The sequence below is a fragment of the Rarobacter faecitabidus genome (assembly GCF_006716265.1).
In the GTDB taxonomy this organism is placed as follows: domain Bacteria; phylum Actinomycetota; class Actinomycetes; order Actinomycetales; family Cellulomonadaceae; genus Rarobacter; species Rarobacter faecitabidus.
This window is the reverse complement of sequence record NZ_VFOS01000001.1, coordinates 807,403-864,355: the sequence shown is the minus strand read 5'-3', so window position 1 is coordinate 864,355 and position 56,953 is coordinate 807,403. Positions and strand designations below refer to the sequence as shown.

The 56,953-nt window shown below is 66.7% G+C and carries 53 protein-coding genes, 1 tRNA gene, 1 other RNA gene and 1 pseudogene (2 of these 56 running past the window's edge); 32 read left to right on the top strand and 24 right to left on the bottom strand.

Annotated features, from left to right (window positions below; all coding sequences use genetic code 11):
- Positions 1–22, top strand: the 3' end of a protein-coding gene (locus FB461_RS03875; protein WP_246045999.1) for an ABC transporter ATP-binding protein. 953 nt of this gene lie to the left of the window's left edge; the window shows 22 of its 975 coding nt (coding positions 954–975); its start codon lies beyond the left edge, outside the window; it ends in the stop codon at positions 20–22.
- Complete coding sequence (locus FB461_RS03870; RefSeq protein WP_142119131.1) at positions 19–807, top strand: ABC transporter permease; 789 nt, start codon at positions 19–21, stop codon at positions 805–807. The genes FB461_RS03875 and FB461_RS03870 overlap by 4 nt, the downstream gene beginning before the upstream one ends.
- Positions 808–846: 39 nt before the next feature.
- Here FB461_RS03870 and FB461_RS03865 read toward each other — a convergent pair whose 3' ends face one another.
- The 3 genes from FB461_RS03865 to FB461_RS03855 all read right to left on the bottom strand — a co-directional run bounded on the left by FB461_RS03865 (position 847) and on the right by FB461_RS03855 (position 5,397).
- Positions 847–2,010, bottom strand: a complete 1,164-nt coding sequence (locus tag FB461_RS03865; protein WP_246045998.1) for an alkaline phosphatase family protein — start codon at positions 2,008–2,010, stop codon at positions 847–849.
- Between the two features lie 5 nt (positions 2,011–2,015).
- Positions 2,016–2,609 (bottom strand): DUF5998 family protein, encoded by a 594-nt coding sequence (locus tag FB461_RS03860; RefSeq protein ID WP_142119129.1) that lies wholly within the window; start codon positions 2,607–2,609, stop codon positions 2,016–2,018.
- A gap of 85 nt (positions 2,610–2,694) precedes the next feature.
- Positions 2,695–5,397, bottom strand: a complete 2,703-nt coding sequence (locus FB461_RS03855) for a GNAT family N-acetyltransferase (RefSeq protein WP_142119127.1) — start codon at positions 5,395–5,397, stop codon at positions 2,695–2,697.
- Positions 5,398–5,517: 120 nt separating this feature from the next.
- Between FB461_RS03855 and FB461_RS03850 the strand changes: the two genes are divergently transcribed.
- Positions 5,518–7,989, top strand: coding sequence for a DNA gyrase/topoisomerase IV subunit A (locus tag FB461_RS03850; RefSeq protein WP_142119125.1), 2,472 nt, complete (start codon positions 5,518–5,520; stop codon positions 7,987–7,989).
- A gap of 151 nt (positions 7,990–8,140) precedes the next feature.
- Here the strand turns inward: FB461_RS03850 and FB461_RS03845 are convergent, their stop codons facing one another.
- The gene (locus tag FB461_RS03845; protein ID WP_142119123.1) at positions 8,141–8,800 is read right to left on the bottom strand and encodes a hypothetical protein; all 660 of its coding nucleotides are present in this window, start codon (positions 8,798–8,800) and stop codon (positions 8,141–8,143) included.
- Between the two features lie 204 nt (positions 8,801–9,004).
- Between FB461_RS03845 and nadA the strand changes: the two genes are divergently transcribed.
- Positions 9,005–10,312 carry a quinolinate synthase NadA gene (nadA, locus tag FB461_RS03840; protein WP_425466902.1) on the top strand — a complete coding sequence of 436 codons (1,308 nt, stop codon included), beginning with the start codon at positions 9,005–9,007 and terminating at the stop codon, positions 10,310–10,312.
- Positions 10,313–10,481: 169 nt separating this feature from the next.
- Here the strand turns inward: nadA and FB461_RS03835 are convergent, their stop codons facing one another.
- Positions 10,482–11,837 (bottom strand): dipeptidase, encoded by a 1,356-nt coding sequence (locus tag FB461_RS03835; RefSeq protein ID WP_142119121.1) that lies wholly within the window; start codon positions 11,835–11,837, stop codon positions 10,482–10,484.
- Between the two features lie 55 nt (positions 11,838–11,892).
- Between FB461_RS03835 and FB461_RS03830 the strand changes: the two genes are divergently transcribed.
- Entirely contained in the window at positions 11,893–12,474 is a 582-nt protein-coding gene (locus FB461_RS03830) for a DUF3043 domain-containing protein (RefSeq protein WP_142119119.1), read from the top strand.
- Between the two features lie 96 nt (positions 12,475–12,570).
- On the opposite strand, the gene FB461_RS03825 is transcribed toward FB461_RS03830, so the two are convergent.
- Genes FB461_RS03825 through FB461_RS03815 form a run of 3 tightly spaced genes read right to left on the bottom strand, consistent with a single transcriptional unit; the run spans position 12,571 to position 14,486 of the window.
- On the bottom strand, positions 12,571–13,659 hold the full coding sequence (locus FB461_RS03825; RefSeq protein ID WP_142119117.1) for a quinone-dependent dihydroorotate dehydrogenase: 1,089 nt from the start codon (positions 13,657–13,659) through the stop codon (positions 12,571–12,573).
- Positions 13,660–13,683: 24 nt separating this feature from the next.
- Positions 13,684–14,127 carry a hypothetical protein gene (locus tag FB461_RS03820; RefSeq protein WP_246045997.1) on the bottom strand — a complete coding sequence of 148 codons (444 nt, stop codon included), beginning with the start codon at positions 14,125–14,127 and terminating at the stop codon, positions 13,684–13,686.
- On the bottom strand, positions 14,124–14,486 hold the full coding sequence (locus tag FB461_RS03815; protein ID WP_142119116.1) for a hypothetical protein: 363 nt from the start codon (positions 14,484–14,486) through the stop codon (positions 14,124–14,126). The genes FB461_RS03820 and FB461_RS03815 overlap by 4 nt, the downstream gene beginning before the upstream one ends.
- 65 nt (positions 14,487–14,551) lie before the next feature.
- Between FB461_RS03815 and FB461_RS03810 the strand changes: the two genes are divergently transcribed.
- The 3 genes from FB461_RS03810 (at position 14,552) to sucB (ending at position 19,383) form a co-directional block, all read left to right on the top strand.
- Positions 14,552–16,030: a leucyl aminopeptidase gene (locus FB461_RS03810; RefSeq protein WP_342776106.1), complete on the top strand. Its 1,479-nt coding sequence runs from the start codon at positions 14,552–14,554 to the stop codon at positions 16,028–16,030.
- A 161-nt stretch (positions 16,031–16,191) separates the two neighbouring features.
- Complete coding sequence (lpdA, locus tag FB461_RS03805; protein WP_142119114.1) at positions 16,192–17,574, top strand: dihydrolipoyl dehydrogenase; 1,383 nt, start codon at positions 16,192–16,194, stop codon at positions 17,572–17,574.
- Between the two features lie 24 nt (positions 17,575–17,598).
- Positions 17,599–19,383: a 2-oxoglutarate dehydrogenase, E2 component, dihydrolipoamide succinyltransferase gene (sucB, locus tag FB461_RS03800; RefSeq protein ID WP_142119112.1), complete on the top strand. Its 1,785-nt coding sequence runs from the start codon at positions 17,599–17,601 to the stop codon at positions 19,381–19,383.
- A gap of 296 nt (positions 19,384–19,679) precedes the next feature.
- Here sucB and FB461_RS03795 read toward each other — a convergent pair whose 3' ends face one another.
- Positions 19,680–20,813, bottom strand: a complete 1,134-nt coding sequence (locus FB461_RS03795) for a CDP-glycerol glycerophosphotransferase family protein (RefSeq protein ID WP_246046104.1) — start codon at positions 20,811–20,813, stop codon at positions 19,680–19,682.
- A gap of 1,063 nt (positions 20,814–21,876) precedes the next feature.
- On the opposite strand from FB461_RS03795, the gene FB461_RS11960 reads away from it, so the two are divergent.
- The 7 genes from FB461_RS11960 (at position 21,877) to FB461_RS03765 (ending at position 27,879) form a co-directional block, all read left to right on the top strand.
- Entirely contained in the window at positions 21,877–22,026 is a 150-nt protein-coding gene (locus FB461_RS11960) for a hypothetical protein (RefSeq protein WP_170222599.1), read from the top strand.
- A 45-nt stretch (positions 22,027–22,071) separates the two neighbouring features.
- Positions 22,072–23,352 carry a CDP-glycerol glycerophosphotransferase family protein gene (locus FB461_RS03790; protein ID WP_142119108.1) on the top strand — a complete coding sequence of 427 codons (1,281 nt, stop codon included), beginning with the start codon at positions 22,072–22,074 and terminating at the stop codon, positions 23,350–23,352.
- 125 nt (positions 23,353–23,477) lie between these two features.
- A complete protein-coding gene (locus FB461_RS03785; RefSeq protein ID WP_142119106.1) occupies positions 23,478–24,374 on the top strand; it encodes a TIGR01777 family oxidoreductase in 897 nt (298 codons plus the stop codon).
- Positions 24,375–24,426: 52 nt separating this feature from the next.
- Positions 24,427–25,374 carry an ADP-ribosylglycohydrolase family protein gene (locus tag FB461_RS03780; RefSeq protein WP_142119104.1) on the top strand — a complete coding sequence of 316 codons (948 nt, stop codon included), beginning with the start codon at positions 24,427–24,429 and terminating at the stop codon, positions 25,372–25,374.
- A gap of 16 nt (positions 25,375–25,390) precedes the next feature.
- Entirely contained in the window at positions 25,391–26,065 is a 675-nt protein-coding gene (gene lipB / locus FB461_RS03775) for a lipoyl(octanoyl) transferase LipB (protein ID WP_142119102.1), read from the top strand.
- Positions 26,066–26,176: 111 nt separating this feature from the next.
- Positions 26,177–27,175, top strand: coding sequence for a lipoyl synthase (lipA, locus tag FB461_RS03770; protein WP_211349861.1), 999 nt, complete (start codon positions 26,177–26,179; stop codon positions 27,173–27,175).
- Between the two features lie 11 nt (positions 27,176–27,186).
- Positions 27,187–27,879, top strand: coding sequence for a DUF4191 domain-containing protein (locus tag FB461_RS03765; RefSeq protein WP_142119098.1), 693 nt, complete (start codon positions 27,187–27,189; stop codon positions 27,877–27,879).
- A 100-nt stretch (positions 27,880–27,979) separates the two neighbouring features.
- On the opposite strand, the gene FB461_RS03760 is transcribed toward FB461_RS03765, so the two are convergent.
- A complete protein-coding gene (locus FB461_RS03760; protein ID WP_246045996.1) occupies positions 27,980–28,453 on the bottom strand; it encodes an RDD family protein in 474 nt (157 codons plus the stop codon).
- Between the two features lie 166 nt (positions 28,454–28,619).
- Here FB461_RS03760 and glnA (FB461_RS03755) point away from each other — a divergent pair, with 166 nt between their 5' ends.
- Positions 28,620–30,044, top strand: coding sequence for a type I glutamate--ammonia ligase (glnA, locus tag FB461_RS03755; RefSeq protein WP_142119094.1), 1,425 nt, complete (start codon positions 28,620–28,622; stop codon positions 30,042–30,044).
- Between the two features lie 282 nt (positions 30,045–30,326).
- Here the strand turns inward: glnA (FB461_RS03755) and FB461_RS03750 are convergent, their stop codons facing one another.
- Positions 30,327–31,271 (bottom strand): NYN domain-containing protein, encoded by a 945-nt coding sequence (locus FB461_RS03750; RefSeq protein WP_142119092.1) that lies wholly within the window; start codon positions 31,269–31,271, stop codon positions 30,327–30,329.
- 256 nt (positions 31,272–31,527) lie between these two features.
- On the opposite strand from FB461_RS03750, the gene FB461_RS03745 reads away from it, so the two are divergent.
- The gene (locus FB461_RS03745) at positions 31,528–32,787 is read left to right on the top strand and encodes an MFS transporter (RefSeq protein WP_142119090.1); all 1,260 of its coding nucleotides are present in this window, start codon (positions 31,528–31,530) and stop codon (positions 32,785–32,787) included.
- Positions 32,788–33,002: 215 nt separating this feature from the next.
- On the opposite strand, the gene FB461_RS03740 is transcribed toward FB461_RS03745, so the two are convergent.
- The 3 genes from FB461_RS03740 to FB461_RS03730 all read right to left on the bottom strand — a co-directional run bounded on the left by FB461_RS03740 (position 33,003) and on the right by FB461_RS03730 (position 37,892).
- Positions 33,003–36,053, bottom strand: a complete 3,051-nt coding sequence (locus tag FB461_RS03740; protein WP_142119088.1) for a bifunctional [glutamine synthetase] adenylyltransferase/[glutamine synthetase]-adenylyl-L-tyrosine phosphorylase — start codon at positions 36,051–36,053, stop codon at positions 33,003–33,005.
- Positions 36,054–36,056: 3 nt separating this feature from the next.
- Positions 36,057–37,394, bottom strand: coding sequence for a type I glutamate--ammonia ligase (gene glnA / locus FB461_RS03735; RefSeq protein ID WP_142119086.1), 1,338 nt, complete (start codon positions 37,392–37,394; stop codon positions 36,057–36,059).
- A 117-nt stretch (positions 37,395–37,511) separates the two neighbouring features.
- On the bottom strand, positions 37,512–37,892 hold the full coding sequence (locus FB461_RS03730) for a cupin domain-containing protein (protein ID WP_142119084.1): 381 nt from the start codon (positions 37,890–37,892) through the stop codon (positions 37,512–37,514).
- Positions 37,893–38,068: 176 nt separating this feature from the next.
- On the opposite strand from FB461_RS03730, the gene FB461_RS03725 reads away from it, so the two are divergent.
- Together FB461_RS03725 and panB are read left to right on the top strand one after the other, a co-directional pair.
- Positions 38,069–39,727, top strand: coding sequence for an NAD+ synthase (locus FB461_RS03725; protein ID WP_142119082.1), 1,659 nt, complete (start codon positions 38,069–38,071; stop codon positions 39,725–39,727).
- Positions 39,728–39,778: 51 nt separating this feature from the next.
- Positions 39,779–40,597: a 3-methyl-2-oxobutanoate hydroxymethyltransferase gene (gene panB, locus FB461_RS03720; RefSeq protein WP_142119080.1), complete on the top strand. Its 819-nt coding sequence runs from the start codon at positions 39,779–39,781 to the stop codon at positions 40,595–40,597.
- A 138-nt stretch (positions 40,598–40,735) separates the two neighbouring features.
- Here the strand turns inward: panB and FB461_RS03715 are convergent, their stop codons facing one another.
- Complete coding sequence (locus tag FB461_RS03715; RefSeq protein ID WP_142119078.1) at positions 40,736–40,936, bottom strand: hypothetical protein; 201 nt, start codon at positions 40,934–40,936, stop codon at positions 40,736–40,738.
- 503 nt (positions 40,937–41,439) lie between these two features.
- Between FB461_RS03715 and map the strand changes: the two genes are divergently transcribed.
- The 5 genes from map (at position 41,440) to FB461_RS03690 (ending at position 45,067) form a co-directional block, all read left to right on the top strand.
- Positions 41,440–42,315 carry a type I methionyl aminopeptidase gene (map, locus tag FB461_RS03710; protein WP_142119076.1) on the top strand — a complete coding sequence of 292 codons (876 nt, stop codon included), beginning with the start codon at positions 41,440–41,442 and terminating at the stop codon, positions 42,313–42,315.
- Positions 42,312–43,106, top strand: a complete 795-nt coding sequence (gene ppgK / locus FB461_RS03705) for a polyphosphate--glucose phosphotransferase (RefSeq protein WP_142119074.1) — start codon at positions 42,312–42,314, stop codon at positions 43,104–43,106. Before map ends, ppgK begins: the two co-directional genes overlap by 4 nt.
- 47 nt (positions 43,107–43,153) lie before the next feature.
- An RNA gene (gene rnpB, locus FB461_RS03700) (RNase P RNA component class A) lies at positions 43,154–43,530 on the top strand.
- A gap of 240 nt (positions 43,531–43,770) precedes the next feature.
- Positions 43,771–44,199: an STAS domain-containing protein gene (locus FB461_RS03695; protein WP_142119072.1), complete on the top strand. Its 429-nt coding sequence runs from the start codon at positions 43,771–43,773 to the stop codon at positions 44,197–44,199.
- A 79-nt stretch (positions 44,200–44,278) separates the two neighbouring features.
- Positions 44,279–45,067, top strand: coding sequence for a YaaA family protein (locus FB461_RS03690; protein ID WP_170222598.1), 789 nt, complete (start codon positions 44,279–44,281; stop codon positions 45,065–45,067).
- A gap of 6 nt (positions 45,068–45,073) precedes the next feature.
- On the opposite strand, the gene FB461_RS03685 is transcribed toward FB461_RS03690, so the two are convergent.
- Together FB461_RS03685 and FB461_RS03680 are read right to left on the bottom strand one after the other, a co-directional pair.
- On the bottom strand, positions 45,074–45,811 hold the full coding sequence (locus FB461_RS03685) for a zinc ribbon domain-containing protein (protein ID WP_142119068.1): 738 nt from the start codon (positions 45,809–45,811) through the stop codon (positions 45,074–45,076).
- 30 nt (positions 45,812–45,841) lie between these two features.
- Positions 45,842–46,990: a Nif3-like dinuclear metal center hexameric protein gene (locus FB461_RS03680; protein ID WP_211349860.1), complete on the bottom strand. Its 1,149-nt coding sequence runs from the start codon at positions 46,988–46,990 to the stop codon at positions 45,842–45,844.
- A gap of 70 nt (positions 46,991–47,060) precedes the next feature.
- On the opposite strand from FB461_RS03680, the gene FB461_RS03675 reads away from it, so the two are divergent.
- The 3 genes from FB461_RS03675 (at position 47,061) to FB461_RS03665 (ending at position 48,306) form a co-directional block, all read left to right on the top strand.
- Positions 47,061–47,858 carry an AzlC family ABC transporter permease gene (locus FB461_RS03675; protein ID WP_142119063.1) on the top strand — a complete coding sequence of 266 codons (798 nt, stop codon included), beginning with the start codon at positions 47,061–47,063 and terminating at the stop codon, positions 47,856–47,858.
- The gene (locus tag FB461_RS03670) at positions 47,855–48,169 is read left to right on the top strand and encodes an AzlD domain-containing protein (protein WP_142119061.1); all 315 of its coding nucleotides are present in this window, start codon (positions 47,855–47,857) and stop codon (positions 48,167–48,169) included. Before FB461_RS03675 ends, FB461_RS03670 begins: the two co-directional genes overlap by 4 nt.
- A gap of 63 nt (positions 48,170–48,232) precedes the next feature.
- Positions 48,233–48,306, top strand: a tRNA-Val gene (locus tag FB461_RS03665).
- Between the two features lie 62 nt (positions 48,307–48,368).
- Here the strand turns inward: FB461_RS03665 and FB461_RS12255 are convergent.
- The 3 genes and pseudogenes from FB461_RS12255 to FB461_RS03650 all read right to left on the bottom strand — a co-directional run.
- Positions 48,369–48,527: pseudogene (locus FB461_RS12255) on the bottom strand (cupin domain-containing protein); the annotation flags it as partial.
- A 122-nt stretch (positions 48,528–48,649) separates the two neighbouring features.
- On the bottom strand, positions 48,650–50,650 hold the full coding sequence (locus FB461_RS03655) for a heavy metal translocating P-type ATPase (protein WP_142119058.1): 2,001 nt from the start codon (positions 50,648–50,650) through the stop codon (positions 48,650–48,652).
- A 91-nt stretch (positions 50,651–50,741) separates the two neighbouring features.
- Positions 50,742–50,975: a heavy-metal-associated domain-containing protein gene (locus tag FB461_RS03650; protein WP_005053944.1), complete on the bottom strand. Its 234-nt coding sequence runs from the start codon at positions 50,973–50,975 to the stop codon at positions 50,742–50,744.
- Between the two features lie 164 nt (positions 50,976–51,139).
- On the opposite strand from FB461_RS03650, the gene FB461_RS03645 reads away from it, so the two are divergent.
- A complete protein-coding gene (locus tag FB461_RS03645) occupies positions 51,140–51,823 on the top strand; it encodes a Crp/Fnr family transcriptional regulator (RefSeq protein ID WP_075891835.1) in 684 nt (227 codons plus the stop codon).
- Positions 51,820–52,122 carry a BREX system Lon protease-like protein BrxL gene (locus tag FB461_RS03640; RefSeq protein WP_342776122.1) on the top strand — a complete coding sequence of 101 codons (303 nt, stop codon included), beginning with the start codon at positions 51,820–51,822 and terminating at the stop codon, positions 52,120–52,122. Before FB461_RS03645 ends, FB461_RS03640 begins: the two co-directional genes overlap by 4 nt.
- On the opposite strand, the gene FB461_RS03635 is transcribed toward FB461_RS03640, so the two are convergent.
- The gene (locus FB461_RS03635) at positions 52,067–52,891 is read right to left on the bottom strand and encodes a helix-turn-helix transcriptional regulator (protein ID WP_246045995.1); all 825 of its coding nucleotides are present in this window, start codon (positions 52,889–52,891) and stop codon (positions 52,067–52,069) included. The two genes, FB461_RS03640 and FB461_RS03635, sit on opposite strands and share 56 nt — an antisense overlap.
- A 77-nt stretch (positions 52,892–52,968) precedes the next feature.
- Here FB461_RS03635 and FB461_RS03630 point away from each other — a divergent pair, with 77 nt between their 5' ends.
- Positions 52,969–53,460: a VOC family protein gene (locus FB461_RS03630; RefSeq protein ID WP_142119054.1), complete on the top strand. Its 492-nt coding sequence runs from the start codon at positions 52,969–52,971 to the stop codon at positions 53,458–53,460.
- Positions 53,461–53,488: 28 nt separating this feature from the next.
- Here FB461_RS03630 and FB461_RS03625 read toward each other — a convergent pair whose 3' ends face one another.
- The 3 genes from FB461_RS03625 to FB461_RS03615 form a co-directional block, all read right to left on the bottom strand.
- Entirely contained in the window at positions 53,489–54,100 is a 612-nt protein-coding gene (locus FB461_RS03625) for a MarC family protein (protein WP_142119052.1), read from the bottom strand.
- 165 nt (positions 54,101–54,265) lie between these two features.
- A complete protein-coding gene (locus tag FB461_RS03620) occupies positions 54,266–54,838 on the bottom strand; it encodes a TetR/AcrR family transcriptional regulator (protein ID WP_142119050.1) in 573 nt (190 codons plus the stop codon).
- Positions 54,838–55,413 carry a sugar O-acetyltransferase gene (locus tag FB461_RS03615; protein ID WP_211349829.1) on the bottom strand — a complete coding sequence of 192 codons (576 nt, stop codon included), beginning with the start codon at positions 55,411–55,413 and terminating at the stop codon, positions 54,838–54,840. Before FB461_RS03615 ends, FB461_RS03620 begins: the two co-directional genes overlap by 1 nt.
- Positions 55,414–55,451: 38 nt before the next feature.
- Here FB461_RS03615 and FB461_RS03610 point away from each other — a divergent pair, with 38 nt between their 5' ends.
- Both FB461_RS03610 and FB461_RS03605 read left to right on the top strand, forming a co-directional pair.
- Entirely contained in the window at positions 55,452–56,654 is a 1,203-nt protein-coding gene (locus FB461_RS03610) for an MFS transporter (RefSeq protein ID WP_142119048.1), read from the top strand.
- 86 nt (positions 56,655–56,740) lie between these two features.
- Positions 56,741–56,953, top strand: the start of a protein-coding gene (locus tag FB461_RS03605; protein WP_142119046.1) for an ABC transporter ATP-binding protein. 1,521 nt of this gene lie beyond the right edge of the window; only the first 213 of its 1,734 coding nucleotides appear in the window; it begins with the start codon at positions 56,741–56,743; its stop codon lies beyond the right edge, outside the window.

Genomic DNA, 56,953 nt, shown 5'->3' with positions numbered 1-56,953 from the left:
GACCGGAAGGAACCTGCGATGAGCCTTGCCGCCGAAACCCTCACGGACCCCAAGAAAGTGGCGGCGCGTCGAGCCTGGCTCCGCAGGGCCGCTGCCCAGTCAGCCTTCGAGGCACGCATGATCCTGCGCAACGGCGAGCAGCTCATGGTGACGATCATCTTCCCCGTCGTGATTCTCGTTCTGCTCGCCAAGACATCGATCATCGAGATCGACACTCAGGGCGCCGCAACGATCGACGTCATCGCGCCGGGCGTTCTGGCGGTAGCGATCATGACGACGTCCTTCACGTCGCAGGCGATCGCCACCGCATTCGATCGGCGTAACGGCGTCCTTCGGCTCATGGCCACGACCCCGCTGGGCAAGTCAGGGTTGCTGGCCGGCAAGTTCTGCGGTGTCATCGCAGTTGAGATCGTCCAGGTCGCAATCATCGTCCCCGTCGCCGTCGCGCTCGGGTGGCGGCCGGAACTCGGCGGCATTCCCGCCGCGCTCGGGATCGTGGCGCTCGGCACGATCTCGTTCACCGCGCTCGCTATGCTCACGGCTGGAGTGCTGCGAGCAGAAGCAGTGCTAGCGGTCGCGAACCTCGTCCTTGCCGGGCTCGTCGTAGGCGGCGGGGTCCTCGCGCCAGCGGAGAATCTTCCGGGACCGCTCAAGCACATTGCGCTTCTGCTGCCCTCGGGCGCGCTGGGAGATGGCCTCCGCGGCGCCTTCCAGCACGGAGCCGTTCCCGCCTTTTCCGTAGTGATCCTGCTCGCCTGGTCGGCCGCGATCGGCTGGGGCGTGAATCGCCTCTTCAAGTGGCAGTGAGGCGCGTGACGCGAGCCGAGCCCTGCCGACTGAAGCGGCTCAGCCCTCCCAGCGCAGGAGCGGAACCATCATCTCGAACTCCGTGAGGGAACCGTGTACGCCGATCATCTCCATCGAGGCGGGTGATTGCGTGCGGGAATCAACGACCGTCGCCCGCCCGGCCATCGCGACGACCACGTCCCCGATTCGCGGCAGCATGGCCTCGTCCAACTCACCGAAGAGCCCCGCCGCCACCGCCTCATCTCGACCGAGCACGAGCGCGTTGTCCCCCAGCACGTCGCGCCAGCGATCGGCGATGGCCTGGCCGTCGGCGCCCGGGGCGGCGTGAACGTGTAGCGCCCTCGGCTCTCCAGCGGTCATCGCAACGTCCGCGGCAAGCATGGCATCTGTCGCGGCGTCCCAGCGGTGGGATCGATCCACGTCGATCATTCCGTGGTCGGCCGTCACGAGAATCTGGGTTCCACGGGGTACAGCCGCGATGAGGCGGCGGATTCCCGCATCGACTTTCTCCAACTCGTCGCACCATTTCGCCGACTGCCAGCCGTGATGGTGTCCCGCCTTATCGAGATCGCCCCAATACACATAAGCGAGCCCGGGCTGCCGCAGGGCACCGGCGGCGGCATCGATACGGTCATACCAGTGTTCAGCCGAAAGGTAGGTGCTGCCGCGAAGCGATGCACGCGTCATTCCCGAGTCGCGGAAACGCTCGGGTCCGACGCTCGTCACCCTGATCCCGCTCGCGGAGAGAGTCTCGAAGACGGTCGGCCGCGGCTGCCAGGTCAGCGGATCGGGCAGGCCCGTCCATTGGACGAGGTTCCCGAGCACCCCGCTGTCCGGGTCGCGAACGGTGTAGCCGAGCATGCCCGTGCTGGCGGGCGCGCACCCAGTGCCGAACGACGCTATTGATGCCGAAGTGGTCGATGGGTAGGGCGCGAGCAGACTCGCGCCGTCGGCTATTCCCGATCGCAGGGTGGGCGCGTGACCGATTCGCTCATCGAGATTGAGCCGCCCGAGGCCATCAACGAGCACGACGCACGTGCGGGGAAAGTTTTCCACATCGACGTAGCGGGTGAGCACGTCCGACACTTTCCCGCTGGCGGGAGCCACCGAGGACGTCCCTGCTCGGACCGTAGCGAGCGCCGGCTCCGGCCACACCATGGCTAGTTCGGCCGCGCGCGCAGCGAACTCACGAGCCGTTGTCACCGCCACTAGATGTGCTGCGGCACAATGCCCGCCGTCGCGGCGGAGAGCGTGCGCGAGAACTCGATGGCGCGCAGTACAGCGGCCTCGCCCTCGGCCTGCGTCGACACCCGGACGACGACGTCGTCCGGGGTGATCGTGCCCGTGGTGCCATGCTCGGCGGTGCAGTTCTGGTCTCCGCAGTCTGCCGGCCCGAGGTCAACGCGGGATACCGCGCCCCATGCGATAGCCAAGGTCACATCATCGGGCAGCGCGCCGCTGCGATGGCTGGCGGGATTCGACACGCCGTAGGTCATTGCAACCGTCTTGATGTTGTCGATAGCCACTGTTTCCGTGGAGGCGGTCGCCGATGCCTGGGGATTCCGCTCGTCCGCAGGGCGGTCATCCACGTGCGCGATCAGGAAGCGCGTGGGCGTCAGGACCAGAACGGTGACGTGGCGCTGCACGTGCCCCAGCACGAACGTCGTTTCGACATGCACGAGGTGGGCGCTAACGTCCTCACCGGCGATTGCGACGTCCAATACGCCGAATACGAGAGCCGGATAGTAACCGGACTGCTCGATGTCATGTCCGAGCGAATCCCGGCCGGAACTAAAACCCATAGTGGCATCCTACGCTGACCGGGCCGCTGCGCTCGCGCGCGAGCCCGGCAGCGGGTGTATTTCTGCCCATCGGCAAGACCTCCGACTATCCCCAGCGTGCTAGATGCCGACGCGCATCGTCGGTTCGGGCCGATCTCCCCAATTCGATGCGTGCGTCGAGCACGGCAACCCTGCTCGGGGATACGACTACGGGGCGCAGTTCGAGACGCGCGACCTCGGGGTTGTCGTCGGCGAGCTCACCCACCCGGGCCAGCAGCGACACGACGCCTGCTATGTCCACGCGCGGGAGTTCCGGATCAAAGAATCTGCGGGCTGCGCGTAGCGAGGAAAGCGAGTTCTCGATGTCGGCCTCGGTCGCGGGGATCACGATCTCGGCAAGGTCGCCGAGGAGGTCGACCGCGTCCCCGGCCACGCCACACGAAACGACCGGTCCATACACGCCGTCCTCACGAGAACGGATGACGCAGGCCATTCCGGTCGGGGCCATTCGCTGCACTCGCAACGGCTCGCGGGCCGGGTCGAGGCGGGCGAGCTCGGCACGCATGTGGTCGAAGGCCGACCCCAGTTCGGCTTCGGAGGATATCCCGAGGCGCACCGCACCCAAGTCGGATCGGTGCCTGAGTGAGGGCGCCGAACTCGTCAGCGCGATCGGGAAGCCCAGTTCCCGCGCCGCGTCGACGGCGGCCTCCTTGTCCTCGACCAGCGCGACCGGCCACAGGTCAATGCCGTAGCAGGCGAGGAGGTCCGCCGCGGCATCTCGGCTCAGCGCGCCGGGTTGGCGATTCCTCAGTAACGTCCGCGCGCGGGATCGGTCGGCGGGGATGCGGACGAGCGCTCCCGGATCTCGCTCGAGCCACCGTGAATAGGCGCGCAGGGCGTTGAGGCAACGCGCGGCGCGCCGCGCGCTGGCGAAGGCGGGCGTCGGCGCGGCCAGATTGTCCAGAGCGGAGATCGCGAGGCGACCACCAACGCGACTGGTGACTCCACCGACGCCCGCCGGATCGATAACCCTGACGATGACCCCGGCGGCCTGAGCGTCCAAGGACGTGCTCCCATGCACCGCCTCGACGATAAAGCCCTGCGCGGCGAATTCGGCGGCCGCGAGCGCCGCCTGCACCTCGTCCTCGCTCTCGACCACTACCGCGTCGGTCGTCGGTCGTAGCCCGGCGAGAGCGAGCGCCGTCAAATCTGCCAGGTTGACCACGTCCGCGGCGCGGATCGCCCCGCTCTGTCCGAGGAGGTAGTCCAACGTGCGTGAGCCGTGGGCTGAGGTACGCACCTTGTGGCCGGGGACGGGCAAGAGTCCGGCCGTCGCGCTGGCCGAGACGATCAAGGGCTGCGACGCCGCGACGCGGCGAATCGCTCGGGCGAGCTTGCGCGCATTGCCGAGCGATTCCAGGTGCATCGCCACGACGGAACTTCGCGGGTCGCCTGCCGACAGTTGCAGGAAATCGCTTCCGGAAATATCGGCGCGCTGCCCCGCGCTGTAGAAGTTCGCCACTCGGATACCGCGCAGTCGCATCTGGAACGCCAGAGTGGCCGCGATGCCCGCGGAGTGGCAGAAGACGGCGACACCAGATGCGTCCGAGCTCACCCCCTCCGGGCTGGGCCAGAGGTCGATGGTGGTGACGTCGAGCGTTCCGTCGGCTCGCGTGACGCGGAAACCCGCCGAGCCCGGACCGAGAACTCGGACGCCGTAGCGCCGCGCCGACTGAAGTGCGGCGGCGACGAGCTCTGGGCGATCCGGATCCGCGGATTGATACAGCACGGCGCCCGCGAGGCCAGCGGCGCCCAGCGCGTCGATGATGACCGGCCACGACTGCGGTTCGCTGGCGACGAGCACCAGGTCGGCGCCCGCGGCATCGTCGAGGGCGACGCCGTGCGCTGCCGATGGCACTGGGACTGCCGGTATGACGGTGGGATCAGCGGCACAGGACTCGTCCGGGAGCGTGACGAAGATGAATTCGCCCACGGAACGCGCGACATTGCGCCGGAGTGGCTCAAGGATCCTGGCCGAGGTGCGGCTGGCATCACCGACCACGGCGATGCGGCGTGCGCCCTGGAAACGTTCGAGTGAAGCGACGTCTGCGCGCCACTCCCGGTCAGCCATGACCGTGGCGGAGTGAAGCGTCGGGTCGAGTTCGATCTCCACGAGAACGACCCCGTCGTCGGCCTTCTTCGACACGCGGTACCCGGCCGCGTCGAAGACGGACAGCATGCGCCCATTGCCCGGCAATACCTCCGCGGTGAAGCGGACCACGCCGAGCTCGCGTCCGATGGCGGCGAGATGCTCCAGCAGGATCGAACCCACTCCCCTGCCCTGCTGCGAATCCGCGACGTTGAAGGCGATCTCAGCATTGCCGTCTTCGTACCTGTCGAATCGCCCCACACCGATGATCGCCGGGTCGATTACGCCCGTACCTGCGGGCGATGATGGGGCGGTCCCGCCGCCTAGGACCACGAGCGCCACTCGCGTGTCGTAGTCCACCGTCGTCAGGTGTGTGAGGTCTTGCGCCGACAGATTCGGACGCGGCGCGAAGAAGCGGAACAGCGTCGATTGCTCAGACTGGGCGCGATGGAACCGCTGCAACGCGGGCGCGTCGGCCGGTGTGATCGGGCGAATCCGAGCGGTCGTCCCGTCTGCGAGCAGCACGTCGGCGTCCCACCGAGCTCCGACCACGACGTCCATGATCCCAAGCCTACGTCGCACGATGGCCAGCTCGCCGGGCATCTGGACGAGTACGCCGCCGGCCGAGTCCGGCACTTCGCCGATGTCCGACCTGGGCACTATCCCGGTGCGATCGGCGGTTTCTCCGCAGAATCATCACCGCCCGGTGCGACAATGACGTGCGCAGCGGATTGGCATCGCCCGGATCTGCGCATGGCGAAGGGAAGGGGAACGGACCGGATGGCACGCACGGCAACGGGCCAGGAAGAGCCGCCCATCGGCGACGGCACGATCGTTGAGATCGATGTGGCGCAGGAGATGGAGGGCTCGTTCCTCGAGTACGCCTACTCGGTGATCTACGCCCGCGCGTTACCCGACGCCCGGGACGGCCTCAAGCCCGTGCAGCGCCGCATCGTCTACCAGATGATGGCCATGGGACTTCGACCCGACCGGCCGTTCGTGAAGTCCGCGCGCGTCGTTGGCGACGTGATGGGACGCCTCCATCCGCACGGCGACAGCGCCATCTACGATGCGCTGGTCCGGCTCGCGCAGCCGTTCTCGCTTCGGTTGCCGCTCGTCGACGGCCACGGAAACTTCGGCTCGCTCGATGACGGACCTGCCGCGGCGCGCTATACCGAGGCGCGGATGGCCCCGGCCGCGATGGCAATGGTCGCTGACCTTGGCGAGGACGTCGTCGACTTCGTCCCCAATTACGACAACAAACTGACCCAGCCGGCGGTGCTGCCGGCGGCCATCCCCAACCTGCTGGTGAACGGAGCCGCGGGAATCGCGGTCGGCATGGCGACGAATATGGCCCCCCACAACCTCGTCGAGGTCGTCGCCGCGGCCCGCCACCTCCTGGCCAACCCCAATGCGGATCTCGAGGATTTGGTGCGGCTCGTTCCCGGGCCGGATCTGCCCACTGGCGGCCGCATCGTCGGACTCGACGGCGTGCGTGATGCCTACCGCAGCGGGCGTGGCACTTTCCGTACGCGCGCCACGTGCGCGATCGAGAAGGTGACGGCGCGCCGTCAGGGCATCGTCGTCACAGAATTGCCCTACCTCGTCGGACCGGAGAAGGTGATCGAGAAGATCAAGGAGGGCGTGACCAACAAGAAGTTGCAGGGGATCTCCGCGGTCACCGATCTCACCGACCGTAAGCACGGCCTGCGCCTCGTGATCGAGGTCAAGACCGGCTTCAACCCCGATGCTGTGCTGGAGCAGCTCTACCGGTTCACGCCGATGGAGGACTCGTTCGGCATCAACAACGTGTGCCTGGTCGACGGTCAGCCGCGGACGCTCGGCCTGAAGGAACTGTTGCGCGTCTGGATCGACCACCGCATCGAGGTGGTGCGTCGCCGCAGCGAATATCGCCTGGCCAAGCGACGGGAGCGCCTGCACCTGGTCGAGGGCCTGCTGCTCGCCATCCTCGACATCGACGAGGTCATCCAGGTCATCCGCAGTTCGGACGACGCGGAGACCGCCCGCACGCGCCTGATCGACGTCTTCGATCTCTCACAGGCGCAGTCCGAGTACATCCTCGAACTACGCTTGCGGCGGCTCACCAGGTTCTCTCGCCTTGAACTCGAATCTGAACGCGACGGACTGCGAGCCGAGATCGCCGAACTCGAAGAGATCCTGGGATCCACCGGTCGTCTGCACACGGTCGTCGACGATGAGATGGCAGCGGCTGCGGCGGAATACGGCACGCCGCGCAGAACGATCCTGCTGGACGCCGCGGGTGGCGGTGTCCCCGCAGTCTCGACCGGTCGGGCGAAGGCCGCTGCGCTCGACTTGGAGGTGGCCGACGACCCCTGCCTGGCGCTGCTGTCCGTCACGGGCCTGGTCGCTCGCACGAGCGATGCGACGCCGTGGGAGCCGACCGGCGCCCGGCACCTCCACGATGCCCTGCGCACCGCCTTGCCGACGACCGCGCGGGCGGAGATCGGCGTGGTGACGTCAGCTGGGCGCATCGTGAGGTTGTCGACGCTCGACCTGCCTGCGCTGCCCCCGACGCACGATCACCCCGGGCTCGCCGGAGGGCTACCGCTGAGCGACCTCCTCACGCTCGAGAAGGACGAGACCGCCGTCGCGCTCGTCTCCCTTGACGAGGGGGCGGGTGTGCTGGCGCTCGGCACGCGCAACGGGGTGGTGAAGCGGCTTGCGGCGGCACCCGCCCCCGCGAAGGACGAGTGGCCCATTATTACCCTCCAACCGGGCGATGCCGTCATCGGTGCGGCGATGACCTCAGATGACTCCGAACTGGTTTTCGTGTCCTCGGATTCCTCGCTGCTGCACTTCGCGGCCAGTGCCGTCAACGCTCAGGGGCGCGCCGCCGCCGGCATGGCGGGGATTCGCCTGGCGCCCGGCGAGAGCGCGGTGTTCTTCGGTGTCGTCGACAAAGGGGCGGCCATCGACGGTGCGATTGTCGTGACCGTGGCGGGAGCGAGCGATGCGCTGCCCGGTACTCAAGCGGGCACGGCGAAGGTCACGCCGTTCGAGGCGTACCCGGGTAAGGGTCGAGCGACCGGCGGCATTCGCGCGCAACGATTCTTGCGCGGGGAGGACACCCTTCTCCTGGCGTGGGTCGGCGCGTCGCCGGCGCGGGCGGTGACTGATGCGGGAGCCGCCGTCGAACTGCCTGCTCCGGACCCGCGACGCGATGGCTCAGGCCAGCCGCTACCCACGCCCGTCGGTGGCATAGGGCGCTGAGTGCGGAAGCGGTGCGGCTAGGAAGCCCACCCAAACGGCGAGCCTGACCCAAACGACACGGAGCCGCCGCCCGCGTGGCGCACAAAGTGCGCTGCCCGCGGGTGGCGGCTCCGGACTAGCCCCCGGGCGGTCATGCCACCCGGCGAAGCCGTCAGGCCGTGATCTGCCCCGCGAAGCTGCACTGCAGCGAACCGGGGTTGTTCACCGGCTGGGAGGAAAGGCTGATCTCGCGGATATCGTTCACCTTGAAGTTGGCATCGATAGTAGAGATGTGCGCCTCGAGGTAGAGGCCTGCGCCCGCGCCACCGATGTAGTAGCTCGATGCATTTGCCGAGATGACGCTGACCGTTGCCGCCGTTGAGCCCACTGCAGCCGATTCGGCCACAGTCTCGCTGCCGGATCGTTGCGTCACGTTCGTCACGCCGTTGACGCGAACCGGAAGGGCGGTGTTGGAGTTACGGATGGCGACCCACGGAACGCCACCAGCGTTGCAGCCGTAGAACACCACGTTTGCTCCGACGGCGAAGCTCTGCTTACCTCCCGCGGACAGCACCGCAATGACTTGCGACGTCCCCGGCCCCTGGGGACCGCGAGCGCCCGTCGCGCCGCGCGGGCCTGTGGCGCCCGTGATCGCCGTCTTCGTCGTGCCCTTCTTGCACTTGCCGTTCTTCGCCAGATACACCTGACGTGAACTCTTCTTTACGCAGATGATTGCCTTACCGGCGGCCTGCGCGGTCACGATCGCGCCACCTGCCAGAACCATGGTGAACGCCAAGGCGATCGACGTGATGAACAACTTCGAGCGCTTCATGTGTGTACCACTCTCCCAATCGAGTTTGAACTCAGAATTCGATGCCTGAGCATTAATGTCGCAAGCAAGTCTGATTGCCCCGGGCATCCTCGTCAAGTGCACGGGCGATTCCGACTCACCGACGCGAATTCCAGGGGTTGTTTTGTCCGCTTCGCGGCGATTCCCACGGCCCCGGCGCCCTCCTCACTGCACGCGTACGGGCCAATGGGCTCCGTCAACAGTCGTGTGCCGGGACTCGTCCGCCGTATGCTCGCGCCGGTATGGGAGAATCGGAGCGTGAGCGATCTGTTGAATGCGCCCTTTCTCGCAAGCGACACGGCATCGGACCTCTTCTCGGAACCGAAGCCGAGTCCCGCTTCGCTGTTGCTGATGGGCAAGGGCATCGATCTCGCGTCCGAACGCGGTGTCGAATGTGATGGCGCGCTCCCGCGCACCTCCCCAAGAGACATCGTGGAGCGTGCCCGCGCGGCGCGCGCCGCGCTCGGTGAACGCGCCTTCATTCTGGGCCACCACTACCAGCGTGACGAGGTCATCGCCCTTGCCGACGTGACCGGTGACTCCTTCAAGTTGGCGCGCGAGGCGGCCGCTCGCCCTGAGGCGGAGTTCATCCTTTTCTGCGGCGTGCACTTCATGGCGGAGAGCGCCGACATCCTCACCTCCGATTTCCAGAAGGTGATCCTGCCGGACCTGGCCGCCGGCTGCTCGATGGCCGATATGGCCAACATCGAGCAGGTGGAGGCCGCCTGGGACGACCTCATCGCCGCGGGTATCGCCGAGGACACGATTCCCGTCACCTATATGAACTCCACCGCCGCCATCAAGGCGTTCACGGGGCGGCATGGTGGGACGGTCTGCACCTCGTCGAACGCCGAGGTTGCACTGCGGTGGGCCTTCGACCAGGTGGGCGGCGTTGAGGGCCGCGGAAAGGTCCTCTTCCTGCCCGACCAGCACCTCGGCCGCAACACCGCAGCACTGCGCCTAGGTATCTCACTCGACGAATGCGTCGTTTACAACCCGTACCGGCCGAACGGCGGGCTGACGCCGGAGGAACTGAAGAACGCGCGCATGATCCTGTGGCGCGGCCACTGCTCGGTGCATGGCCGGTTCTCGCTGCGCAACGTCGAGGAGATCCGCGCCAAGATTCCCGGCGTGACCGTTATCTCCCACCCCGAGTGCAAGCACGAGGTCATTGCAGCCTCCGACATGGTCGGATCGACCGAGTACATCATCAAGGCATTGGAGGCGGCGGAACCGGGCAGTGATTGGGCGATAGGCACGGAACTCAATCTCGTGCGCCGCCTCGCGCAGGAGCACCCCGACAAGAACGTTCACTACCTGGACTCAACGGTCTGCTTCTGCTCGACCATGAACCGCATCGATCTGCCGCACCTGACCTGGGCGATGGAGCAGATCCTCGCCGGCGAGGTGCCCAATCAGATCACTGTGGACGAGGACGATGCCCGCTGGGCCAGGTCGGCCCTCGATCAGATGCTCGCGTTGCCCGGGTTGTAGACCCAGTCCCGTACTCGGGATCATCTCGACAGGCTCGCCGGGATTCATCGCATGCGGGATGCTCGTTCATTTGCGCGCCACGAAACCGGCGCATGCGAATGCAGGCGCGGCAAACGATGACACGCCTCCGGGCAGTTTGGGCCCGCGTCGGCGCTGCGAAGGGCGTGCGTCAGCGCTCCGTCCAGGTCGCGCCGAGTTCTGACAGCAGCAGCGCCTCCGCGACGACTACGCGCTCCAGCTCTCCCAGATGCACTGACTCGTTGGCCCCGTGGGCGCGCGAGTCCGGATCCTCGACGCCGGTCACCAGAATCGTCGCCTCCGGGAACAGCTCGTGAAAGTCCGCAACGAGCGGAATGGATCCGCCGATTCCCACGTCGACCGGTTCGCGGCCCCAGGCCGCCGCGAATGCCGCACGAGCCTGCGCCATCCCCGGAGCGTCAACGGACACCTGGAACGGCCTGCCCGAGTTCTCGGAGCGCGCCACTGTGAGTTCCGCACCGAAGGGCACCTGCGCCGCCAGGTGGGCACGCAACGCAGCCTCAGCCGAATCCGGATCCTGGCCCGGAGCGATGCGCACCGAGATTCGGGCCGTGGCCGAGGGAACGAGGGTGTTCGAGGACTGCGCCACCGAAGGAGCGTCGATGCCGATCACCGAGATGGCTGGCCGGGTCCACAGCCGCGCGGTAACGGGACCCTTGCCCGCCAGGCGCAGCGAGTCGACGATGCCCGCATCGGCGCGCAGTGAGGCCTCGTCCATGTCCACGGCGGGGTCGCCGGCGGACGTCAGGCCAGCGACGGCAATGGAACCATCGTCGTCGTGCAGGGTAGCGATCAGCCGCGACAGGACCACGAGAGCATCGAGTACCGGGCCGCCATACATGCCCGAATGCACGGCATGCTTAAGGACGCGCACGTTGACGTCGAGCGACACGAGTCCGCGCAGCGACGTAGTCAGTGCCGGTACCCCCACGGCCCAGTTCGCCGAGTCAGCGATCACGATGACGTCCGCGCCGAGTTCGGCGGAGAACTCGTCCAAGAACTCCGCGATCGCGGGCGAGCCGATCTCCTCCTCACCCTCCACGAACACCGTGACGTTCACAGGGAGGTCGTCGCCGAGAGCCCTGAGCGCGCCGACGTGGGCGACGATGCCCGCCTTGTCATCGGCAGCGCCACGCCCGAACAGCCGGTCGCCGATGCGCGTGGGCTCGAACGGCTGCCCCTCCCAATGCGCGTCATCGCCAGGCGGCTGAACGTCATGATGCGCGTACAGCAGCACAGTGGGGGCATCGGTGTCGACCTGGCGGTGGCCGATCACGGCGGGACGGCTCGCGGCCGTCCGCACAACCCGGGCGTCGTCGAGCCCGGCTCCGCGTAGCAGCGCGGCCACGCGCTCGGCACTGTCATCGAGGTGGGATTGCGCGAACGAGGGCGCGGAAACCGACGGAATACGAACCAGTTCCATCAGTTCATCGACGAGCTCCGGGAACCGCCCGGCTACCGCTTCTCTCACATTTTCAAGGCTCATGGTCACGGGACTACCGTATCGCTTCACTGCCCGCGAATGCCGATAGAATGTCCTAGTGCCAAGAGAACCCGAGGAAACCGACGCGCCCGAATCCACCGACGCGAGCGCCCGCAAAGGCCGCCCCACGCCGAGCCGCAAGGACGCGCAGGCGGCCAACCGCCGCCCGCTAGTCGCGGGCGATCGCAAGAGCGCCACCAAGGCTGCCCGCGACAAGGAACGCATTGAACGCAACCGCGAGTACGCGGCCATGAAGTCCGGGGACATCTCGAACTTCCCTCTGCGCGAGCGGGGACCAGTCAAGGCGTACATCCGGGACTATGTGGATGCGCGCTGGAATCTCGGCGAGTACTTTCTGGTGACGGCCATCGTGCTGCTGATCGTCTCCGTTGTGACCGCCAAGATGACGCTGGTCGCGCTCATTGCCATGGGCCTGGTGTACGTCTATGGAATCCTCGCGATCGGCGACACCATCCTCATGTGGGTTCAACTCAAGAAGCGCATCAAGGCCAAGTTCAGCGAGCAGACGCTCGCTGGCGAGCGGTCACTGGGCCTGTACGCGGCAAGCCGCGCATTGCAGTTCCGTCGCTGGCGCATGCCGCGCCCGCGCTTCGACAAGCACGGCAACTACCCCGAGTAGCCTCCGATCATCGCGGCCGGTAGTTGAAGGCTGCGGCAAGGGCGGTTGCCTCTGGGTTCAGAGGCAACCGCCCTTTGCTTATGGATCGGCTTCGGTTTACGAGTCGAACGAGCCGAGCCCGTAGTCAGTCCGCGGGTCGGTCGTGGCGACTGCGGTCCCGCGCACGAGCGGAAGGTTGACGCGCGAGGCCCACAGCGGCCCCTCGTAGATGAAGCCGGTGTAGCCCTGGACCAGGGTCGCCCCGGCGTCGAGGTATGCCTGCGCGTCGCCGGCGGTGGTGATGCCGCCGCAACCGATTATCACGAATCCCTCCCCCAGGCGTGCCCGCACGCGGCGCACCACGGAGAGGCCGCGCGGCAGTTCGGGCGGGCCGGAGAGGCCACCCGGGCCGAGGTCGTGGTTGATGGTCGTGTTGACGGCCACTACTCCAGCCAGACCCAACTCGGCGACGAGGTCGGCAACCGCGTCCACATCCCCATCCGATAGGTCGGGGGCGATCTTCACCAGGATCGGCACGTCCGGACGACCGGCGCGCGCAGTGGAGATATTGGCAGCATGGCGCGTCGCCTCCAGGATGGGACGAAGCGAATCCACCGCCTGCAGATCACGCAGTCCCGGCGTGTTCGGCGAGGAGACGTTGATCACCAGGTAGTCAGCGTAGGGTGCCAGCAGCGAGGCCGAGGTTGCGTAGTCCATCCCAGCGTCCTGCGCGAGAGTCACCTTCGACTTGCCGATGTTGACGCCGAGCACGACCTCTCGGCCGGCCTTGGTTCGGCGCAGGCGATCCAGGCGGCGCGCCACGACTTGCGCGCCATCATTGTTGAAGCCCATGCGATTGCGTAGCGAACGAATCGGGATCTCCCGAAAGAGGCGCGGCGGCTCGTTCCCGGGCTGGGCGAGCGCCGTGACGGTTCCGACCTCGACGAAGCCGAAGCCGATGTGGGCGAGGCCCACGGCCGCGCGAGCATTCTTGTCGAAGCCGGCGGCCAACCCGAACGGCGCCACGACGGTCCGCCCGAAGACTTTGACCCCCGCCGAGGGACGGTAGGGCGCGATGAGCCCAGCACCGAGGCGCCGGATCACCGGAACGTGCCCGTAGAGTTCAATGGCACGGAAGGCGAACTCGTGGGCCTTCTCCGGGTCCATTCGCTTGAAAATCAGCGAGAAAACGGCGCGATAGAACATCGGCACACCTCGGTTCACTAGGTATTACTTGACCCGCTCGTCCCGCGAGCCCTCTTCTATTGTCGCCGATTCGCGCGGTCTTGTTCGCCACAGCCACCACAGGCCGGCCGCTGGCAGGAGCAGCGGTATGCAGCCGTAACCGCGTCCGTAGGCCGACCATACTGTGGCGTCCTTGAACGTGACCTCATCGAGGAGGCTCCAGGTTCCGATCACCAGCACACCGATCATCTCGATGCCGATGCTCGCCCACGCCACGGGGCGCCAGCGGCCGTCGAGTGTCATCGCGATCGCCGCGATCAGATAGATCACGCCCGCGGCGATGCTCAGCGCGTAGGCGAGCGGAGCATCGGAGCCGTGCCGGAGAATCGCGACTATGCCGCGCGTCATGGCGGCGAGCGCGAGGATCGCGTAGATCGTGACGAGGATGCGGCCGGGTCCGTGCCCGCTGCCGCCCTGGGGCCGTGTCACCAGATCACCTGCCATTCCTGAGTCATTCGCCACTGCATCACCATAAGGCTGGCGCCGAGAATCGCCATCACGATCGAGCTGAAGCGCGTTCGCTCCACGAACGCCATGACGGCTCCGCCAGGCAGCAGGAGGAGTCCGACGATCGCGTAACTGAGCCAGACGGCGACATCCTCAGAGGCGCTCCCTTGTGCATACAGCACCAGGCCGGTGACGAGTTGGACGATGAGCAGTCCCTCGATGGCGGCGCCGAGCCAGAGTTGTCGCAGGATGACGGCGCGATGCTTCACCGCGAAGTACACGGCCCAGCCCGTCAGGGCGGCAAGCGGGGCTAGGCACAGCCACATCAGCGTCGTCATCACGCACAAAAGACTATGCGACACGTCCACCCGCCCGGGGCATAGCCGCGAAGCGATAGCATCGAGGGGTGATTGCGCATGCGCCGCTACCGGCATTCGAGTTCGTTGACAAGGTGAGCGACAAGGCGGGTAAGGTGCCCGTGATAGTCGCGGTGCCCGTGGCTCGTCCGGCGAAGGACGGCGATGCTGCGGTGGCCGGCCCTCTGGCCGAGACCCTCGCAGCGCTGGACCTCACCGCGCTGGGTGCATCCGAGAGCGCTGGCTCGGTTCGCGTCACCGCAACCGGGGCCGCCCCGGCCACTGTGGCGCTGGTCGGCGGCATCTGCCCCGAGGCTTCTGCGGACGAGTTTCGCGATGCCGCAGCGAACGTGGCCCGCGAGGTCGACGGGACTGGCGCGCGGCTCGTCCTGGCGCTGGGCATTGAAACCGCGGAGCAGGCGAGCGCGGCCGCTCTCGGCGCGCTGCTGGGCGCGTATCGCTTTGACCGGTACCGGACGGACACCCGGCCCGCAATCGACTCCATCGCCGTACTCGTTCCCGCCCGGCTGCTGAAGTCGGCCTCAGCGGCATCTCAGCGCGTTCGCATTCTCGCGACGAACACCTGGCGGGCCCGCGATCTGGTGAACACCGCGCCCAACGACCTCACGCCAGCAGAATTCGCGGCGTACGCGATCAAGGCGGCGAAGCTGCCTCGGGTCAAGACGACATCGCTCGATCTTGAGGCCCTCAAGGCCGGTGGATTCGGCGGGCACGTCGCCGTCGGCCAGGGCTCGATCAATCCCCCACATCTGGTGAAGGTCGCCTACAAGCCGTCTAAGGCCAAGGGTCATGTCGCGCTCGTGGGTAAGGGAATCACCTTCGATTCCGGCGGCCTTTCGATCAAGCCTGCGAAGTCGATGGAAACAATGAAGTCGGACATGGCTGGCGCAGCGACCGTCCTCGCGACCGTCATCGCTGCGGCGGAACTGAGCCTGCCGATCGCTGTCACCGGCTGGCTCTGCCTCGCCGAGAACATGCCGTCCGGCAGCGCGACGCGACCCTCCGACGTCATCACGATTCATGGCGGTACGACGGTGGAGGTTCTCAACACCGACGCCGAAGGGCGACTCGTCCTCGCCGACGGGCTGAGCGCGGCACGCGAGGAGAAGCCGGACGTCCTGCTCGACATCGCGACTCTCACGGGGGCGCAATTGGTGGCATTGGGACCCGAAATCGGTGCTGTGATGGGATCGGAGGATGTCCGCTCCGAGGTGATTGCCGCTGGGGATGCCGCTGGCGAGGATCTGTGGCCCATGCCGTTACCGGCGCACCTGCGGCCATCCCTGAAGTCGCCTGTCGCCGACATCGCGAACATGGGTGACCGCTTCGGGGGGATGCTCGTGGCAGGCCTGTTCCTCAAGGAGTTCGTCGGTTCGACGCCCTGGGCGCATCTCGATGTCGCCGGCCCCGCGTACAACGAGCGCGCCCCGCATGGGATTGCTCCTACGGGCGGAACCGGATTCGGGCTGAGCACACTGCTCACGTTCCTCGAGACGCGGGCGTCCTAGCGACGTGCGAGGTCGATGCGGGCGGGTAAAACGAAGTAATGTGGCCTTGGTCGCAGTTTGCGGGTTTTGCTCGCTTCGCGCGACCTGGGTCTTTAGTTTGGTCGTAAAGTGTCCTCATGGGTGTAAGACCCCCGGGATGAACCGCACCGAAGGAGTTGTAAGTGGCCGACGCACATGCCACCACTAAGTTCGACATCGTCATTCTGGGCGGCGGGAGCGGCGGCTATGCGGCCGCGCTACGCGCGGCTCAGCTCGGCAAGTCAGTCGCCCTGATCGAAGGCGACAAGCTGGGCGGGACCTGCCTGCACTACGGGTGTATCCCGACCAAGGCGCTGCTGCACGCGGCGGAGGTAGCCGATGAGGCGCGCGAAGCCGAGTCCATCGGTGTCCTCGCGCAGTTGAACGGAATCGACGCGCCGAAGGTCAACGCCTACAAGGACGGCGTCATCTCCCGCCTCTACAAGGGACTTCAGGGCCTAGTCTCGTCCCGCCAAGTCACGGTAATTAACGGCTGGGGGCGCCTCACCGGCCAGAACACCATCGAGGTGGACGGCACGACCTACACCGGGGACCACATCATCCTTGCCACAGGATCGTACTCGCGCACCCTCCCAGGGCTCGAGATCGGCGGCCGCGTCATTACGTCCGAGGCAGCGCTGGGGCTCGACTACGTTCCGAGTTCGGCGATCATCCTCGGCGGCGGCGTCATCGGCGTCGAGTTCGCCTCGGTCTGGAAGTCGTTCGGCGCGGACGTCACGATCATCGAGGGCCTTCCCCATCTGGTCCCGAACGAGGACGAGTCGCTCTCTAAAGCCCTTGAACGCGCCTACCGCAAGCGGGGCATCAAGTTCAACCTTGGCGACCGCTTCTCGACGGTCGTGCAGAACGATTCGGGCGTGACCGTCACCCTCGAATCCGGGAAGGTATTCACCGCCGACCTGCTGCTGGTCGCTGTGGGCCGCGGGCCGCGCACGCAGGATCTTGGGTACGAGGCGCAGGGCATCACGATCGATCGCGGGTTCGTCATCGTCGACGAGACCCTTCGCACGGGCGTAGGGAACATCTGGGCGGTCGGTGACATCGTCCCGGGCCTGCAACTTGCTCACCGCGGCTTCCAGCAGGGGATCTACGTGGCCGAACAGATTGCCGGACTCGGCCCCGCGCCCATCGTTGAAGCCAACATCCCGCGCGTCACCTACTCGAACCCGGAGGTCGCATCCGTCGGCCTGACCGAGGCGAAGGCCAAGGAACTGTACGGCGACGTCGACACCATCGAGTACAACCTCGGCGGCAATGGCAAGAGCCAGATCCTTGGAACGCAGGGATTCATCAAACTCGTGCGGGCGTCGAACGGCCCGGTCGTTGGAGTTCACATGATTGGTGCCCGCGTCGGCGAACTGATCGGCGAGAGCCAGCTCATCGTGAGCTGGGAGGCGTTCCCTGAGGACGTCGCTCCGCTTGTCCACGCCCACCCCACTCAAAACGAAGCGCTCGGCGAAGCTTTCCTGGCATTGGCCGGCAAGCCCCTTCACGCCCACAACTGAGCTGACGGCTTAAGGAGATAGAACATGTCCCACAACGTAGAGCTGCCAGCTTTGGGCGAGTCGGTCACCGAGGGAACCGTCACCCGCTGGCTCAAGAACGTCGGCGACACCGTCGAGGTCGACGAACCATTGCTGGAGATCTCGACCGACAAGGTCGACACCGAGATCCCGTCACCGGTTGCCGGTGTGATCGAGCAGATCCTGGTCCAGGAGGACGACGATGTGCCCGTGGGCGCGGTGCTCGCCGTGATCGGCGATGGTAGTGGCAGCGGTGCGGCTCCGGCCGAGCCCACGGCCGATGCCGCGCCACCGGCTGAGCAGGCGCCCGTTGCTGAGCAGGCGCCCGTTGCCGAGCAGGCACCCGTTGCCGCACCGACCCCGGCACCCGCTGCGCCGCCTGCCGAGGCCAGTCCCGCTCCGGCGGCACCCGCTGGGGATGGCGAAGAGGTCAAACTTCCGGCCCTTGGCGAATCGGTCACCGAGGGAACCGTCACCCGCTGGCTCAAGAGCGTCGGCGACACCGTCGAGGTCGACGAGCCGCTGCTGGAGATCTCGACCGACAAGGTCGACACCGAGGTGCCCTCCCCCGTGGCGGGCGTCGTGCAGCAGATCCTCGTCCAGGAAGACGACGAGGTTCCCGTCGGAGCCGTCCTCGCGATCATCGGTTCTGGGCAGCCCGCGGCAGCCCCCGCGCCTGCGCCCGCTCCGGCGGCCGCGCCCACGCCGGCACCGGCGCCCGCACCAGCCGCAGCCCCGGCTCCGACACCCGCACCAGCCGCGACTCCGGCACCTGCACCAGCCGCGGCGCCGACTCCTGCACCTGCACCTGCACCTGCACCTGCACCTGCACCTGCCACGCTGGCACCGATCCCGAGCAGCGGCGGGAACAGCGGTTACGTCACTCCGGTAGTCCGCAAGCTTGCCGCGAGCAAGGGCGTTGACCTGTCCAAGGTCAACGGCACGGGCGTTGGCGGTCGCATCCGTCGTGAGGACGTCCTCGCTGCGGCCACGGCGGCGCCTGCAACCGCAACCGGCACGTCTGCACCCGCCGCAACCGGGGGCGCGCCGACGACGATTCTGCCGGTGTCCCCGCTGCGCGGAACCACCGAGAAGGCCTCGCGACTTCGCAAGATCATCGCCGAGCGCATGGTCGAGGCGCTGCAGTCGCAGGCGCAGTTGACGACGGTCGTCGAGGTGGACGTCACGAAGCTCTTCAAGCTGCGGGCCGCCAACAAGGACGCCTTCAAGGCGAAGCACAGCGCGAACCTCACGTTCCTGCCGTTCTACGTGCTCGCTGCCACGGAGGCGCTGAAGGCGTACCCGAAGATCAACGGCGTACTCGCGGACGGCACGATCACGTATCCCGGCTCGGAGAACATCGGTATCGCGGTCGATACAGAGCGTGGCCTGCTCGTCCCCGTCGTGCACGAGGCGGGTGACAAGTCACTCGCGGAGATCGCCTCGGCGATCGGCGACCTCGCTGCGCGCACGCGCAACAACAAGGTGACTCCCGACGAGCTTTCGGGTGCCACGTTCACCATCACGAACACCGGTTCGGGTGGCGCACTGTTCGACACGCCGATCGTTCCCGTTGGAACCTCTGCGATCCTCGGCACCGGCACCATCGTCAAGCGGCCGGCCGTCGTGAAGGGCGCAGACGGCGAGGATGTCATCGCGATCCGCCAGTTCACCTACCTGTCACTCTCCTACGACCACCGCCTGGTGGATGGTGCGGATGCTGCTCGCTACCTGACTGCGCTGAAGAACCGCATCGAGGAGGCAGCGTTCGAGGGCGACCTCGGACTGTAGGCCGTCCCGGCGACCCGAGCAGTCGCACGTAACACCTGCGCGAAGGGGGCGTGGCCAGACCGAAAGGTCGGACCACGCCCCCTTCGCCGTTGCGATCTTCATTGTGTTCGCGGCATTGGGCAGGGCACCGCCGCGCAATGAGCATTCGCCACTCACTCCCCCACGAGTGCGCCGCATTGGTGCACTTCTGCGTCCATGAAGGACGTTCCGCGGCCCGCTACCAATTACCCGAGAAGCGCGCCAGCCGCGTTTCGCTCAGCGGCGCCCAGTTCGACCAGGCGCGTATCGCGACATGTCTAGCGTGCCGCGGGCGAGTCCCCGTCCAGGCGCTGAGCCAGCAGATCGAGCACACGTCCTGTCGCCTTGCCGTCGTCCCAGGTCGCGAACCGCTGCCTGAACTCGGCTCGCTTCGAAGCAAAAGTATCCTGGCCGCGCAGCGCGCCGACCAGCGAATCGAACGTCTCCACGACAGGGCCGGGCAACTCGTCCAAGGACAGATATAGCCCGCGCAACCGCTCGAGGTACTCCGGTGCGTCGTAGGTGAAGAACACCATGGGACGGTCCAGGAGGGAGTAGTCGAAGAAACTGCTCGAATAGTCGGTTACCAGCACGTCCGAGGCGAGTAGGAGGGTATTGATGTCCGGCACCTGCGACACATCGATGACGCCGGCATCGGAATCGTCCACGATGGACGAGGCCAGATAGTGCGAGCGGTATAGCAGGACCGTATCCTCGCCCAGCGCGCGGCGAAGCTCCGAAAGCTCGAAGGGAGGCGCGAACGTGTAACCGCGCTTGTTGTCGTAGCTGTTGTCGCGCCAGGTGGGCGCGTAAAGCACGGCGCGCTGCCCGGCCGCGATACCCAGCGACGAACGAGCGGCGGAGACCTCGTCCGGGCCAGCAAGCACCAGCGCATCGTTGCGCGGATTGCCCACCTCCGCGATCGGCGAGGAGGCCCGGTCGGCGAGGCCGAAAGCATCCGTGAACCGCTGCGTCGTGAACTCGCACTGGCTCAACAGCCATGTCGCTTTGGCGCCCTCGGCGCGGTAGAGCTCGTCGATCTCGGCCTTGCCGCTCATCGCTATCTCAGTACCGGCGACCACGTCCAGGCCGATCCGTTTTAGCGGGGTGCCGTGCCAGGTCTGGAGGTATGCCTGGCCCTTGCGCGGGCGCACTCCGATGGGTGTAGTGGTGTTCATTACCCAAACTCGCGCCGTGGCGAGTGCGCGATAGTAAGCCCAGGAACGGAATCTAACCGTGCCCTGTGCGGGCGAGCGTGAAACCCAGACCAGGTCCCAGCCGGCGAAGCGCGGATCGAGTCGGATTGCCTCATGGATGGCCAGCGGCGATCCCGCCGGACGGCGGCCGGAGAAAGAATCGAACACTATGCGATGTGCGGGCCTGTGCCCGAGTCCCGCGAGCCGTAGCCGCATCAATTGCCCCAACGAACGCGCCCGGCGCACCGCGATCCGGACTCTGCCCGAACGGGACAGAACAGCGCGCACGCCGGAACGGAGGGAGGCTCGAGACACGTGTCTATTCTATCGGCCTCACCCATTGACGTCGGTGTCTGGAGTAGTACTGTCAACTGTATCCAGTCACCCCCTGAGACGACCGCGATCTTAGATGAAAAGAATTCAAACGCATGCACTCAGTCAGATTCCTTACGGCATCGCTGATTCTAGCGTTCTGTGTGACCGCTCCGGCGGCGGTCAGCGCTGTATCGGAACAGGATAAAAGTACAACTAATTACTACTCCGGGGACACGGGCACATATCACTCACGCCTGACCGAAGCCATCGCCATCCTGGATGTCGCACGAGCACAAGGAAACTATTCAGGTGAGTGGTTCGATTTCCCGTCGGTACGAACATTTCCGTGAGCGGCAGATTCAGTGGATCACAAGCGGGCAAAATCACCGCCTTGGCAGTCCCAAACCATCTCGGTGTCGCACAGGCTAACAAGAAGTACTACCACGTCCTTGCCAACGGAGGTAACCCCATCGGCGGCAACGGTGACAGCGGATCACCAGTTGTCACCATCGATGGCAATGTCGCTTTCCGGTGGGCCTATACGTGGCAAGTTACAAATCCAGCGTGTACGTCGTCCCTTGCAAGGGGGCCCCAAGTTTGGCCACGCGAAAATGCTCCACGCTCGGCCTCGTGACACCAATGCACAAAATGTTCGCGGTAGTGGAATAGTGGTTTCGATGAGGCCGACCGCTGAAGTTTCGCACATTGATTATCAGGCTCGTGTCTGCCAACGAGGAAAACCTCGGCACTTCTTTTTGCCTTTATGTTGCTCTCCTCAATTGTTTCCTTTCCTGAAGTCGCCAGTGCCAGCAAAGTGAAAGCATTCATTGCACCTATCTCCGCAACGCAACAATTTGCTGGCGTTCTGCCCTCTCTTGAGACCAGTAGAAAATCATGCAGAGGCTCGTCACTGTCAAAAAAGCGCACGCAGAAGCTTCGCCAAGCGCGATCGACCGTCATTGAGGTGGCTAAGCGGTACCCCGCGTATAGCGGACCCCGGGTCAGGAAAAACGGCTGCACGCTGCGCCCTTACGGCACCGGCCGGTTGCAAATCGAGTTCGGCGTGGATGTGCCGATCGTGCAGCAGCTCGGGCCCGAAGACGTCTTCTACTAGGCGTGAGCTGGAACGCTGCCGCTCGACGCTTGATAGCGTTGCCTCGTGGCTAGACAAGCGAGCGGTGGCATCGTCCCCTGGCGCAGCCGGCTCATGTCGATCCCGCTCATTGCCGCAGGCCGCCTTGTCACGTGGGTCATACCGCGCGACAAGAACCGCTGGGTGTTCGGCTCGGATTACGGCTTCGGCGATGGCGCGCTCGCCACCCTGCGTGCAGCGCAGCGACGCGGTATCGGCGACGTGACGTGGATCGCGCGTGATGAGGACGAGCGTTCCGCCGCACTCGATGCAGGTGTTCCCTCCGAGGTGCGCGGCTCCCGCCGAGCCATGTGGCGAACCGCCCGGGCTGGCGTGGCCGTGGCAACGCACGGGGTGGCGGATGTGGATCGTTACACGATCACCGGCGCCTATTTCATTCAGTTGTGGCACGGCATCCCGTTCAAGAAGATTCACCTGGACACGGCGCAGTCGTTCGGTGATGCCAGCCCCGGCGTGCGCCAGCGAATGATGCGCTGGCTCTACCGCCGTTCCACCAACCGCATCTCCCTCCTGCCCGCCGCGGGAGAGCGCGCCGCCATCCTCCTGCGCGGCGCCTTCGGCATCCCGGCCGGTCGCGTGGCAGCCCTCGGTGAGCCCCGGACCGATGCGCTGTGGCAGGGCAGCGAGGACGAGCGCTCCGCCGCCGCCCGCGACGTATTGGCAGCCGCCCTGGACGTAACGGAATTGCCACGCAGGCTCGTCCTGTTCGCACCCACGTGGCGCGACGGCAAACCCGATCCAGCCGTGCCAAGCGAGGATCAGTGGGAAGATCTGGAGCGCTGGTGCACGGATAACGACGCGTGGCTCGTGCTGCGTCCTCATCCGTTATCGGTGAGTGCGTATACGCCCCCCGCTGCAGCGTCGCGGGTGAAACTGCTCGCATCCTCCGTGCTAGGCGATCCGACTGCGGTGCTTGCTGCGTTCGATGCGCTGATCACGGACTTCTCCTCCATCGCCTACGACTTCGCCATCACCGGCCGCCCAATCCACTTCCTCGCACCGGACGCCGCCGAGTACCTTGCGTCACGTGGCGCCTACACCTCCCTCGAAGAGTTCGCCGGACGCCCGGTGGCGCGGTCCTGGCGCCAGGTGCTAGCGCAAGTCGCTGACGCCTTTGACACGCTGCCGTCCAGTCATTCCGTGGAACTTGTCGGGCTCTGGCAGGATCACAACGACGGCAAGAGCGCCGACCGTGTCGTCGAGCGCGCTCTAGCCGACCTATCTGCGCGGCAGCGGAAACCGCTCCGCGACGAGCCGGTGGACGGGCCGGGCGGCGAACCCGTATAGCCGTAGCGGAGGGCGAAGCCCGTCGGCGGAGGCGAGCCGCTCGGTTCGTCCACCGGTCCCCAACCCAAGCGCACATTCTCAGGTTCGGGACTCATTCGTCCTGGATCTCCCCTATTCTGTTGTGAATGACGACTGTCCTGATCGCTGGTGGCTCCGGCCTCATCGGAACCGCGCTTGCCCATCACCTGCGTGGCCGCGGGGACCGCGCGATCATCCTCACCAGATCGCCACGCGGCTTCGTGAGCGAACGCCAGTGGGATCCCTCGCACGCATGGCTGCCCACGGAAGCGCTCCAGGACGTGGATGCCGTGGTGAATCTCGCTGGTGCGGGGATCGGTGATCGCCGCTGGACGCGTGCCCGCAAGGTGGAACTACTCACGTCGCGAACCGGGCCAACCCGCACGCTCGCGTCGGCGATCGCCCGGCACAACGCCGATGGCGGGCACATCCGCACGCTCGTTCAGGGCTCGGCCATCGGCTACTACGGCGATCGGCCAGGCGAGATCCTGGACGAGGGTTCCACCGCGGGTGACGGGTTCATTCCCGAACTCGTCACCAGATGGGAGGCAGCCACCGCCCCGGCGCGGGAGCAGGCCGTGCCCGTCGCGTTCGCGCGTACCGGACTCGTGCTCACGCCCGACGGTGGCGCGCTCGCCAAGTTGCTTCCGCTCATCCGACTCGGCGCAGGTGGCCCGTTCGGCGCTGGGGAGCAGATGTGGTCCTGGATCACGCTGCGCGACGAGGTCCGCGCGCTCGCCTCGCTCGTCGACGACCCACACGATGGTCCCGTGAACCTCACCGCACCGAACCCGGTGAGCAACGGCGAACTCGTCCGGGCGTACGCAGCCGCACTCCACCGCCCGGCCAAGTTGAGCGTGCCTGAATTCGCCCTGCGACTGGGGGTGGGTGGCTTCGCGGGCGAGCTCCTGGCCAGCCAGAACGTGCATCCGGGCGTGCTGCTCGAGCGCGGCCTGCCCTACCGCGACGCGACGATCGAGGACGCGGCGAAACTCGTCCAGTGAAATTCGCCGGATTCCTCATGCAGGGGCGCCGGGCACCGGTAATATTCACTCCATGACAACGCCGTCCGCCCGGGCACGCCGCGACGCGACGGTGGGCAGCCTCCTCGGTTTGGCCATCGGCGATGCCCTTGGGACCACGATCGAGTTCTCGTCCCGCGACACCGTTCCGGAGGTCACCGACCTGATCGGCGGCGGCCCCTTCCAGTTGGAGCCCGGTCAGTGGACCGACGACACCTCGCTCGCGCTGTGTGTCGCCTCGAGCCTTGCCGAGACCGGTGCGTACGACCCGGTGGATCAACTGGACCGCTTCGTCAAGTGGCGCGATCACGGCTTCATGAGCTCCACGGGGCGTTGTTTCGACATCGGGCATCAGACCGCGGTCGGGCTGGACGAGTTCCTCGCCACGGGAGAACCGTACCGCTCCCACGTCGACGACCGGAGCGCGGGAAACGGCTCCCTCATGCGGCTCGCCCCTATTCCGCTCGCGTTCGCCACGGATGTGGAACTGGCCGCACGCCTGTCGGCCGATTCGTCGCGAACCACGCATCCCGCGCACGAATGCGTCGACGCCTGCTTCGCGTTCGGGTACCTGATTGCGACGGCCGCGGGCACAAAGGACAAGGAAGACGTGCTCCAGGCGGCGCAGCAGCTGGCCAATCGGATCGAATCGCCAGCCATCTCGGCCGTGCTGGCGGGGAGCTACCGCACGAAATCGCGCGCGGAGATCTCGTCCTCCGGCTACGTCGTCGACACGCTCGAGGCGGCCCTGTGGGCGCTCGATCAGACCGACGACTTCCAGAGCGGCATACTGCTCGTGGTCAACCTAGCGGACGATGCCGACACCGTCGGTGCCGTATACGGCCAACTGGCCGGCGCCCTGTACGGACAATCCGGCATTCGCCAGGACTGGGTCGAACGCGTCTATGCCACCGAGCTGATCGAGGACCTGGCGCTCGCGATCTACACGCGGGCCGGCGGTTTCGCTATCGCGGGCGATTAGACCTAGCCTGAAGGGCATGGAGTTCGTTTCGCTCGACGTCGGCAGCCGCACGCGCGACTACGAGGAGATCTGGCAGTTGCAGCGCGACGTGCACGCCGACGTCGCCGCCGGGCGTCGGGACAATACGGTTCTGTTCGTCGAGCATGATGCCGTCTTCACCGCCGGCAAGCGGACCAACCGGTCGGATCGGCCCACCGACGGCGCTCGCGTCATCGACGTCGATCGCGGCGGCCGGATCACCTGGCACGGGCCGGGCCAACTCGTCGCCTACCCGATCGTGCGGCTCGCGGAACCGATCGATGTGGTCAAGTACGTGCGCGCGCTGGAGCAGGCCGTCATCGACCTGTGCTCCGAACTCGGCGCACACACGATCCGCGTCGAAGACCGCTCGGGCGTGTGGTTCGCCGCGAACCCGCTGATGCGCGACCGCAAGGTGTGCGCCATCGGCGTGCGCGTTGCCCGTGGCACGACGATGCACGGCATCGCTCTGAACTGCGACGCGAACCTGGCTGACTACGGCCGCATCGTGCCGTGCGGCATAGACGACGCCGGCGTGACCACGCTGACGAGGGAACTACGGCGCCCCTTCACCGTGACCGATGCCCTGCCGCTCGCCCAGAAGCACCTGGCCACCCAACTCGCGCCCATCGTCCAGCCGGGAGTAACCCATGTCACACAGTCCGCATCCTGATTTGTCCCGCTTTGATCTCCCAGGTCGCGTAGGCTAATCGGCATGGCTCCGCAATGTGGCTCCGGCCCCCAGCGTGAAGACTCGGGTGACGTTGCCCCGAACGGTCGCAAGATGCTCCGCGTCGAGGTGCGCAACGCGCAGGTGCCCATCGAGCGCAAACCGTCGTGGATCAAGACGAAGGCCACGATGGGCCCCGAATACTCGGATATGAAATCGCTCGTGCGCACCGGCAACCTGCACACCGTGTGCGAGGAGGCCGGCTGCCCCAACATCTTCGAGTGCTGGGAAGACCGCGAGGCGACCTTCCTCATCGGCGGCTCCCAGTGCACGCGTCGCTGCGACTTCTGCCAGATCGACACGGGCAAGCCCGCCGACTTCGATAAGGACGAGCCGCGCCGCGTCGCGCAGTCGGTCGTCGAACTGGGGCTGCGGTACTCAACCGTGACGGGCGTCGCGCGCGACGACCTGGCCGACGGGGGTGCGTGGCTGTACGCCGAAACGGTCCGACAGATCCACGCCATGAACCCCGGCACCGGCGTGGAACTGCTGATTCCCGACTTCAACGCCATTCCGGAACTGCTGCGCGAGGTATTCAGCTCGCGCCCCGAGGTGCTGGCGCACAACCTGGAGACGGTCCCCCGCATCTTCAAGCGCATTCGTCCGGGCTTCCGCTACGAGCGTTCGCTCGACGTGATCACGCAGGCGCGCGCCGCGGGGCTTGTCACTAAGTCGAACATCATCCTCGGCATGGGCGAGACCCTGGAGGAGGCCAAGGAAACGCTGGCGGATCTGCACAATGCGGGCTGCGACCTGATCACGATCACGCAATACCTGCGTCCGTCCAGCCGCCACCACCCGGTCGAGCGTTGGGTGAAGCCCGAGGAGTTCGTCGAACTGTCCGACGAGGCGGAGCGCCTCGGGTTCCTCGGCGTGATGTCGGGGCCGCTCGTCCGCTCGTCCTACCGCGCCGGGCGACTCTGGGGACAGGCCATGACCAAGCGCGGCGAGGCGATCCCGCCGCAGCTCGCGCACTTGGCGCAGCCCATCGTGGCCCGCCAGGAAGCCCGCTCGCTGCTGGTGGATTCTCCTGCGGCCGCGCTTCTCGACTAAAGTGATTCGACGTGGCCAAGAACAGCGAAGCAACTCCCAAGAAGACGCCCTGGTACAAACTGCTGTGGCAGGCGTACACCTTCACCAAGTCCCGCGACAAGGTCGTAGGGTGGCTGGTGCCAGTCACCGTCGTGGCCGTGACGGGCATCGGCGTCGGCGTCGGCTTCCTGCTACACAACCCCTGGTTCTGGGGGTTCCTGGCGTTCCCCATCTCGCTGATCCTGGCGCTGCTGCTGCTCACGCGCCGCTTCTCCAAGGCGCAGTATGCGGAGATCGAAGACCAGATCGGCGCGTCCCGCGCGGTGCTGCAGCCGCTCAAGCGCGGCTGGTACTTCGGCGAGGAGCCCGTGGCCGTCGACCCGAAGACGCAGGACCTACTCTTCCGCGGTGTGGGTCGTCCCGGCATCGTGCTGATCGGCGAGGCTAGGTCCGGCCGTATCCAGAAACTCGTGGCCGAGGAAAAGCGGCGACTCAGCCGCGCCGCCAAGGACGTGCCCATTACCGTTATCGAGGTGGGAAACCGCGACGGCCAGGTCCCGATTGCGAAGCTCGCGAACACCGTTCGCAAGCTCAAGCCGAAGCTCACGCGCAATGAGGCCGCCGAGGTCGAGCGGCGCCTCTCGGCGCTCGGCGGGGCAAAACTTCCCGTGCCCAAGGGTGTTGACCCCATGCGAGCACGGATCAGTCGGCGCGACATGCGCTGAACGGCATTCGAATGGACGAAGGCGGCGTCCCCTTAATGGGAATGCCGCCTTCGTCTATCGTTCCTCCGCGGTGCGCTGACTGGACTGTCCGTTGCGGCGCTCAGCGGCGGCGCAGCAGCACGGTGCCTGCCGCCTTATCGTGCAGGCCGCGCCCATCGGCATCCCAGACGACCGCGGGTATCACGAGGCAGAGCAGCACGGTCCGCACGAGCGCGGGAACGAATCCGATCCCCGGGCGACGCGGGGTGCCCGCGGAGGCGGCACCAAGGTCCACCAGCCGCACCAGGGTCATGGAGCACAGTCGCTGGCCGAACGTCGCGCCGACGGTCGCGGTGAGGACGAGGTTCTCCACCGCGAACACTCCGAGTGCGCCGAAGGGGGAATCGCCGAAGATCAGATAGGCGATGAGCCACGATGCCCACCAGTCGATGAAGAGTGCGATCACGCGACGGCCGAGCCGCGCGCGGGAACCCGGCCCAGCCGCGGGCAGGTTCAACGAATTCACCGCTTCCCGGTGTTCCTGCCCCGATTCTGGAGCGCCATAGAGCCAGCCCTGAAGATCCTTACGTTTCACGGCTACAACACTAGCCGCCTCGACTCCGGGGACACTTAGACGCAACATCCAGGCGGCGTCCGTAACATGCCGGAAACATTCGGTGCACGCGGGCGAAACTAGCGGCAACTACGTTTGACACTGTTCGCACAACCTACCCCTATTCCTCAACCCAAGGAGTACACGGATGTTCAAGACTGCGGAAGAGGCCATCGCCTTTACGCGGGAACAGGGCGTCGAGTTCGTAGACGTCCGTTTCACCGACCTGCCCGGCATTCAACAGCACTTCAACGTCCCGGCTGAGGAATTCGCCGACATGGCGTTCACAGCTGGTCTCGCGTTCGATGGTTCATCCATCCGCGGTTTCCAGGCGATCAACGAGTCCGACATGAAGCTGATCCCGGACGTCACGACCGCCTACGTCGATCCGTTCCGTCGCCACAAGACGCTGATCGTCAACTTCTCGATCGTTGACCCGTTCACGGATGAGCCCTACTCGCGTGACCCCCGCAACGTAGCCCTTAAGGCTGAGGCGTACCTGAAGTCGACCGGCATCGCCGACACCGCCTTCTTCGCTCCCGAGGCTGAGTTCTACCTGTTCGACGACGTTCGCTTCTCGACGTCGGCTCACGAGTCGTTCTACTCGATCGACTCCGTCGAAGGTGCTTGGAACACGGGCGCTGAGGAGCCGGGCGGAAACCTCGGTTACAAGCCTCGCTTCAAGGGTGGCTACTTCCCGGTCTCCCCCACCGACCACTTCGCGGACATCCGCGACGACATGGTCGCCTCCCTCCAGGACGTGGGCCTCACCCTTGAGCGCGCGCACCACGAGGTCGGCACCGCCGGTCAGCAGGAGATCAACTACCGCTTCAACACCCTGACGGCGGCCGGTGACGACCTGCAGAAGTTCAAGTACGTCATCAAGAACGTCGCTTGGGAGCACGGCAAGTCGGCCACGTTCATGCCGAAGCCGATCTTCGGTGACAACGGTTCGGGTATGCACACCCACCAGTCGCTGTGGAAGAACGGCGAGCCCCTGTTCTACGACGAGTCCGGCTACGGCGGCTTGTCCGACCTCGCCCGCTGGTACATCGGTGGCCTGCTTAAGCACGCGCCCTCGCTGCTGGCCTTCACGAACCCGTCGGTGAACTCGTACCACCGCCTGGTTCCGGGCTACGAGGCTCCGGTGAACCTCGTTTACTCGGCACGCAACCGCTCCGCCTGCATCCGCATCCCCGTGACCGGTACCTCGGCCAAGGCCAAGCGCGTCGAGTTCCGCGTTCCGGACCCGTCGGCCAACCCGTACCTCGCGTTCGCGGCTCAGCTGCTCGCAGGCCTCGACGGAATCAAGAACCGCATCGAGCCGGCCGACCCGATCGACAAGGACCTGTACGAGCTTCCCCCCGAGGAGCACGCACAGATCGCTCAGGTTCCGGGCTCGCTCGAGGCCGTCATCAACAACCTCGAGAAGGACCACGAGTTCCTCACCGAGGGTGGCGTGTTCACCGAGGACCTGATCCAGACCTGGATCGACATCAAGCGCGAAAAGGAGATCGACGCGCTGCGTCTGCGTCCGCACCCGCACGAGTTCGAGCTCTACTACGACGTGTAAGCCTTACGTCGCATAGTGGACCGGCCCCCGCCCGTGGAAACACGGAGCGGGGGCCGGTTTGTCATTGTGCGAAACAGAATTTCCAATTGGCGGCGCGCGTATTCTTTCGGAGACGCCCCCGCTCCCGCACGCGCACGGCGCTACTGGATCAACTTCCCCACGTCTCCAGCTTCAACGTGTTGGGCGATTAGCCGGGATCGAGAAAGAAGCAGGGCGTGGGACCGGCCACGAGGCCGGTTCCACGCCCTGCTCTTTCGGCGGAACGCCGCGAAGCGCTCGTCCTTAGCCGTCCGCCAGGTAGGCCCAGAACCGCTCTCGAAGCTTGAATCGGAGCGGATCCTCCAGATCGTAAACCTCGAGGGTGTCGCTCAGGTCGAGCAGTAGCGCACGGTCGACATCGGACGGGATGGCCGGGCGGCCGGCGATGATGTCACGAAGGTCGGAATCGGTGGCACTTCGCCGAACAGAATCGGCGACCTTTTTGGCGACGGCGTCGATCTGATCGCTGGCGCCCTCCACCTCGATATACGCGCTCGACGGCACGGACTTCGATCCGGTCGAGGAACTGTAGGCGAGCACGGATGTGGGCGGCGGCGCCACCTGCTGAACCCGCGCCGCGATCTCAGCGGGTGAGGGGACGGCACTCTTGGGCCCCGGCTTGTCCACCGGGCGTGGCGTGACCGCCTTACGCGAGACGTTCCGATCTATGGCGGTCTCGTCCACGACCTCCAATTGGTCCGCCGCACGTAGCAGGTGCCGACTGACCGCATGGGGAACGCCGCTCGCATTCGGCACGGCGAGTATCACGACCTGCACGCCCTGGACCTGCGCCTCCTCCACGGCCTCGGTGAGGTCGTCGTCGCCCGAGACGACGTAGAAGATATCAGCGACATGGTTGCGCGCGTGGGTGACCAAATCCAGGCCGATACGCAGATCGACGCCCTTTTGCTGGCCGTCCAATCCGATGCGCCCGAGTCGCAGTTTCACCTTGGGAAGTTCACCGATCAGCCCCTGCCCCCAATCCGGGACGGCGTTCTTCGCGGCGTCGTACCAGTGCACGCGAAGCACAGGCAATCCCGACAGTTCCTCGGCCTGCCGAACCAGATCGTCTATCAGCTTCGGGAACTCCACCTGAATGCCCGCGCGCAGGGACGTTCCCGTCACGCGCACGGCGGCGGACGCCAACAGGTAACCGACATCGATATATAGGGCGCAGTTTGATCGCATACGCGATCTTACCCATGAAGGGATCGCCCGACGAAGAGCCGCCAGCGCGTGGCGCGCCACAAAACTGCGGCGTCGCACCGGCGGCGAAACTCGGGCAACCACAGTGCACAAGCCGCGACGACGCAGAGGATGCACGGCATTCCCGCACCGGCCGGAACCGTGTCCCACCACGCGGTGATAGTGTCCGAGGTAGTGCAATTCAAATCGGTTTAGATCGAGGGACGATCGCACCAGAACTACCCCACGGAACACGCCCTTGCATCCTGTTCAACGCGCCCACAGCGCACTCCCTACCCCCAGTTCCGCGCGCATCAGCGTCGCGGCGTTCGCACAGTTCACCGTCTTCGGTGTCTCCAGTGCATCCTGGCTGTCGCGACTGCCCGCGATCAAGCGGGAATTCGAGCTGAGCGACTCGCAGTTCGGCGCGTATCTGCTCGTCATCTCGCTGGGCGGACTAATCGCACTGTTCATCGTAGGTGGCGTCGTCGCACGGCTAGGCGGGCCGCGATCCGCACGCGCGGCCGCGGTCGTCTACATCCTCGCCATGCTGCTACTCTGCGCGGCGTTGCTGACGACCAATGGCGTACTGCTCCTGCTTGCACTCGCAGCCTGCGGATTCGCGGGAGCCTCGACGAACGTCCCCATGAACCTCGCCGCCTCGGACATAGGCCGACGAGTAGGACGCGAGAACCTCTCCCAATTCCACGCGCTGTACTCCATTGGGGCAGTCCTCGGAGCCGGCATCGGCTCCCTGTCGGCGCGCCTGGAGGTGGCGGCGGCCGCGCAAGTCGCCTCGGTCGGCTTAGCCGCCGGCATCGTGATGTTCTTACTCGCCCCAGCGATGTTCGACAAAGCGGCTAGCGGAGCCGCCGGTGGCGCACAGCGGGGAGCGGGGGGTCCGCTCGCCATGCTCCGCACGTCGCTGCGAGCGTGGCGGGAACCTCGCACCATCAAGATCGGTGCCCTCGTCTTCTTCGGTTCCCTGTCCGAGGGCACTGCGAACGCCTGGCTGGCCATCGCGATCGTGAGCGGGTTCAGCGCGAGCGAGGCAACCGGGGCGCTGGCGCTGAGCGTCTTCACCGCCGCCATGACCATTGGCAGGTTCCTCGGTCCTGTCGTCATCGGCAGTCTGGGCCGGCCGCGAACGGTCATCGTCACCGGCGTCATCGGCGCAACAGGGCTGAGCCTATTCGTGCTCTCTCCCCTCGGACCCGCGATGTGGACCGGCATCGTGCTGTGGGGAATCGGCGCGGCGCTGAGCGGTCCACTCGCGATCGCCGCGGCGGCGGACGATCCCGCGGGCGCCGCATCCCGGCTCGCAGTCGCCAGTTCGTGCGGTTCGGCGGCCGAGATTGCGGCGCCGCCAGCCTTCGGCGCGCTCGCCCAGGCGGTCGGGCCGCGGCACATGCTGCTCGCCGTCGTGCTCGCGATCGGCGCGACGCTCGTTCTCTCTCCGGCAGTCAAGCCGCTCAAGCAGTCCGCGAAATCGGATGGTCCTGACCCAGAGCGCTCGTAGCGACCGATCCGGCGCCTCGCTGGCCAGATTGCGGCGCCCCGTTGCGAAGATGCGCGGGCCCTTCCGCTGCGGACATGCGCGGAGGCTTCCGCCGGAGACATGCGCGGAGCCTCCGGCCGTAACCTGCGGGGCGGCAGGCGCCCACCGACAACGATCGGGGCACCCCGGGCGTCACCGTGCCGGATGCGACGGAGGACTCGTCCTCAAAGCCCGCGCTACTGAGGCTCGATGCCGTAGAACACCCGGTTGATCACCGAGCGAGCCCGCCGCGCGGTGCGCAGATAGTGCTCCTCCAGCTCGTTGCCGTTTCCGCCAAAGCCGATGGTCTGAGCCAGTCCGGTCAGGTCGCGGCGATCGAGCGGCAGGACGTCGAGGGCAGCACCGCTCGTCCGCCCGGACCACAGGGCCAGCCCGGCGCGCAGCCGCGAAGCCAGCAACCAGGCATCCGAAAGTAACTCCACATCCTCGCGCGCGAGAATTCCGGCGTCGTGTGCCGCCTGCAAAGACCGTAGCGTGTGGGTGGTGCGCATCGCTGGCACATCGGCCGCATGCTGCAACTGTAGGAGCTGGGCCGTCCACTCGACGTCCGCCAGCGCGCCGGGACCGAGCTTCAGATGGCGTTGTGGAGCGACACCCCGCGGTAGCCGCTCAGATTCCACGCGCGCCTTGATCCGGCGGATCTCGCGTACCTGCCCCGCGTCGATGCCGCCTTCGGCGTAGCGGAGCGGATCGATCAGCGCGATGAAGCGGTCGCGCAGGCCATCATCGCCCGCGTTTGCCCGGGCGCGTAGCAGTGCCTGCCGCTCCCAGGTCTCCGCCCACCGGTCGTAGTACTCGGTGTAGGACGCGAAGGACCGCACCAGCGGGCCGTTACGCCCCTCCGGGCGAAGGTCGGCGTCGACCTGCAGGGACGGCTCCCGACCCGGCGCAACCAGTAGGGCGCGGATCCGCTGGGCGATGTGCTTGGCGAACTCGTTCGCGTCCGCATCGGAAGCACCGCCGGTAGGCTCGTACACGAACATGACGTCGGCGTCGGAGCCGTAGCCCATCTCCAGCCCGCCCAGGCGGCCCATCGCAATGATCGCGAAGGTCGCCGGCGCGGGGCGACCCGCCCACACCCCTTCGAGTTCGGCCGTGCGCAGCGCGATGCGAAGCGCGCCCTGCAGCGCCATGTCGGTCACGCGCGCGATCGCTCCCTGCGCCGTGGGCGGGTCAACGACGCCCAGCAGTTCACCCGCCGCGGTGCGCGCGAGTTCGCGGCGACGAATGGCGCGCAGCGAGTCGATCGCCTTGTCCTCGGCATCGGCGCGATGCAGCACCGCGTCGATCTCGCCATCGAGTCGCTGCCACGCCAGTGGTTGTAGGGCATCGTCATCGGCGAGCCAGTGCACGGTCTCCGGGGAACGGGACAACTGGTCGGCCATGTACTGCGAGTTCGACAGCACCTTGGCGAGGCGGACGGCCGCCGACGGCGAGTCACGCAGCAGCTTCAGGTACCAGTGGGCGGAGCCAAGCTCGTCCGACAGCCGACGGAACGCCAGCAGGCCGCGGTCGGGGTCGGCGCCCTCGGCGAACCAGCCGAGCATGACGGGCAGGAGCTGGCGCTGAATCGACGCGCGGCGGCTGATTCCCTCGGTGAGCGCCTCGATGTGCCGCATGGCGCCCTTGGGGTCCCGGTAGCCGATGGCGCCGAGCCGTTCTCTCGCGGCCTCCGGGCTGAGCGCGGCCTCATCCGCCGAGAGCTGGGCGACGGCGGGCAGCAGCGGGCGGTAGAAGAGTTCCTCGTGGAGCGAACGCACCTCGCGGCGAGTGGCGAGCCAGCGCTGCTGCAGCCCTTCGGCGCCCTCCTGGCGCAGCCCGGCCGCGCGCGCGAGTTTGCGTAGGTCCGACTCGGAGGTCGGCATGAGGTGCGTGCGGCGCAGGCGGGCGAGCTGAATGCGGTGCTCCAGCACTCGCAGGAACCGATAGCAGACCGACAGCTGGCTCGCGTCGGCGCGGCCGACGTAACCGCCTGCCGAGAGTGCGGCGAGCGCCGTGAGCGTGTTCCCGCTGCGAATCGCCCCGTCCGCGCGGCCGTGCACCAACTGGAGAAGTTGGAGGGTGAACTCCACGTCGCGCAGGCCACCCTTGCCGAGTTTGATCTGGCGATCGGCCTCCTGCGGCGGAACGTGGTCCTCGACGCGGCGGCGCATGGCGCGTGCGTCCTCGACGAAGTTCTCCCGCGTGACGGCCCGCCACACCATCGGCTGAAGCGCGTCGCGATACGCCTGACCCAACTCGGCATCGCCCGCGACCGGGCGAGCCTTCAGCAGCGCCTGGAACTCCCACGTCTTGGCCCACCGCTCGTAGTAGGCGACGTGCGAGGACAGGGTTCGCACCAGCGGCCCTTGCTTTCCCTCGGGGCGCAGGGCGGCATCGACGGGCCACAGCGGCGATTCACCTGACGAGCCAGCGCACGCGTGGGCGACTGCGGACGCAAGCTTGGTCCCCACCTGGATCGCGCTCTCCTCGTCGGCGCCGTCGGCTGGCTCGACGACGTAGATGACGTCCACGTCGGAGACGTAGTTGAGTTCACGCCCACCCGTCTTGCCCATCCCGATGATGGCGAGCCGCGCCTCGGCTCCGCCGCCGGGGAGGGTGGCGCGCGCTATCGCGAGGGACGCTTCGAGCGCGGCTGCGGCCAGGTCGGCAAGGGCGGCGGCGACCGCGGGCATCAGCGACAGCGGCTGCTCGGACGTGAGATCCGCGGCCGCGATGCGGGTCAGGCGAAGGCGGTAGGCGCGTCGCATCGCGTCGATTGTGGACGAGTCCCCCGCCGTCGCCACGGGCACATCCGCCTCGGGGTCCGCCCCGACCGCCCCGAGCAACTCGGCGCGCACCTCGCGGGCGTCGGCGCCGATGGCGAGCTCGTGGGACGCCAGTGCGACGAGCATCTGCTGGGGCCTGCGCACGAGGTCGTCCGCGAGCGGGCCGCTGCCCCCAGCGATGACGCAGACGCGGGCGCGGGCGGACTCGTCCTGCGAGACCGTATCCCACACCGCGCGCGCACCCGCATCCGACTCGAGCGCCTCCGCGAGCCGGATGAGGGTAAGCAGGCCGTCGTCCGGACTCGCCGCGGAGTTAAGCGCCTCGAGCCACAGCTCCGCCGTCTCCGGCGAACCGAATAGCCGCTGAAGCGTGGCGTCGTGCCACAGGCCCTCGGCCCGGGCGGTGTCGTCAAATCCCGCGCGACGTAGTTTCCTGGAGAGCGATAGTTCCCGCGCCATCGATCAGAGCGTTGTGAGCAGTCGCTGAAGTTCGAACGGCGTCACCTGCGCGCGATAGTCCGTCCACTCCTGTCGCTTGTTGCGCAGGAAGTACTCGAACACGTGCTCTCCCAGCGTTTCGGCGACGAGCTCGGAGTTCTCCATGATGTTCAGTGAATTGCCGAGCGAGGTCGGTAGCGGCCTGAAGCCCAGGGCGCCGCGCTCGGCATTCGTCAGTTCGGCGACATCGTCCTCGGTCGGGTCGACGAGGTCGTATTCCTCCTCGATGCCCTTGAGCCCCGCGGTCAGCAGCAGCGCGAAGGCCAGGTAGGGGTTGGCCGCCGAGTCGATCGCCCGGTATTCGATCCTGGACGAGTTACCCTTGCCCGGCTTGTACATCGGCACGCGCACGAGGGCGGAGCGGTTGTTGTGACCCCACGAGACGTAACTCGGCGCCTCGGCGCCGCCCCACAGCCGCTTGTACGAGTTGACGTACTGGTTGGTGACCGCGGTGATCTCCGCTGCGTGGTGCAGTATCCCTGAGATGAAGTGGCGCGCGGTGCGCGAGAGCTCGAAGCGTGAACCCGCCTCATGGAACGCGTTCCGGTCGCCCTCGAACAGTGACAGGTGCGTGTGCATGCCCGAACCCGGGTGCGCCGCCATGGGCTTGGGCATGAAGGACGCGAACAGGTTGTGCTCGATGGCGACCTCCTTGATGACGGTGCGGAAGGTCATCAGGTTGTCCGCGGTCGTGAGGGCGTCGGCGTAGCGCAGGTCGATCTCGTTCTGGCCCGGCCCGGCCTCGTGGTGAGAGAACTCCACGGAGATGCCCATCGATTCGAGCATCGTGATCGCCGCGCGGCGGAAGTCGTGTCCCGCTGCGCGGGCCACGTGATCGAAGTAGCCGCCCTGGTCCACGGGAACCGGCGGCTTGTCGGCGGACACCGGCTGCTCGAAGAGGTAGAACTCGACCTCGGGGTGGGTGTAGAACGTGAAGCCCATCTCAGCGGCCTTGGCGAGGGCGCGCTTGAGGACGTTGCGCGAGTCCGCGAGCGACGGCTCGCCGTCGGGGGTCAGGATGTCGCAGAACATGCGCGCGGTCCCCTGGCTTTCGCCGCGCCACGGCAGCATCTGGAACGTCGTGGGGTCGGGGCGCGCGATCATGTCCGCCTCGTACACGCGCGTCAGGCCCTCGATCGCCGACCCGTCGAATCCGATGCCCTCGGCGAACGCCGATTCGAGTTCCGCCGGGGCGATGGCGACCGACTTCAGCATTCCGAGCACGTCGGTGAACCACAGCCTGATGAAGCGGACGTCTCGCTCCTCAATAGTGCGAAGTACGAACTCCTGCTGCCTGTCCATGTACCTATCCTGCCTGATCCTGACCGGCGTGTGACAACACACGTCCCGGTCCGCCCACGTGGCGCGCCTCGCCACCGACTCCACCTTATAGGCCGCAGGTAAAACGCACGCGAAGACTCACTCGAGTCGGTGCTGGCCCATCCGGCGGTGGCTCTCGGCACCGGTGTGCGATCCGACATCGATGCTCGTGACCGTCGTCAGCAGGAAGACGCTGTCTTCCATGGCCAGGACCCCGTGCCTATCGTGCGTCAGGAGGGTGAGCTGCCCCGCCCGAACCTCATCGAGCGTGTACTCCGAACTGATCTGAATTCGGCCCTCGATCACCTGAATGGTGGCGGCGGGCGGCGAGTTGTGGTCGGCGAGGCGCGAACCCGCAGTCAGTGCAATGATCGACTGCCGAAGCGGACCATCGTGCAGCAGAACTTCGGCACTGCGGCCCATCGCGGATTTCCGTGCCGCATCAAGGTGCAGCGACGCTACTCGGGGCAACTGGGCCATGGGGACCTCCTGGTGACCGGACACGTGGTGCCGCGCGCCTCGTTGCGCGTATCACGAGCCTACTAGTGCCCCACCTCGTTGCCTCGCTGAAGGGAGGGCGGGAGTGTCTGGACGGTCTCGGGGTAGTCCTGCTCGGCAACGTCTCAGCAGCCGCCGCGGCTCGGTAGGCTGGTGACATGGCACCTTTGCGCATCGCGCTCGCACAGATCGACACGACCGTGGGCGATGTGAGCGCCAACGCCGCCGCCATCATCGAGGCGGCACGTAAGTCCGCGAGCGCCGGCGCCGAGCTCGTGGTCTTCCCCGAGATGACCATCACCGGCTATCCCATCGAGGATCTCGCGCTGCGCGCTTCGTTCCGGCGCGGCGCAGCGAGCGCTGTGGAATCACTCGCCGCCGATCTGCTCGAGGCGGGCCTTGGCGAACTCGTCGTCATCATCGGCACCATCGGCCCGGAACGGGCCAACCCGGATGCGCCGAACCGCCTTCCCACCAACCGCGCCGTCGCGCTCCAGGGTGGCGCGATCATCGCTGAGTACGACAAGCACCACCTGCCCAACTACGGGGTCTTCGACGAGTTCCGTATCTTCGCCGCAGGGAATGAAACGACGGTGGTGGACATCAAGGGCCGCCGGCTCGGCCTGGCGATCTGCGAGGACATCTGGCAGAACGGTGGCCCGGTCGAGGCGCTCGCGGACGCCGACCTGGATGCCCTGATCGTCCTCAACGGCTCCCCGTACGAGCAGGGCAAAGGGCATATCCGCACCGAGCTCGCCGCCCGCCGCGCGGCACAGGTCGGCGCGCCGGTGGTCTATGTCAACCTCGTGGGCGGGCAGGACGATCTGGTCTTCGACGGCAACTCGTTTGTCGTGGCACCCGATGGCGAGGTGCTCGCCCGGCTCCCCCAGTTCGTGGAGCACCTCGGCACCTGGGAACTCGCGGACCGCGGGGAACCTCCGCACACGGCTCGCGTCTTCGCCGAGCTGACGGAGGCCGAGGAGGTCTACCGGGCGGCGACTCTGGGTCTGCGCGACTACATCCGGAAGAACGGCTTCGCCTCCGTGGTGCTCGGCCTATCGGGCGGAATCGACTCCGCGCTGGTTGCGGTCATGGCGGCCGATGCCATCGGCGGCTCCGGAGTCGTCGGCGTCTCCATGCCATCGGTGTACTCGTCCCAGCACTCCAAGGACGATGCCTCCGATCTGGCGCAACGACTCGGCGCCGACTACCGGGTCGTGCCCATCGAACCGATCGTGACCGCGTTCCACGGGCAAATCGCCCTGGACGGAGTAGCCGCCGAGAATCTGCAGGCCAGGGTCCGTGGCATGATCCTGATGGGGCTCTCCAACCAGGAGGGCCACCTCACGCTCGCCACCGGCAACAAGTCCGAGCTCGCCACCGGCTACTCGACGATCTACGGCGACGCGGTCGGCGGGTACGCGCCGTTGAAAGACATCGACAAATCACTCGTGTGGGAGCTCGCCCGGTGGCGCAACAATCACGCCATCGACCGGGGCGAAATACCGCCCATCCCCGAATCATCGATCACCAAACCGCCCTCGGCGGAGTTGCGCCCCGGCCAGGTCGATCAGGATTCGCTCCCGCCGTATTCGCTTTTGGACGAGGTGCTCGACGCCTACATCGAGCACGCCGAGGGCAGGCGGGAACTACTGGCCCGCGGCTACGACGAGGCAATCGTCGACAAGGTCGTGAGCCTCGTGGATCGCGCGGAGTGGAAGCGCCGCCAGTATCCCCTCGGCCCCAAGGTCACGGCCCTGGCGTTCGGACGCGATCGCCGCCTGCCCATCACCTCGCGCTGGCGCGAACCGAAATGACGCGACGCCCTGCCAGGGCCGATCGCACCGGAATCCGAAGAAGGCTGAAAGATGAATGACACCCCCGCACCCGTCAAGCGCGTTCGCGTACACCACCTGGCGCAGGCGAAGCACGAGGGCCGACGCATCACGATGCTGACCGCCTACGACTCGATCACTGCCCGCATTTTCGATGCGGCCGGCGTCGATGCGCTCCTGGTCGGCGATTCTCTGGGCGATAACGTCCTGGGACACGCGAACACGATCCCGGTCACCCTCGACGAGATGATCCCGCCCGCCCGAGCCGTCGTCCGCGCGGCCAAGCGCGCATTCGTGATCGTGGACCTCCCGTTCGGCTCGTACGAGGACTCCGCGACCCGCGCCTTCGAGTCCGCCGTGCGCGTCATGAAGGAGACCGGGGCCGATGCGGTCAAGATCGAGGGCGGGCGGCGGATAGCCGAGCAGGTGCATACGCTCACGCAGGCTGGCATACCGGTCATCGGACACCTCGGCTTCACGCCGCAGTCGGAGAACCGATTCGGCGGAAAGCGCGTCCAGGGGCGCGGCGCGGGCGCGCAGGAGCTGCTCGCGGACGCGCTTGCGCTACAGGGGGCTGGTGCCGCGGCGATAGTCCTCGAAATGGTCCCGGCTCCGCTCGCCGAGCAGGTCACTGCCCAGCTCGAAGTCCCCACGATCGGCATCGGAGCGGGCGCGGCGTGCGATGGTCAGGTTCTCGTATGGACGGATATGGCCGGCATGGGCGAGTGGTCGCCGCGATTCGCCCGCCGCTTCGCCGAAATCGGCAAGGCTCTAGGCGACGCAGCCAGCGACTACATCGATGCTGTGCGCGACGGCTCGTTCCCGGCTCCTGAGCACGGTTACCAGAGCTAGCGAACGAGCTGGCCCAGGGGCGAAGGGGCTGGCGCGGGTGCGAAAGGGCTGTCGCAGTGGTGAAAGGGACGGGCTTGGCGGCGTGCGCGGCCGAGTCCGCCGTGATGGGTGTCGCGGCTGGTTCCTCAGCGGCGCGGATCAGTCATCGTCTTCGTCGCCCCAGCGGGCGTCGTCCTCGTCCCACTTCTGAGTGCGCTTGCGGGCCGTGTCGAATGCGTTGCGCGCGGCTTCCTCAGTCGGATACGGTCCCATTCGGTGCGTCCACGAGGACACCTGTCCGTGTTCGACTTCGCCGGTCAAGGTGTTGAAGTAGTACTCATCGGCGGTGGTGGGACACATATCGACTCCTCGTCCGTTGGAATGCCCCCATCATTCCACCCCCAACGCCGCTTGCACCAGTGGAGATGCGCACTCCCGCCCAGGGACCGTGCCCGGAAGGCGTAGGGCTGGCATCGGACGCGCCGCGCCGGATTCCCGCGCATGGGTTGTGTTGCGCCAACGGCGACGAATGACCCTTCGGGAGGACAAACACTGGAGTTCCCTAGGACTATGTGAGCGGGAGTGACAGCGCTCCCAAATCGTGTCTCATTTGCCGCTTTCGCGTGACTTCTGAAGTTACACCGATGGGTCGGCGCGGACGCCTATTGGAGAGAAACCCAATTGGGCGAACCAGGGCCACCCGGTCGCGCGCCCCAAAAGCGGAACGCGCGAGGCGAAAGCGCAGGCCCCCGTGCCGGGCGCCGGGCCCGTGATGGACCCCCTCGGCGATCACGGCAACGCAACCTCCCAACGGCGCGTTGCCGTGGCCTGGACTGCCGCTGGCATCTCGTAGACTTTGAATTATGCCGCCATCCCTGCTGGGCAATCGCACCGCTGTGACCCCTGGAGAAATCGGACCAGCGCGTACCGTCCCCGCCTCGATCGAACGACCCGAGTACGTGGGGCGGCCGCGTCCGCGCCTCTACGAGGGCCCCGACGTCGTCGACCCGGACACGATCGAGCGCATTCGCATCTCGAGCAGGATCGCGGCGCGGGCCCTCGCTGTAGTAGGAGAGGCCGTGCGCCCCGGCGTTACGACGGATGAGCTCGACCGCATCGGTCACGAGTTCCTCTGCGACCACGGAGCCTATCCGTCGACTCTCGGCTATCGAGGTTTCCCCAAATCGCTGTGCACCTCGATTAATGAGGTCATCTGCCACGGCATTCCCGACTCCACGACGCTGACGGAAGGCGACATCGTAAATGTCGACATCACGGCGTACAAGAACGGAGTGCACGGCGATAACAACGCGACCTTCGCGGTCGGCGAAGTCTCCGAAGAGGCTTCGCTCCTAATCGAGCGAACCCGCGAGGCGACGATGCGGGGAATCAAGGCCGTCGCCCCTGGCCGGGAGGTCAACGTCATCGGTCGAGTGATCGAGAAGTACGCAAAACGTTTCGGGTACTCGTCTGTCCACGACTACACGGGACACGGCGTCGGCGAAGCGTTTCACTCGGGGCTCGTCATTCCGCATTACGATGCGGCACCGGAATATTCCACGGTAATTGTGCCTGGCATGGTCTTCACTATTGAGCCTATGCTTACCCTTGGCGTCGATGCGTGGGAACTCTGGGATGACGGATGGACGGTCGTCACCAAGGACCGCGCTCTCACGGCGCAATTCGAACACACCATTGTTGTTACAGATTCCGGAGCGGAGATCCTGACGCTGCCATGAGCACCCACACTTCACATTCGCCGGCCATCCCCCCGACCACCGTTGCACTCGGTATCGACATAGGCGGCACCGGCATCAAGGGCGCTCCCGTAGACCTGGCCAGCGGTGACCTCCTGGCTGATCGCCACCGCATACCGACGCCGGAGAACTCCACGCCCCAGGCAGTCGGTTCGGTGATCGCCGAGCTGGTAGACCATTTCGATCTCCCCCCGGAAGCGCCGGTCGGCGTAGCTTTCCCGGCGCCGATCCGGCACGGCGTCATCAAGTTCATCGCCAACCTCGACAAGTCGTGGAAGGGCGTCAACCTCGAGGACGTCGTCTCCCAGGCCGTGGGCCGTAGCGTCTCCGTGCTGAACGATGCGGATGCGGCCGGCTATGGCGAGGCGCTATACGGCGCGGCCAAGGACGAGGATGGGACGATCCTGGTGCTCACCCTCGGCACCGGCATCGGCTCTGCGCTGATCATGAACGACGTGCTGGTCCCCAACACCGAATTCGGGCACCTGGAGATGAACGGCGGCGACTCCGAGAAGGAGGCCTCGGCGGTCTCGCGCGAACGCAACGGCCTGGATTGGGACGAGTGGGCCACCGGCCCTCTGCAGCAGTACTTCTCCATGGTGGACATGCTCCTGTCCCCCGATTTGATCGTGGTCGGGGGTGGCGTCTCCAAGGCTCACGAGAAGTGGCTGCCGCTGCTGCGCGACATCTCGTGCCCGATCATCCCCGCCGCGCTACGCAACAATGCGGGCATCGCCGGCGCAGCGGCCTGGGCCGCCGGGCACATCTCCTGACGCGCTTCCCCACTTCTTGCCCGCTGCGACTACACTGTCAGGGCGGATGAGTTGACTGGGCGGCCGCGACGGGCCTCGGCCCGCCGAGGAACGTCCGGGCTCCACAGGGCACGGTGGTGGGTAACGCCCACCCGGGGTGACCCGCGGGCAAGTGCCACAGAGAGTAGACCGCTGCCGGAGTTCGCTTCGGCAGTAAGGGTGAAAGGGTGGTGTAAGAGACCACCAGCGCACTGGGTGACCAGTGCGGCTAGGTAAACCCCACCGGGAGCAAGATCAGACAGGATGCGTATCAAGGCGGCTCGCCTGAGCATCCGGGTAGATCGCTCGAGGGCGCCGGCAACGACGCCCCTAGATGGATGGTCGCCTCCCACCGACCGGCAACGGTCGGTGGAGACAGAACCCGGCGTATAGGTCAACTCATCCGCACCCCCTGCCTCAGGCTGGCGAGCCTGCGATCCTGCCGCGCCCCCCGACCCGAGCGTCCTGGTGTGCTCGCAGGCGTTCGCGCATCCTTTAACTCTTTGACGCCTTCATTACACTACCTAAACGCTTCGGCGCGTGGAAGCGTGCTTCATGCCCGCCTAACTTTGCGTGGAGTTGCCGAATAATGAGACACATGCCCACTTCTCACCCTTTTTCCAGCAACGAGTGTCAAGGTTAGGTCATGAACACACCGAAGACGGGCCGTGGGCATGACAGGGTGGCGGTCACCGAGACGACTCGCACAGCCGCGAGCCTGGAGACTCAGCTACTCCACACGAGCAGCACAGCGTCCGCAACCCCGAGCGGGTCAGGAAGCATCACTCTTTCCGACGAGGGTCAGGCGCGACTCGTCCGGCTCTCCGGCGACATCAACGTCACGCTCCGTGAGCAGGCAAGCGCGGTCCTCCTGCAGGTTGCCATGTCGACGTATCCGCTCATCATCGAGATGCAGGACGTCACCGGCATCGATGAGACCGGCATCGCTTTCGTCTATCAACTCGCCGCCGTCGAGGACGAGGGCCATCAGCCGATCATTCTGCGCGGAGCGCCCACGACAGTCCTCGCAACGCTCGGTGATCTCGGGATCATCGACAAGTTCGTCATCGCTTAGCCAACCTCAATAGGGCCTCGCGCGCCCCGGTACGACTCCGGACTCGGGTACCACCGCGACAGTGGGCTACCGTGGTTCGGTGCTCATCCTGCTCCCGCCCTCCGAGACCAAGGCGGTTCCCGAATCCGGCGCGCGGCTCGAACTGTCATCCCTGGCAGTCCCCGAACTCACCGCGCCCCGCCGCAAGGTCATGGCGGCGCTGGCCAATGCGTCGAAGCGACGCGATGCCCCCGAGGTGCTCAAGGTGAGCCCGAACCTTACGGCGCAGATCCGCGCCAACCTCGACCTAGCAACCGCGGCAACCGCGACGAGCCGCGACATCTATACCGGCGTCCTGTTCGATGCCGCCAGGCTCCCGGTGGTGTTGCCCGCGGGCCTGGACATCCTGGTCTTCTCCGGCTTGTGGGGCATCACCCGTCCGGGTGATCGCATTCCGCCGTATCGGCTATCGGGTGGCGTGAACCTGCCCGGAATCGGTCCGCTGGGCCGGTGGTGGAACGGGCACCTCGCGGCGCTGGACTCGGCGGTGACTGACGGCGAAATCGTCATCGACTGCCGCTCGCACTCCTACGGGGCGATGTGGAGCCCGCCCGCCGGCGCGCTGTGGGTGGAGATCCGGGTAGTCCGCGAGACACCATCGGGGCGCTCGGTCGTGACCCACCACGCGAAGTATTTGCGCGGGGTGCTGACCGGCGCGCTGGCTCGCTCCGGTGGTCCGCTCCCGGGCAGTGTGGACGAGCTCTGCGATGCCGCTGCCAGCGCCGGGATCCACGTCGGCCGACTGCCCACTGGAGAACTCGTCCACAATGTCGAATTCGAGTGGACAACCGAATCGCGGGGTCGTCTAACCTACGTGCTCGCCAAGTAGGGAGTGCTAGGAGTCGAGCGGGCGGACGAGGATGCGCCCGCACTCCTCGCAGTGGACCACGGCATCCGGGGCGGCGGCATTGATGTGGCTTAGGTCCACGGGACCGAGCTGAATACGGCAGCCGCTGCACATGCGCCCCTCGAGCCGCGCCGCGCCGAGGCCGCCGAGTTGATCGCGCAGTTTCTCGTACTCGATCATCAGGCTGGCATCGATGCCCTCGATGGCACCGCGACGATCGACCGCGACCTGCTTGCGCTCAGCGTCGATCTCGGCGACCTCTTGGTCGCGCACGGCAACGGCGGCAACCCGCTCGGCGTCCAATGCAGAGCGCTGCTGTTCGAGTTCGGCGAGGACTGCCTCGTGGCCCTCAAGGGTCTCCATCGCCTCGAGCTCGATCTCCTCGAGTTTGGCTTGCCGCGCCGCCAGTGATTCGATCTCCGAGAGGAGCGCCTGGGCATCCTTGGGGGTAACGGCACCCCCGTCGAGCAGGCCCTGGTCGCGGGCGGAGCGGTCCCGCACCTGGGCGACGTCGGCCTCCGCCTTGGTGAGCGCCGCACGGGAATCCGAGACCTCGGTGCGCGCCGCGACCAGGCTTCGCTCCAGCTCCGCAAGTTGCGCATCGAGCGCGGCGATCTGCTTGTGGACCGGAAGCGTTCGGCGACGGTGGAAGAGCTGTTGCGCTCTGGTGTCGAGTGCCTGAACGCCCAGGAGTGCCTGCTGGTCGGCCACAGGTGCAGTTGCCATCGTTGGTGCCTTTCGTCGCGTGTGAACAGACTACCCGGTGGTCACCGAGGGAAAGTGCGCGGTCCAGGGGTCTGTGGACTCTCGCGCGATGCGAACCTCCAGCCGGGCACTTGGGATCGCGGTCAGTTTTTGCGCAAGATCGTCCAGCCACACCGATTCGCTGGCGAAGTGCGCCGTGTCGACGAGGAAGGGACGACCGTCGCCCAGCATTGCCTCCTCGCGCGCCTCGGATACGGGGTGGTGGCGCAGGTCCGACGTCAGGTACACGTCGGCGCCGGCAGCGCGCGCTGCGCCGATCATGGAATCGCCCGATCCACCCACGACCGCCACTCGTTCCACGACTGCGTCCAAGTCGCCGGCCACGCGAATGCCCTGCGCTGTGGCGGGCAGGACCCGGGCCGCGTGCTCGGCGAACTCGCGCAGCGACATGGGCGATGGCAGGCGTCCCATGCGACCGAGCCCGAGGTCGCTGGGTTCGCTGGCTAGTTCGGTGACCTCGTAGGCGGGTTCCTCGTACGGATGCGCGGCGCGCAGCGCTGTTGTGACCGCGGCCCGCGCGGAGCGGGGCGCCACCATTTCGAGGCGGTGCTCGCGCACGGTCGTCTTCTGCCCCGGCTCGCCGATGGTCGGGTTGGCGTCCTTCGACGCGGTGAAGGTGCCCTCCCCCTCGGTGCGCCAGGCGCAGGACGAGTATTCCCCGATCCGCCCGGCGCCCGCCGCGGACATGGCCGCCTGTATGCCGTCGGTGGCATCCAGCGGCGAGAAGACGACGTACTTATCGCGCGGCGGCTGCTGGGCCGCGGCAAGCGGGGTCGAATCGATCAGCCCGAGTCGCTTGGTGAGCGCGTGAGCGACGCCGTCGGCGGCGCGATCCGCGTTCGTGTGCGCATTGAAGAGGGCGCATTGCGCTGCGATCAGGCGGTGGACGATGGCTCCCTTGAAGGTCTCGGTGCTGAGCTGATGCACGGGCTTCAGGAACAGGGGGTGATGCGTGATGATCAGGTCTGCGGACCAGTCAGAGGCCTCGTCCACAACTGACCGAACCGGGTCGAGCGCGAGGAGGATTCTGCGCACGGGCCGGTCGGGATCCCCGACGATCAAGCCCACGGAATCCCAGGGTTCCGCCAGCGCCCGCGGGAACCATTCGTCCAGGCGTGCAATGACGTCGCTCAACCGCATTTCGCTCACGTATCCGACCTTAGTGCAGGCGGCGCTTTGACGTGTGCGCGCAAGAGAGCAAAATGATGGGATGGATCCGGAGCGAACTGATAGTGACGAAGTCGCTGCCGCCAAACGGATCGCCTGGTCGGTTGCCCTCGCTACGAGTGCATACGGCGTCGGATTCGGCGCGCTTGCCGTTGCCGCCGGACTGAATGTGTGGCAGACGTGCGTCCTGAGCGCCGTGATGTTCACCGGCGGGTCGCAGTTCGCATTCATCGGCGTGGTCGCTGGTGGTGGGCTCGGCGCGCTACCGGCGGCGGTCGCGTCCGCTTCTCTGCTGGGGGCTCGCAATGTGGCATACGCGATCCGGATGAAGCCCGTCGTGGGCGGGCGCTGGCCGCTCACGCTCGCCGCCGCGCAGGTCACTATCGACGAGTCCGTCGCAGTCTCGCTCGCGCAGAGGTCACCGCGAGCGCGCAAGACAGGATTCTGGCTCACGGGAATCGGCGTGTTCCTGGGGTGGAACCTGACTACGCTCATCGGCGCGCTGATCGGCGATGTGCTTGGCGGCACCGACAGGTACGGGCTCGACGCCGCGGCGGCCGCCGCCTTCCTGGGGTTGCTGTGGCCTCGCCTGCGCGAGCGGCAGGCCATCGCGGTCGGTGTCGCGGCCGCTGTTATCGCCACGTGCCTGACGCCCGTGATGACTCCAGGGCTTCCCGTGCTCGTTGCCGCCGTCGTCGCGATCATCGTGGGCTGGTGGAACTGGTTTGGAACCTCTGGGATGCCGGGGCGGACTGGCGGCCTGCCGTCTTCTGGGGGCGCGGATGGCTCCCCAGGCTCGGGTGTTCTCCCTTCCTGGCCCGACCCGGAGGCGCGCCCGTGACACTCTGGCACGCCATCATCATCGCTTCGCTCATCTGCGCCGCTCTCAAACTGGCGGGCTACCTGGTCCCCCGGCGAATGCTGGACGACCCGCGGGCGTCGCGCATCACCGATCTGCTCACGGTGGCGCTGCTGGCGGCGCTCGTGGCCGTGCAGACCCTCGGCGACGGGCAATCCGTCGTTGTTGACGCGCGCGTGCCCGCGGTCGGGGTCGCCGCCGTCATGCTGTGGTTCAAGGCCCCGTTCCTCGCCGTGGTCGTGGCTGCCGCTCTGACCGCCGCGCTCCTGCGGGCCGTGGGATGGGCGTCCTGACGCGGTGTGCGCGATTTTCCGGCGGCCCAGGTGAGCATGTACTCTAGGTAGGCCTTGTTGCAAGGGCCTATAGCTCAGTTGGCTAGAGCGCCACGTTTACACCGTGGATGTCGGGGGTTCGAGTCCCTCTGGGCCCACCCCACGCACAAGGCTCGAACCCTTGCCAACGGAAGCGCTGGCCGAGGTTCGGGCCTTGTTCCTCGTCCCCGATCTCACCACCGGGCGGAATCGTCATGACGACGATCTGGGCGTGTTCGCCGGTCCACAGCACCTTCCGGAAGTCCGGATTGTCCCGGGCGACGTCCGCAATAGTAAAGTGCTCGACGTTGTCTCCAAGGGTGAAGTTCTTCTCGGTCATGGCTGATCTCCTCTGCTTCCTGTATGGCTGTCTCTATCTCGCTGTCTGAGTTTTCGTGCTTATCCGTCCTCGGGATGATCCGGAGGCGTGCGGGCCCCAGGGCCCCGGTGCGGATTTGGATGTCAGGCGGTTACCTGCTGTGCCCCTTTCTCCGTGGTCCTCTCGGCCGGTGGCCTCGTGGTCGAACCGCGGCTCTTCCGTAGCAGTCGCATTGCGTTGATGATGACGACCAGTACGGAGGCTTCGTGGACGAGCATGCCGACGGACATGGTCACCCCGCCGGCGAAAACACCGGCCAGCAGCAGCACCACGGTGATCAGGGCGATCGCGATGTTCTGCCGCATCACGGACACGGTCCGCTTGGCCAGACCGATGGCTTCGGGCAGTTTGAGCAGGTTGTCGCCCATCAGGGCGATGTCCGCGGTCTCCACGGCCACGGCTGAACCGGCCGCGCCCATTGCCACGCCGATGTTCGCGGTGGCCAAAGCGGGGGCGTCGTTGACACCGTCCCCGACCATGGCAATCGTGTGGCCCTGGCGTTGCAACTGTGCGACCACGTCCAGCTTGTCTTCGGGGAGCAGGGAGGCGTGGATCTCGTCGATCCCGGTGGCCTTCCCGACGGCTTCGGCCACCAGTCGGGTGTCACCGGTGAGCATGACCACCTTCTCGACCCCGGCTCGGTGGAGCCGGGCGACCATCTCGGCGGCGTCCTGCCGGATCTGATCGGCCACGGCGACGACGCCGATCACCTGGTCGTCGACGGCCACGATCATCGGCGTCTTTCCATCGGAGGCCAGCGTTTCCGCCGCCCGAGCGGCGCTGCCGTCGTCGGGAACGCCGTACTGGTCCAGCAGCGGCGGGTTGCCGATGAGCACCCGTTGGCCGGCAACGTCGGACACGATGCCCTTACCGGGGACCGGGGTGACGGTGACGGGGACCCCCTCGGGGGCCACCCCCTCATCGCGCGCCGTCTGAAGGATGGGACGGGCCAGCGGGTGCTCCGAGCCAGCCTCGGCGGCCGCGGCCCAGCGCAGCACGTCGGCTCGGTCCCGTGCCGAATCCAGGACCACGACATCGGTGAGGACAGGTTGGCCCTCGGTGAGGGTGCCGGTCTTGTCCACGGCGACCGCCGAGATCTTGGCCGAGGTCTCCAGGAACTCGCCGCCCTTGATCAGGATGCCATTACGGGCAGCCCGGCCGATGCCTGCCACGATCGCGACCGGAATGGAGATCACCAGGGCGCCGGGGCAGCCGATGACCAGCAGGGTCAACGCCAGGACCACATCACCAGCGATCAGTCCGGCCGCCAGTGCCAGCACCATGACGGCGGGGGTGTACCAGCGGGAGAAGCGGTCCATGAAGGCCTGGGTGCGGGCCTTGGCGTCCTGGGCCTCCTCCACCCGGTGGATGATGCGGGCCAGGGTGGTATCCGCGCCGATGCCGGTGGCCAGCACTTGCAGGAAGCCGCCGCGGGAGACAGTGCCGGCGAACACCTGGTCACCTTTGGATTTCTCCACCGGGATCGATTCGCCGGTGATGGAGGCCTCATCGATGGCGCCGGAGCCGGAGACGACCTGGCCGTCCACGGGGACCTTCGAGCCGTTCTTGACCAGGACGATCTCGCCCATTCTCACCTGTCCGGCAGGGATCTCCTGTTGTTCACCATCGCGCACAACGACGGCGGAATCCGGGGCGACGGCGACCAGCTCGGCCAGGGCCGAGCGGGTCCTGTTCAGGGTCGCCGCTTCCAGAGCGTGTCCGATGGCGAATAGGAACGTGACCGCCGCGGCCTCCCAGAAGTTGCCGATGATGACCGCGCCGATGGCCGCCACCGACACCAGCAGGTCGATGCCGATGACCTTGGCGATCAGCGCGCGAACCGCCTTGATCACGATCCCGTAGCCGGCGACCACGGCGGCGGCGACCATGAAGGCATCCGCGAGGGTGAAGACCGCGGTGGCATGGGTGGCGTGGGCGCCGGCATCGAGCCACCACTGGGGGCTGATGGTGAGGTTGGCTGCACCCTCGGCCAGCCGTTGAACGGCGAAGGAGATGATGATGAGTACGCCGGACACGACGGGGACCGACCAGTTCCCATAGACCCATTTCTGGAGCCTGTTCACTTTCGGGTACGACCTTTCTGCGATGAGTGCCAGCGGACCGGCAGATCGGGTATGAGAGAAAAATGTGCGACCCCACAGGGGCCCGCGTGCCTCAGAAGGCTGAAGGAGTGGCCTTATAGCCGGCCTTCGCCACGGCAGTCACGAGGTCATCCACGGAGACGCGCTCGGCGTCGTGGTCGATCTCAATGCGGGATGAGGCGAAATGGACCTTGACGTTCTCGACACCCTTGAGGCGGCCGACCTGCTTTTCGATCTTCGCCACGCAGGACGGGCAGGAGAATCCCTCGGCCCTCAAAAGGGTGTGGGTGGCGGTGGAGGTAGTCATTGTGAGAATCCCTTTCTTGGTGGTGTTCCGTATTGACACCTTCACGATAGGTTCGCGCCACTGCGAACTCCTTGACCCAGGTCAAGTCCGGACGGCACCGTACGAGGCGCCCCCTGGGGCATCTGGGACGGTGGCGCCCGCGCCGATTCCGGTAGGCTTGAGGCATGTCTGAGGATGACCTGTGCGTAGCTCGCGTACCGATCTTCCAAGGACTCACGCGCCAGGAGCAGCTGCACGTCGCCGACTTCGTTCGCCCGGTGTGCGTCCACAAGGGGGATATTGTTTGTTCCCCCGGACAGTCGGTGTCGCGTCTGCTGGTGATGCACAGCGGACAGCTCAAGGTCAGCCACACGGCGGCCAATGGTCAGGAACAGATTCTGCGAACGGTGACAGACGGTGATGTCGTGGGAGAACGGGCCTTCCTGACGGGCCACCGCCCGGTCGACCTCGTCGTCGCGCTAGAAGACAGTCGGATGTGCGTCTTCGACCACGCCGACCTCTCGGCCCTGCTCCGCGACTACCCCGACATCAGTCAGCGGATGCTGCGGACACTCTCCGACCGGCTCTCCTCAGTCGAGCGACTGCTGGGCGCCGTCACCTCCAGCGACGTCAACGCCCGCGTGGCGGCCTACCTGCTAGATCTGCCCGGCAGCATGCGAGCAGGCGTACCCACGGTGAGGCTGCCGATGGCGAAACAAGACATCGCCGCCTACCTCGGAACCACGCCCGAAACCCTGAGCCGACGCCTCGCCGCGCTCTCCACCTCCGGCATCATCGAACTCCACGGACGCCGAGACGTCTCCATCCTCGACATTGATGCACTCGAACACGTCGCCACACCCCGATAGCCCGGTACCGTCAGGATGCATCCGAGACGCGTCGAAGGCAGCGATGTAGGCCACTGCGCAACATCGACTACTCCGACCGCTACCAGCAGCACTTCACGCTCGGCTCCGACATCTCCACTCGGGACCGCGACGGCATCCACAAGACCTTCTCTGGCCTGATGAAGCTCATCTACCCGGGCGGCGAGGCCACGCAAGAGGAGATCGAGGAACTGCTGCGCTTCGCCGTCGAAGGACGCAAGCGCGTCAAGGACCAGGCTCTCCCCCCGCCGGTAGCGACAGCCGGTACTTACTGGGCGTAAAGCCGAGTGTCGTCCGGAAGTCATTGGTGAGGTGGGCATGGTCGGCGTAGCCGAGTTCGTGAGCGAGCGCGGCCAGGTCCAGGCTCGGATTCTGGCGAAGTTGTTCGGCGGCCTCTTGGAGTCGGCGGCGGCGGATCAACGCGGCTGGCGGCAGGCCTACGTACTTGGCGGCCAGGCGTTGCACGGTGCGGACGGACACATGCAGATGTTCGGCCAAGTCGGTGACACTTAGCAGCGCCGAGTCGGCGTCGGCGGCCGCGACCATGCGGTTGGCGAGCAATCCTTCCTCGCTGGGCGTACCAAGCCGGTCGTACAGCCAATCCGTGAAGGCTGAAATGGCCGCGCGGCGGCGTTCGGGTGGAGGTGCTTCGTCGTTCATCGCCGCCCCGACGGCGGCGGCCAGCTCCGGGTAGTCAACGCGCCGATACGCGTCGCGCAGCGCAGCGACGTCAGCCACAAGGACAGCCGCGGCGGCGGGAAGCAACAGCGCCCCGACTGCCCACCCCTTCCCGGACAAGTCCCGATGGGACGCGCGAGTGGTCGGACCGGCAATCCCCGCCACGCCGTTCTCAACGACGAGGTTGCAGGCGGGGAAACCCACCACGTGCTGCCGCGAGGCTCGTCCCGGCTCGATGTCCCACTCGGGAATCCAGAACCAGCGCACGAACGCCGCAAGGCCCTGGCCGGCGGGCTCGCGATGGAAGGTCGGTAGCCGGGCCGGATACAGCACCCCGCGCGACGCCGCGCTCGCCTCGACCTTCTTCGTCACGCTCTTCATCGTATTGGGCCGATACGTGTCGCGAATCTCCAAGTGAGGCCACCGCCAAGCGCCGTAGGTTAGGACGCATGGCAATCGCAGCGCACGGTGAGCACACCGACCACGGCATCCCCAAGGGCGCCAGCAGCATCACTCCGTTCCTCGCGATCCCCCGGGCTCGCGAGGCGATCGGTTTCTACCGCGACGTATTCGGCGCGCGCGTGGTTGACGTGACCGAGATGGGCGGCGTTGTCGCACACGCCGAGCTCGACTTCGGTCACGGGCACCTCCAACTCGGGGAGCCGATGCCCGACTACCGCCTCGTCGCTCCCCCCGGTGGTGACGACGACTGCTACTCGCTGGGTCTATACGTGGCGGACGTGGACGCCGTCGTGGCGGCAGCGGAGGCCGCGGGTGCGACCATCCGCGAACCCGTAGCCGACTTCGTTTCCGGTGACCGATACGCCAGCATCCGCGATCCGTTCGGCGTCCGCTGGTCGATCATGACCCGCATCGAGGACATCTCGGAGGAGGAAAGCGCCCGCCGCGTCGCCGCCTGGGCGGCCACGCTGGGCGAGTGACTACGCGCAGGTGGATGCGGCCAGCGTGTTACGACGGGAACGCGGCACGCACGCCGTGCACGAGCAGCTCGACGCCGATCGCGAGGATGAGGAAGCCCATGACGCGCGTCAGTGCCCCTATGCCGGTCGCGCCCATCCGGTCCACCAGCGGCGTGGCGTACCGCAGGACCACGGCCACGACAGCGCCCAGGACGAGGGCGGCCGCGACGATTCCGAGCCGCTGATCCCAATGCGTATGCCGCGCCGCCAGCCCGATGACCACGCCGATGGCACCCGGACCGGCGATGAGCGGCAGCGCCATGGGCGAGAAGCTGACGTCCTCCTTCGTGGTCGAGTGCGCCTGCTCGGCGTCGGTGATCTTGGGGCGCAGGACGATCATGGAAAAGCCCGAGTGCATCACCACGAGTCCGCCGGCGATCTGCAGGGCGGGGATGCTTATCCCGAACGCCTCCAGCACGGTCGCCCCGAGCAGCGCGAAGACCACGAGTATCCCCGCGACGTAGATCCCCGTCAGCCACGCCTGCCGGCGCTGCTCGGAAACCTCCATCCGATCGGTCATGCCCGCGTACGCGGCGACGGCACCTAGCGGATTCGCGATGGGCAGCAGCGCGGCGATCGAGGCGAGGAAAATCGAGAGCACCGTCCCATTGTCGCGCCTTCCCGGGCTGCGGCAAGGTTTGGGCGTTGGCAGCGCCGCCCCACGCGTCCGTGGCGACGCGCCCCGGATTTTGGACGAGTTCTGCGCGGCCGATTCCAGCTGCCGCCTAGTCATCGCCTCCCCACGCGCCCCGAGGGCGGACTGAAGTCAGGAACCGAGCACCCGGTCCAGGGCGGCCGCGACCATCTCGCGGGGCTGGGGCTCGACGTCGAGCGCCCGGTGCAGGGTCAGTCCCTCGATCGTCGCGTCGAGCACCCGCACGGTCAGCGGATCGAAGTGCTTCTCGAGCGCGACCCGGCTGCGCAGCATCCAGCGGGCAGTGAGGTCGCGGAAGACGGCGTTCCGCGCGGCGACCGCGTAGAGCTCGGTGGTCAGAACGAGGTCGCGATCGTTCCCGAGCACGTCCTCGTTGATGATCGCCTCGATCGCGGCGCGCGCCTCGCGCGAATCGGCGGCGGCCTTCATCCGCCGCTCGAACCGGTCGGCGACGATGTCCGTGAACCGCCGGAACGACTGATGTAGCAGGGCCTCCATGCTGTCGAAGTGGTAGGTGATGGAACCGAGCGGCACGCCCGCCTGGGCGGCCACGCGCCGCGCCGAGGTGCCGTCCACGCCACGCGCGGCGATCACATCGAGGCAGGCGGCGATGATCTTCTCCCGCCGGTCAGGGTCGTAGCGCGGGTTCGGAACGTGCTCTGGATTCCGCTCCGACGCACCCATCAGATACTCCGGATCACGCGCGCGGGATTGCCGACGGCGACCACGTTCGCGGGGATGTCCCTCGTGACCACGGATCCGGCTCCGACCACCGAGTTCTCCCCGATCGTCACTCCCGGGCACACGATGACTCCCCCGCCGAGCCACACGTTGTCGTGCAGCGTGATCGGCGCGGCGCTCTCGTATCCGGCCCGGCGCGGCTCGGGCTCGATCGGATGAACCGGCGTGAGCAATTGCACGTTCGGGCCGATCTGGCACGCCTTCCCGATCGTGATCGGCGCGATGTCGAGGGCCATCAACCCGAAGTTGATGAACGTCCCATCCCCAACGGTGATGCGCTCCCCCAGATCCACGGTGATCGGCGGGCGGACCACAACGCCATCGCCCACGTGCCCCAGCAGTTCTCGCAGGGTAGCCACGGAGGCCGCCGGATCCGCCAGCCACGCCTCTACGTACGCCTCGGCCAGTCGAGCGGCGCGCAAAATCCGTACGTCCACCTCCGGGTCTCCCCCGCGGTACGTCTCGCCCGCGAGCAACCTCTCCAGATTGCTCCTGTTATCGCGGCTCATCTCGTCCATGAGTACGATCGTACACAATCACATGTACGATCGTACTCATGACCCGCCCGACCCGCTCCTTCCCCGACCAGCAGAGCCGCCGCGCGCGCGCCGCAGTAGCCGCCTTGTTCTTCACCAACGGCGCACTGTTCGCCAACCTGCTCCCGCGCTATCCGGAGATCAAGGCGAGCCTCGACCTGTCCAACACCAGTTTCGGCATCGCCGTTGCCGCGTTCCCGGTGGGCGCGATGGTCGCCGGACTCACGGCCGGCGCCCTCATCCGCCGATTCGGCTCAGCCAAGGTCGCGGTAGGCGGCACGATCCTCACGGGTCTCGGTGTGCTACTTGCGGGCGTCGCCCCTTCCTTCGCGGTCTTCGCCCTCGGTCTGTTCGTGGGAGGCGCCATGGACGCCATCACCGACGTGGCCCAGAACGCGCACGGCCTGCGCGTCCAGCGCCTGTACGGCCGCTCAATCCTCAACTCCTTCCACGCGGTCTGGTCCATCGGCGCCGTCACCGGCGGCGCCATGGCGGCCGGAGCCATCGCCCTCCACCTGAAACTGTGGATTCACCTGACCATCTCCGCCGTCGTCTTCACCGTCGTCGCGATCATCGCGCTGCGCTTCTGCCTCACCGGCCCGGACAGCGCTGCAGCGACGGAGGGCTCGTCCGAAAAAGTCGGCCAAACCATTGCCCGCGCCGCGGGCCGCCCCATCGCCGTGACCATGGCGGCGCTCGTCCTCATCGCGGTGGTCGCCACGATGGTCGAGGACGCGGGCAACTCCTGGGCAGCGCTCTACCTATCCAACGACCTCGGTGCGGTGGCGAGCATCGCCGCCCTCGGCTACATCGCCCTGACGGGCGCTCAGTTCATCGGCCGACTCCTCGGTGACCGCATGGTCGATCGCTTCGGCGCCCGCACCGTCGCCCGGACCGGCGGCCTGATCGTTCTCGCCGGAATGGGCAGCGCGCTCGCCTTCCCATCCCTGCTCGGCACGATTCTCGGGTTCGCGTCGGCCGGATTCGGGGTCGCCACTCTCGTCCCCGCCGCCATGCACGAGGCCGACGAACTCCCCGGACTGCGCCCCGGAACCGGCCTGACCGTGCTGTCCTGGCTGATGCGGCTCGGCTTCCTCATCTCGCCGCCGCTCGTCGGACTGATCGCCGACAACGCCGGGCTTCGCGCGGGACTGCTGACCGTCCCCGCCGCAGGAATCGTCGTCATCCTGCTCGCCGGGGTGCTCCGCGCAAAACGCCGATAGCGAACATTTCCCCACCGCAGCAAAAATCCCAGGACGGCCCCCACGCCGCGACGTAGAATGACCGTCATGCTTACGGTGGTCCACTCTTGACGCTCATCCGGCTCATCGCGAAGTACCTGCGCCCCCACTGGCACCTGCTCGCCGCGGTCGTCGTCTTTCAGGCGATACAGACGGTCGCGTCCCTCTACCTGCCCACCCTCACGGCCGACATCATCGACCGCGGCGTCGCCGTCGGGGACACCGGCTATGTGATGCGCATGGGCGGCATCATGCTGATCTTCTCGGGCGTGCAGATCGCC

Coding starts and splice junctions, on each gene's coding strand:
- FB461_RS03870 (WP_142119131.1), top strand. CDS start 19: ATGAGCCTTGCCGCCGAAACCCTCACGGACCCCAAGAAAGTGGCGGCG.
- FB461_RS03860 (WP_142119129.1), bottom strand. CDS start 2,609: ATGGGTTTTAGTTCCGGCCGGGATTCGCTCGGACATGACATCGAGCAG.
- FB461_RS03850 (WP_142119125.1), top strand. CDS start 5,518: ATGGCACGCACGGCAACGGGCCAGGAAGAGCCGCCCATCGGCGACGGC.
- FB461_RS03845 (WP_142119123.1), bottom strand. CDS start 8,800: ATGAAGCGCTCGAAGTTGTTCATCACGTCGATCGCCTTGGCGTTCACC.
- nadA (WP_425466902.1), top strand. CDS start 9,005: ATGGGCTCCGTCAACAGTCGTGTGCCGGGACTCGTCCGCCGTATGCTC.
- FB461_RS03835 (WP_142119121.1), bottom strand. CDS start 11,837: ATGAGCCTTGAAAATGTGAGAGAAGCGGTAGCCGGGCGGTTCCCGGAG.
- FB461_RS03825 (WP_142119117.1), bottom strand. CDS start 13,659: ATGTTCTATCGCGCCGTTTTCTCGCTGATTTTCAAGCGAATGGACCCG.
- sucB (WP_142119112.1), top strand. CDS start 17,599: ATGTCCCACAACGTAGAGCTGCCAGCTTTGGGCGAGTCGGTCACCGAG.
- FB461_RS03795 (WP_246046104.1), bottom strand. CDS start 20,813: ATGCGGCTACGGCTCGCGGGACTCGGGCACAGGCCCGCACATCGCATA.
- FB461_RS03785 (WP_142119106.1), top strand. CDS start 23,478: ATGACGACTGTCCTGATCGCTGGTGGCTCCGGCCTCATCGGAACCGCG.
- FB461_RS03780 (WP_142119104.1), top strand. CDS start 24,427: ATGACAACGCCGTCCGCCCGGGCACGCCGCGACGCGACGGTGGGCAGC.
- lipB (WP_142119102.1), top strand. CDS start 25,391: ATGGAGTTCGTTTCGCTCGACGTCGGCAGCCGCACGCGCGACTACGAG.
- lipA (WP_211349861.1), top strand. CDS start 26,177: ATGCTCCGCGTCGAGGTGCGCAACGCGCAGGTGCCCATCGAGCGCAAA.
- glnA (WP_142119094.1), top strand. CDS start 28,620: ATGTTCAAGACTGCGGAAGAGGCCATCGCCTTTACGCGGGAACAGGGC.
- FB461_RS03750 (WP_142119092.1), bottom strand. CDS start 31,271: ATGCGATCAAACTGCGCCCTATATATCGATGTCGGTTACCTGTTGGCG.
- FB461_RS03740 (WP_142119088.1), bottom strand. CDS start 36,053: ATGGCGCGGGAACTATCGCTCTCCAGGAAACTACGTCGCGCGGGATTT.
- glnA (WP_142119086.1), bottom strand. CDS start 37,394: ATGGACAGGCAGCAGGAGTTCGTACTTCGCACTATTGAGGAGCGAGAC.
- FB461_RS03730 (WP_142119084.1), bottom strand. CDS start 37,892: ATGGCCCAGTTGCCCCGAGTAGCGTCGCTGCACCTTGATGCGGCACGG.
- FB461_RS03725 (WP_142119082.1), top strand. CDS start 38,069: ATGGCACCTTTGCGCATCGCGCTCGCACAGATCGACACGACCGTGGGC.
- panB (WP_142119080.1), top strand. CDS start 39,779: ATGAATGACACCCCCGCACCCGTCAAGCGCGTTCGCGTACACCACCTG.
- FB461_RS03715 (WP_142119078.1), bottom strand. CDS start 40,936: ATGTGTCCCACCACCGCCGATGAGTACTACTTCAACACCTTGACCGGC.
- map (WP_142119076.1), top strand. CDS start 41,440: ATGCCGCCATCCCTGCTGGGCAATCGCACCGCTGTGACCCCTGGAGAA.
- ppgK (WP_142119074.1), top strand. CDS start 42,312: ATGAGCACCCACACTTCACATTCGCCGGCCATCCCCCCGACCACCGTT.
- FB461_RS03695 (WP_142119072.1), top strand. CDS start 43,771: ATGAACACACCGAAGACGGGCCGTGGGCATGACAGGGTGGCGGTCACC.
- FB461_RS03685 (WP_142119068.1), bottom strand. CDS start 45,811: ATGGCAACTGCACCTGTGGCCGACCAGCAGGCACTCCTGGGCGTTCAG.
- FB461_RS03680 (WP_211349860.1), bottom strand. CDS start 46,990: ATGCGGTTGAGCGACGTCATTGCACGCCTGGACGAATGGTTCCCGCGG.
- FB461_RS03675 (WP_142119063.1), top strand. CDS start 47,061: ATGGATCCGGAGCGAACTGATAGTGACGAAGTCGCTGCCGCCAAACGG.
- FB461_RS03650 (WP_005053944.1), bottom strand. CDS start 50,975: ATGACTACCTCCACCGCCACCCACACCCTTTTGAGGGCCGAGGGATTC.
- FB461_RS03645 (WP_075891835.1), top strand. CDS start 51,140: ATGTCTGAGGATGACCTGTGCGTAGCTCGCGTACCGATCTTCCAAGGA.
- FB461_RS03630 (WP_142119054.1), top strand. CDS start 52,969: ATGGCAATCGCAGCGCACGGTGAGCACACCGACCACGGCATCCCCAAG.
- FB461_RS03620 (WP_142119050.1), bottom strand. CDS start 54,838: ATGGGTGCGTCGGAGCGGAATCCAGAGCACGTTCCGAACCCGCGCTAC.
- FB461_RS03615 (WP_211349829.1), bottom strand. CDS start 55,413: ATGGACGAGATGAGCCGCGATAACAGGAGCAATCTGGAGAGGTTGCTC.
- FB461_RS03610 (WP_142119048.1), top strand. CDS start 55,452: ATGACCCGCCCGACCCGCTCCTTCCCCGACCAGCAGAGCCGCCGCGCG.